Origin of the sequence: Amycolatopsis sp. NPDC049691 (assembly GCF_040675005.1) — a bacterium.
In the GTDB taxonomy this organism is placed as follows: domain Bacteria; phylum Actinomycetota; class Actinomycetes; order Mycobacteriales; family Pseudonocardiaceae; genus Amycolatopsis.
Genome location: NZ_JBFANX010000011.1, coordinates 222428 through 280098, shown reverse-complemented (window position 1 = coordinate 280098; position 57671 = coordinate 222428). Strand labels below are relative to the sequence as shown.

General features: G+C 70.9%; 38 protein-coding genes and 1 tRNA gene (2 of these 39 running past the window's edge). 16 read left to right on the top strand and 23 right to left on the bottom strand.

The annotated features are described in order from the left end of the window. The 4 genes from AB0J40_RS25865 to AB0J40_RS25850 all read right to left on the bottom strand — a co-directional run. Window positions 1-1285: the 5' portion of a DJ-1/PfpI family protein gene (locus tag AB0J40_RS25865; protein ID WP_364457273.1), read on the bottom strand. Its footprint begins 14 nt before the window's first position; the window shows 1285 of its 1299 coding nt (coding positions 1-1285); the start codon lies at window positions 1283-1285; its stop codon lies beyond the left edge, outside the window. A 1-nt stretch (window position 1286) separates the two neighbouring features. Continuing rightward, window positions 1287-1676, bottom strand: a complete 390-nt coding sequence (locus AB0J40_RS25860) for a hypothetical protein (RefSeq protein ID WP_364457272.1) — start codon at window positions 1674-1676, stop codon at window positions 1287-1289. Window positions 1677-1768: 92 nt separating this feature from the next. Beyond that, entirely contained in the window at window positions 1769-2413 is a 645-nt protein-coding gene (locus AB0J40_RS25855) for a response regulator transcription factor (RefSeq protein WP_364457271.1), read from the bottom strand. Next, window positions 2410-3486, bottom strand: coding sequence for a sensor histidine kinase (locus tag AB0J40_RS25850; RefSeq protein ID WP_364457270.1), 1077 nt, complete (start codon window positions 3484-3486; stop codon window positions 2410-2412). The genes AB0J40_RS25855 and AB0J40_RS25850 overlap by 4 nt, the downstream gene beginning before the upstream one ends. A 138-nt stretch (window positions 3487-3624) precedes the next feature. Here AB0J40_RS25850 and AB0J40_RS25845 point away from each other — a divergent pair, with 138 nt between their 5' ends. From AB0J40_RS25845 to AB0J40_RS25825, 5 genes are all read left to right on the top strand, one after another. Then, complete coding sequence (locus tag AB0J40_RS25845; protein WP_364457269.1) at window positions 3625-6204, top strand: glycosyltransferase; 2580 nt, start codon at window positions 3625-3627, stop codon at window positions 6202-6204. Then, window positions 6204-7652 (top strand): radical SAM protein, encoded by a 1449-nt coding sequence (locus AB0J40_RS25840; protein WP_364457268.1) that lies wholly within the window; start codon window positions 6204-6206, stop codon window positions 7650-7652. Before AB0J40_RS25845 ends, AB0J40_RS25840 begins: the two co-directional genes overlap by 1 nt. A gap of 92 nt (window positions 7653-7744) precedes the next feature. Next, complete coding sequence (locus tag AB0J40_RS25835) at window positions 7745-8584, top strand: GH25 family lysozyme (RefSeq protein ID WP_364457267.1); 840 nt, start codon at window positions 7745-7747, stop codon at window positions 8582-8584. A gap of 146 nt (window positions 8585-8730) precedes the next feature. Then, window positions 8731-9957, top strand: coding sequence for a GDSL-type esterase/lipase family protein (locus AB0J40_RS25830; protein WP_364457265.1), 1227 nt, complete (start codon window positions 8731-8733; stop codon window positions 9955-9957). 31 nt (window positions 9958-9988) lie between these two features. Continuing rightward, window positions 9989-10792: an SAM-dependent methyltransferase gene (locus tag AB0J40_RS25825; RefSeq protein ID WP_364457264.1), complete on the top strand. Its 804-nt coding sequence runs from the start codon at window positions 9989-9991 to the stop codon at window positions 10790-10792. Here the strand turns inward: AB0J40_RS25825 and AB0J40_RS25820 are convergent. Together AB0J40_RS25820 and AB0J40_RS25815 are read right to left on the bottom strand one after the other, a co-directional pair. Further along, a complete protein-coding gene (locus AB0J40_RS25820; protein ID WP_364457323.1) occupies window positions 10782-11126 on the bottom strand; it encodes a ClpX C4-type zinc finger protein in 345 nt (114 codons plus the stop codon). The genes AB0J40_RS25825 and AB0J40_RS25820 overlap by 11 nt on opposite strands. Window positions 11127-11155: 29 nt before the next feature. Beyond that, window positions 11156-11542: a hypothetical protein gene (locus AB0J40_RS25815; protein ID WP_364457262.1), complete on the bottom strand. Its 387-nt coding sequence runs from the start codon at window positions 11540-11542 to the stop codon at window positions 11156-11158. 136 nt (window positions 11543-11678) lie between these two features. Here AB0J40_RS25815 and AB0J40_RS25810 point away from each other — a divergent pair, with 136 nt between their 5' ends. The 4 genes from AB0J40_RS25810 (at window position 11679) to AB0J40_RS25795 (ending at window position 14423) form a co-directional block, all read left to right on the top strand. Beyond that, window positions 11679-11927, top strand: a complete 249-nt coding sequence (locus AB0J40_RS25810; RefSeq protein WP_364457260.1) for a hypothetical protein — start codon at window positions 11679-11681, stop codon at window positions 11925-11927. 580 nt (window positions 11928-12507) lie between these two features. Beyond that, entirely contained in the window at window positions 12508-13023 is a 516-nt protein-coding gene (locus AB0J40_RS25805; protein WP_364457259.1) for a SigE family RNA polymerase sigma factor, read from the top strand. Beyond that, complete coding sequence (locus tag AB0J40_RS25800) at window positions 13020-13577, top strand: hypothetical protein (protein ID WP_364457257.1); 558 nt, start codon at window positions 13020-13022, stop codon at window positions 13575-13577. The genes AB0J40_RS25805 and AB0J40_RS25800 overlap by 4 nt, the downstream gene beginning before the upstream one ends. A 204-nt stretch (window positions 13578-13781) precedes the next feature. Beyond that, entirely contained in the window at window positions 13782-14423 is a 642-nt protein-coding gene (locus AB0J40_RS25795) for a hypothetical protein (RefSeq protein ID WP_364457255.1), read from the top strand. Window positions 14424-14461: 38 nt separating this feature from the next. Here the strand turns inward: AB0J40_RS25795 and AB0J40_RS25790 are convergent, their stop codons facing one another. Beyond that, complete coding sequence (locus AB0J40_RS25790; protein ID WP_364457254.1) at window positions 14462-15328, bottom strand: alpha/beta hydrolase; 867 nt, start codon at window positions 15326-15328, stop codon at window positions 14462-14464. Window positions 15329-15453: 125 nt separating this feature from the next. Here AB0J40_RS25790 and AB0J40_RS25785 point away from each other — a divergent pair, with 125 nt between their 5' ends. The 3 genes from AB0J40_RS25785 to AB0J40_RS25775 all read left to right on the top strand — a co-directional run bounded on the left by AB0J40_RS25785 (window position 15454) and on the right by AB0J40_RS25775 (window position 21831). Next, the gene (locus AB0J40_RS25785) at window positions 15454-16362 is read left to right on the top strand and encodes a sigma-70 family RNA polymerase sigma factor (protein WP_364457252.1); all 909 of its coding nucleotides are present in this window, start codon (window positions 15454-15456) and stop codon (window positions 16360-16362) included. A gap of 121 nt (window positions 16363-16483) precedes the next feature. Next, complete coding sequence (locus AB0J40_RS25780) at window positions 16484-16987, top strand: GNAT family N-acetyltransferase (RefSeq protein ID WP_364457321.1); 504 nt, start codon at window positions 16484-16486, stop codon at window positions 16985-16987. A gap of 209 nt (window positions 16988-17196) precedes the next feature. Beyond that, the gene (locus AB0J40_RS25775) at window positions 17197-21831 is read left to right on the top strand and encodes an RHS repeat-associated core domain-containing protein (protein ID WP_364457250.1); all 4635 of its coding nucleotides are present in this window, start codon (window positions 17197-17199) and stop codon (window positions 21829-21831) included. Window positions 21832-21961: 130 nt separating this feature from the next. Here AB0J40_RS25775 and AB0J40_RS25770 read toward each other — a convergent pair whose 3' ends face one another. The 7 genes from AB0J40_RS25770 to AB0J40_RS25740 all read right to left on the bottom strand — a co-directional run bounded on the left by AB0J40_RS25770 (window position 21962) and on the right by AB0J40_RS25740 (window position 33572). Next, on the bottom strand, window positions 21962-25618 hold the full coding sequence (locus AB0J40_RS25770; protein ID WP_364457248.1) for a glycoside hydrolase family 3 C-terminal domain-containing protein: 3657 nt from the start codon (window positions 25616-25618) through the stop codon (window positions 21962-21964). Window positions 25619-25828: 210 nt separating this feature from the next. Further along, window positions 25829-27121 carry a PHB depolymerase family esterase gene (locus tag AB0J40_RS25765; RefSeq protein ID WP_364457246.1) on the bottom strand — a complete coding sequence of 431 codons (1293 nt, stop codon included), beginning with the start codon at window positions 27119-27121 and terminating at the stop codon, window positions 25829-25831. Between the two features lie 842 nt (window positions 27122-27963). Then, window positions 27964-28037, bottom strand: a tRNA-Pro gene (locus AB0J40_RS25760). A gap of 117 nt (window positions 28038-28154) precedes the next feature. Then, window positions 28155-29327, bottom strand: coding sequence for an alginate lyase family protein (locus AB0J40_RS25755; RefSeq protein ID WP_364457244.1), 1173 nt, complete (start codon window positions 29325-29327; stop codon window positions 28155-28157). 176 nt (window positions 29328-29503) lie between these two features. Next, the gene (locus AB0J40_RS25750; protein ID WP_364457242.1) at window positions 29504-31759 is read right to left on the bottom strand and encodes a glycosyl hydrolase family 18 protein; all 2256 of its coding nucleotides are present in this window, start codon (window positions 31757-31759) and stop codon (window positions 29504-29506) included. A gap of 119 nt (window positions 31760-31878) precedes the next feature. Continuing rightward, on the bottom strand, window positions 31879-32658 hold the full coding sequence (locus AB0J40_RS25745; protein ID WP_364457240.1) for an enoyl-CoA hydratase/isomerase family protein: 780 nt from the start codon (window positions 32656-32658) through the stop codon (window positions 31879-31881). A gap of 2 nt (window positions 32659-32660) precedes the next feature. Next, on the bottom strand, window positions 32661-33572 hold the full coding sequence (locus tag AB0J40_RS25740) for a PaaX family transcriptional regulator C-terminal domain-containing protein (protein ID WP_364457239.1): 912 nt from the start codon (window positions 33570-33572) through the stop codon (window positions 32661-32663). A gap of 147 nt (window positions 33573-33719) precedes the next feature. On the opposite strand from AB0J40_RS25740, the gene AB0J40_RS25735 reads away from it, so the two are divergent. Further along, window positions 33720-35357 (top strand): ABC-F family ATP-binding cassette domain-containing protein, encoded by a 1638-nt coding sequence (locus tag AB0J40_RS25735; protein WP_364457237.1) that lies wholly within the window; start codon window positions 33720-33722, stop codon window positions 35355-35357. Window positions 35358-35811: 454 nt separating this feature from the next. Here AB0J40_RS25735 and AB0J40_RS25730 read toward each other — a convergent pair whose 3' ends face one another. From AB0J40_RS25730 to AB0J40_RS25715, 4 genes are all read right to left on the bottom strand, one after another. Continuing rightward, the gene (locus AB0J40_RS25730) at window positions 35812-36633 is read right to left on the bottom strand and encodes a carbohydrate ABC transporter permease (RefSeq protein ID WP_364457236.1); all 822 of its coding nucleotides are present in this window, start codon (window positions 36631-36633) and stop codon (window positions 35812-35814) included. Further along, entirely contained in the window at window positions 36630-37601 is a 972-nt protein-coding gene (locus AB0J40_RS25725) for a sugar ABC transporter permease (RefSeq protein WP_364457234.1), read from the bottom strand. The genes AB0J40_RS25730 and AB0J40_RS25725 overlap by 4 nt, the downstream gene beginning before the upstream one ends. Continuing rightward, the gene (locus tag AB0J40_RS25720) at window positions 37583-38854 is read right to left on the bottom strand and encodes an extracellular solute-binding protein (RefSeq protein WP_364457232.1); all 1272 of its coding nucleotides are present in this window, start codon (window positions 38852-38854) and stop codon (window positions 37583-37585) included. Before AB0J40_RS25720 ends, AB0J40_RS25725 begins: the two co-directional genes overlap by 19 nt. 109 nt (window positions 38855-38963) lie before the next feature. Beyond that, window positions 38964-41054 carry an alpha-galactosidase gene (locus AB0J40_RS25715; RefSeq protein WP_364457230.1) on the bottom strand — a complete coding sequence of 697 codons (2091 nt, stop codon included), beginning with the start codon at window positions 41052-41054 and terminating at the stop codon, window positions 38964-38966. 300 nt (window positions 41055-41354) lie between these two features. Between AB0J40_RS25715 and AB0J40_RS25710 the strand changes: the two genes are divergently transcribed. After that, on the top strand, window positions 41355-42227 hold the full coding sequence (locus AB0J40_RS25710) for a hypothetical protein (protein ID WP_364457229.1): 873 nt from the start codon (window positions 41355-41357) through the stop codon (window positions 42225-42227). Between the two features lie 4 nt (window positions 42228-42231). On the opposite strand, the gene AB0J40_RS25705 is transcribed toward AB0J40_RS25710, so the two are convergent. After that, a complete protein-coding gene (locus AB0J40_RS25705; RefSeq protein WP_364457228.1) occupies window positions 42232-43176 on the bottom strand; it encodes a methionyl-tRNA formyltransferase in 945 nt (314 codons plus the stop codon). A 114-nt stretch (window positions 43177-43290) separates the two neighbouring features. On the opposite strand from AB0J40_RS25705, the gene AB0J40_RS25700 reads away from it, so the two are divergent. Beyond that, on the top strand, window positions 43291-44589 hold the full coding sequence (locus AB0J40_RS25700; RefSeq protein ID WP_364457226.1) for a lysine N(6)-hydroxylase/L-ornithine N(5)-oxygenase family protein: 1299 nt from the start codon (window positions 43291-43293) through the stop codon (window positions 44587-44589). Here the strand turns inward: AB0J40_RS25700 and AB0J40_RS25695 are convergent. The 4 genes from AB0J40_RS25695 to AB0J40_RS25680 form a co-directional block, all read right to left on the bottom strand. Continuing rightward, window positions 44576-45061, bottom strand: a complete 486-nt coding sequence (locus tag AB0J40_RS25695) for a DinB family protein (RefSeq protein ID WP_364457224.1) — start codon at window positions 45059-45061, stop codon at window positions 44576-44578. The genes AB0J40_RS25700 and AB0J40_RS25695 overlap by 14 nt on opposite strands. Window positions 45062-45136: 75 nt before the next feature. After that, window positions 45137-45934, bottom strand: a complete 798-nt coding sequence (locus tag AB0J40_RS25690; RefSeq protein ID WP_364457222.1) for an ABC transporter ATP-binding protein — start codon at window positions 45932-45934, stop codon at window positions 45137-45139. 1 nt (window position 45935) lies between these two features. Then, window positions 45936-46979, bottom strand: a complete 1044-nt coding sequence (locus AB0J40_RS25685; protein WP_364457220.1) for an iron chelate uptake ABC transporter family permease subunit — start codon at window positions 46977-46979, stop codon at window positions 45936-45938. Between the two features lies 1 nt (window position 46980). Beyond that, entirely contained in the window at window positions 46981-48018 is a 1038-nt protein-coding gene (locus AB0J40_RS25680; RefSeq protein ID WP_364457219.1) for an iron chelate uptake ABC transporter family permease subunit, read from the bottom strand. A 153-nt stretch (window positions 48019-48171) separates the two neighbouring features. Here AB0J40_RS25680 and AB0J40_RS25675 point away from each other — a divergent pair, with 153 nt between their 5' ends. After that, a protein-coding gene (locus tag AB0J40_RS25675; RefSeq protein WP_364457217.1) for an amino acid adenylation domain-containing protein crosses the window boundary here: on the top strand, window positions 48172-57671 show its 5' portion. 8563 nt of this gene lie beyond the right edge of the window; the window shows 9500 of its 18063 coding nt (coding positions 1-9500); the start codon lies at window positions 48172-48174; its stop codon lies off the right edge, out of view.

The following is a 57671-nucleotide window of genomic DNA, read 5'->3' as shown; positions in this document are numbered from 1 at the left end:
GAAGCCAACCGGCCCGAACCCGGCGCACGACGACGATGGCGGCCGTGCCCAGCAGGAGCAGGGCGACCGGTAGCGCCGTCGGCCACCACGGCCAGGCCCGGCCTTCGAAGCCGACGCCGTCGGTGGGCAGCTCCAGGACCTTCGCGGTCCACCGCGCGGTCGCGACGTCCGTGCGGCGGGAGAGCGCGCTCACCGCGGTGTCGTAGGCGAAGCCGGGCCGGTCGTGGACGTACTCCGGTTCCGGGCCGCCGGTGACCCCGCGCGTCGCCCCGGGCACGATCAGCCGGTCGAGGTCCGCGTCGGCCAGCGCTGCCCGCGGCACGAACGTCAGGCCGTGCCGCGACCGGATCGGGGCGCCGTCGGTGCTCACGGCGAGGGTGCGTGAAGACAGCGACTGCCCCTCGGTGTCGAACACCGACGCCAGTTCGATCTCGCCGACGCCGTTCGCGAGCAGGACGCCGATCTCGTCCGGGGTCCAGCGGAAGGCGGCGTTGACGATCGCCGCCGCGTCCGGCATCGACTCGGGTGCGTGCACGGGAACCGTGGTGCCGTACCGCGTCCAGCCGATCGCCTCGGCGGCGCCGGCCGCCACCTCGCGGCCGGCGAGGCGATCGACCCAGTGCAGCGTCCCGTCGATGCCGGACAGGATGCCGGCGGTGGTGACGACGTCGCCGTCGTCGACGAACCGCTGCCCGCGCACCCAGTGCACGGCCGGGTATTCGCTCGAGAAGGCCGCCAGCTTCAGCCAGTGTGCGGTCGCGGGCCGGCCGTCGAGCAGGCCCGCCGAGGCGAGGACACCACCGCCGTTGCAGACGCTCAGCAGCTTCGCGCCGTGAGCGGCCTGCGCGCGAAGCCACCGCGTCACGGGTTCGGTGCTCGGTTCGCCGACGTCCGGCAGCGCCGGGACGACGACGAGGTCCGGCGCCTTCGGCCCCAGCCGGCCGGCGAGGTCGGCGAAGCTCAGGTCGGGCACGAGGTCGAGGCCGCCGGTCAGCGGCTTCGGCTCGCGCTTCGGCGCCACGGTGTAGACGTTGAACCGCCCGGTGGCGGCGAGGATCTCGTACGGCGCCAGGGTGTCGGAGACGACGGCCCCGCGGTCGCCGACGACGACCACCGCGGTCGGCTTGGCCGGGTCGTGCGCCGGCGGGGCCGCGGCGGGCACCGGCCGGTCCGGGCCGGGGGAGTACAGGGCGTGGAAGGCCGACAACGCGGAGATGGTCGCGCCGATGGCCGGCACGGCGAGCACGGCGACCACCAGCGCGAACCACTTCAGGACGGTCCGCATGTCAGTGCCAGTACTCGGCGCGGCGCCACACCATGGCGGCCAGCATCAGCGGGAACATGACGACGTGCCCGGCGACCATCAGGGTGCCGCCGGAGACGGCACCGAGCCAGTACGGCACGAGCAGCGCCACGAACGGCAGGTACATCGCGGCGGCCATCTCGGCGATCCGCGGCCACGAGTGCCGGCGCAGCAGCATGGCCGCGGTCATCGCGATCGTCATGTTCGTGGCCATCACGAGCGCGTCGACGTCGGCGCGCATCAGCCAGGCCGCCGGCCACAGCGGGTGCAGCGCGACCATGCCGATGAGCATGGCGGCGACCATCTCGGCGTAGTGGCCGGTGAACCGGGCGAGCTTGCGGGTGGTGGTGCGGGCCGGTGCGGTGGTGGTCATGAGTTCCCTCCAGGTGTGTTCCTGGACGAGAATCCCGGGTGCCGGCCCGCTCGGGACGTGCCGGAAGTCATGACCCGGGTCATGTGACCGCCTCAGAGCAGGCCGAGGTCGCGGGCTCGCAAGGCGGCCTGGGTGCGGTCGCGGGCGCCGAGCTTGCCCAGCACGTTCGTCACGTGGTTCTTCACCGTGCCCTCGGCGAGGAACAGCTTCGCGGCGATCTCGCGGTTGCTGCGGCCGTCGGCGAGCAGGCGCAGCACGTCCCGCTCGCGTTCCGACAACGGCACCACCAGCGGCTGCGGCTTCGGCTCGGGCAGTTCCGCGAACCGCGCGACGACTTTTGCGGCCACCGACGGCTGCAGCACGGACTCCCCGCGCGCGGCCGCCAGCACCGCTTCGATCAGCCGGGCCGACGAGACGTCCTTGAGCAGGTAGCCGACCGCGCCGGCCCGGAGCGCCGCGAAGACGTCTTCGTCGTCGTCGAAGGTGGTCAGCGCGATGACCCGGACGTCCGGGTGATCGCCGCGCAGCCGCCGGGTCGCGGAGACGCCGTCGAGGACCGGCATGCGCAGGTCCATGAGGACGACGTCCGGGCGGAGTTCCGCCACGCGCCGCACCGCTTCGTCGCCGTTGCCCGCTTCGCCGACGACGTCGATGCCGTCGTGGGTCGCCAGGAGCGTCGCGAGGGCTTCGCGGAAGAGGGCCTGGTCGTCGACGAGCAGCACGCGGACCGGCGTCATCCGGGAACCTCCATGCTCAGCGCGCTGCCCTCGCCCACCGCCGAGGTGAAGGCGAGCTTGCCACCCAGCTGCTCGGCGCGTTCCCGCAGTCCCACCAGCCCGAAGCCGGACGCGGTGCCGTCGGTGCCGACGCCGTCGTCACGCACGCAGACGCGCACGGACGCTTCGGCGTAGTCCAGCAGGAGGTCGACGTGGGCGGCCGCCGCGTGCTTGCGGACGTTCGTCAGACCCTCTTGCACCGTCCGGAACAGCGCCTCGCGATGCTCTTCCGGCAGTGGCCGTTCGGCACCGGAGACCGTCAGCTCGGCGGGGACGCCCGCTTCCGAGACCAGCGCCCGCAAGGCGTCCGGCAGCGGCGCCGATCGCGGCTCGCGCAGTGCTTTCACCGAGCGGCGCACCTCCGACAGCGCGTTCTCCGCCTGCTCCTGCGCCTTCGCGAGGACCTCGTCGGCCTTGCCCGGGTCGGTCGGCAGCACCGCCCGCGCGGCCTTGACCTGCATCTGGACGACCGTGAGCGAATGCCCGAGCCCGTCGTGGATGTCGCGTGCGACCCGGTTGCGCTCCTGCGCCGTCGCCAGCCGCTCGGCCTGCGTCGCGTAGTCGCGCAGCTTCTCGTGCGCCTCGGCGAGTTCGCCGCGCGAGCGTTGTTCGCGCACCAGCAACTCGGTGATGACGGCCGCGAACAGCACCGAAACCAGCGTGCCCAAGCCTTCCCGCAGGCCTTCGCCCAGCGACATCCCGAGGTGCACGAGCGGCACCACGGCGATGACCAGCGCGACCACCGGCAGTGGCAGCCGCAGCAGCACGCACTGGCTGACCAGCACGACGAGGAACAGCGTCGCCCCGACCCCGGCGTTGATCGTGAACGTCACGAAGGCCAGCGGCAGCTGGACCCCGACGTACGCGGCCGCCCACCTGCGGTCTTGGGTGCGCACCCAGCCGAACCCCGCGGTGGCGAGCGCGGCGAAGACCGCGCCGAGCACGAGCGAGAGCACGGGCTCCCCGGACCCGAGGACCCCGAGCACGATCGAAAGGAAGGCGCCGCAGGTCAGCACCCCGAGGGCCCGGTTCATGGAGCCACTCTGGGGCGTGGGTGCGCCGCGGTCAACCACCGCGGACCCGAGGAAAGCGCTCTCCGCTCACGCGGCCACTCGCCGCCACAGCCCGTAGGCTGGGAGTGACGGCGAAGCCGAGACGGGAGTCCGACATCGATGTCAGTCCTCTGGGGCGTGTCCTTCGACGCCACTGCGCTGTCCGGGGTCGTGGTCGAGTTCCTCAAGACGGCGCGCCGGTTCGCCGGGCACCGCGTCCACCTCGACCTCGGCTACGACATCCGGCCCGACAAGGGGGCGTTCTTCCGGCCCTACCGCGACGAAGCCGGGCTGCTGCCTTCGTGGGTCACTCTCGACCGCGTCGAAGGTGTCGACGCGATTCGCGGCTACGACCGGGAGTTCGTCGAACGGACCTTGCGCGAAGTCGTCCAGCGCGGCGAAGAGGCGCTTCGTCCGGAGATCGAGCGGATCGCGGGCGAACTGGCGGACCGCATCGTGGCCACGTGGGAGCGGCTCGGCGTCACGATGGTGATGGTGGAGAACGGGACCCTGCCGGAGAACGTCGCCTACACCGAAGCGCTCTACCGCGCGATCGGCCGCTACGGCACCCGGCACCGGCTCGGCCGGTTCGTGTTCTGGCGCGACCACGACCTGATGTGGCAGAGCGAACCGGGCATCGCCAAGTACGGCCGGTTCCCGTACCCCGGCGTCCCCGCGCCGCGGAATTCGCCGCACATCCACTACTTCGCGCTGCACGACGAAGCTTTGGCGAAGACCCGGGAGTGGGTGCCGGGCCTGCGGAACATCGACGTCCTGCCCAACGCGTTCACCATCGCGCCCGCGCGGGTCGACGAGCGCACCGCGGGCTTCCGGCGGGAGCACGGCATCCCCGAGCACGTCCCGCTGCTGGCCCGGATCACGCGGATCATCCCGCAGAAGCGCATCGACCGGGACCTGCACCTGCTGGTCCTGCTGCCGGACGCCTGGCTGTTCGTCGCCGGCGACGTCGGTGAGGCGCCCGCCGAGCACGCGCGCCTCGTGCGGCTGGCCGAGGACCTCGGCGTGCGCGACCGGGTCGTGTTCGGCGGGTGGCTGACGCCGTACGACACGCGCGTGCCCGGCCGGTACTCCGTGCGGGACCTCCTGGCGCACGCGACCGTCGTGTCGTTCCTGACCTCCTACGACTACGAGAGCTACGGCAACCCGGTCAGCGAGGCGATCGCCTCCGGGACGCCGTACATCACCAGCGGGTACGAGCTGTACGACGTCGTCTACGGCCGCAAGGGGTTCCGGGCGCCGGTGCTGGACATCCGGGCCCGCGACCTGCCGGACGCGGCGTTCGCCCGCGAAGTGGCCGAACTGATCACCGACGAAGGGAAACGGGCGGACGTGGTGCGGGCGAACTCCGAACTCGGGCAGGCGCACTTCGGCACGGAGGTCGCCGCGGACCTGGTCGACCGGCTGTACCCGCCGCCGATGGGCGCCGGCACGCGGCTTTCGGTCGTGCTGCCGGTGTACAACGAGGCCGCGAACCTCCCGGAGGTCCTGCGGACGCTGCACGAGCAGCGCGACGGCGACGGTCCCCTGGACAAGAGCCGGTACGAGGTCGTGCTGGTGGACAACAACTCCACCGACGACACCGTGGCCGTCGCCCGCGCCTTCGCGGCCGCGCACCCGGATCTGGCGCTGCACGTGATCGCCGAACCCGAGCAGGGCGTGTCGTGCGCGCGCCGCGCGGGCATGGACTTCGCGCTCACGCGCAGCCGCAACCGGCCCGACGCCGATCCGGCGGAACGGTTCTACCTCGTCTCGGCCGACGCGGACTGCCGCGTCGACCCGCACTGGCTGAGCGAGCTGTTCGCCGCGATGGAGTCGAGCAAGGCGGCCATCGGCGTCTGCGACTACTACTACAACGCGGCGCACTTCACCGGCCGGCCGCGGCTGTGGGACGCGATCCAGCGGACGCTGCGGTGCCGCGCGGTGACGTTTTCGCTGTTCGGCGGCTTCCCCGACGGCAAGGGCTTCGCCGTCGAGCGGGAGGCCTACGAGCGCGCCGGCGGCATTGAGATCTTCTACCAGCTGCAGGACGGCAAGTTCGTCAGCCACCTCTCCGACGACTGGGACTTCGGCATCAAGGTCGCCAGCGGCGGCGACGCGATCACGTACGCGCCGCGCTCGCGCGTCGAGATCAACCCGCGGCGGGTCGACCACGCCATCGACGAGGTGATCGCCGGCCGCGCCTACGGTTCCGACGGCATCATCGTCATGCGCGACATCCGGCCTTCCGCACCGGCGGCGCCCGCCGATCTCACGGAAGCCGAGGCGCAGCAGGCGTGGGAGTTCTCCATCAAGGACTTCACCCCGAAGAACACGATCCTGCCGGTGCTGCTGACCCCGGCGCTGCTGGAGGACGACGCCGTCATCGCGTTCTTCGGTCCCGAGCCGGCCGCCCGGCTCGCGCGCCGGATCGCCGAGATCCGCGACGAGATGCGCGTCGTCGACTTCACGCCGATCCACGCGTACAAGACGCCGTCCTACCGGCTGTACTTCGAGTTCGCCGACGAGCTGTTCGCCTGCCTGCGCCGGCACGTCGGCGAGGACATCGGCCACCCGCCGCCGCTGCCGCCGTGCCTGGCGGAGGTCCCGGCGGCGCGGTTCGCCGAGTTCGTCCGCTACTTCTGCGAAGACCGGGAATCGGGAGAGGCCCACAACTACTTCGGCAACGGAGGGGTGTTCTGATGACCCTCGCCTACGAAGAGGCGATCGGCTCGCTGCACGCGCTCGACCCCGCGTGGCCGCGGCCCGCGGTGCTCGACGTCCTCGAGGCGCCGGAGAACCGGCACCTGCTCGACTTCGTGCAGGAGGACCCGTTCGGGGCGCACGTGTTCCCGGGGAACGTCCCGGGTTCGCCGGCGGACTTCCTGCGTGACCTGGACCTCCAGCTGGCGTCCGCGGGCCCGATCCACCTCTGGTCCTACATCCCCACGTGTGCCTACCGCTGCCGGTTCTGCCAGTACCCGGTGGTGCTGGTCAAGGGGAAACCCGAGGTGCAGTACGAAAAAGCGAAGCACTGGGTCGACCTCAACATCGCCGAGGCGCGGCTGTGGCTCGACGCCGTCCCGAACCTGCGCGGCGCGGAGGTGGGGGAGTTCAACGTCTTCGGCGGCACGCCGTCGCTGCTGCCGGAGCCGGAGATCCGCCGGCTGCTGGAGTTCTACCGTTCGGAATTCGGGTTCACCGCCGACACGACGATCCGGTTCGAAGGGGACCCGAGCACGTTCACCCCGGAAAAGCTCTCGCTGCTGCGCGACCTGGGGTGCACCAAGCTGTCCAGCGGTGTCCAGTCGTTCGACGACCACGTCCTGCGGCAGTGCGGCCGCGAGCACACGTCGCAGATGTGCGTCGACTTCGTCCGCAACGCCCGCTCGCTGGGCTTCGAGTGGGTCAGCATCGACCTGATGTACGGCCTGCTCGACCAAACGCTCGAGAGCGTGCGCCGCGACCTCGACGTCGTGCTGGAGAACGAGGTCACGGCCGTGGTCTGCACCAAGCTGCACCTGGCGTCCTACAGCGACACCCGCACCGGCGTGACCGGCGAGAAGCCGGCCGCGTGGCAGCTGCCGGCGTACCGGGACAAGCTGGTGCGCGACGGCCACCGCTGGCCGACGCTCGGCGAGCAGTACCAGATGCGCGAACTGCTCACCGGCGGCCTGCGCGCGGCGGGCTATACCGAGCACCCGACGATGTACTTCGCGCGCGCCGGCCTCGGCCCCGAGAAGTGGAAGGCCATCATGGTCGACCAGGACAAGCAGGAGCCCGAGGTCGCGATCGGGCTGGGCGGGTCGTCGAGCTCCCGCGCGTCCGAGGCGATCACCGACGTCAACTCCCGCCGGTACAGCGAAACGGTGTCGAGCGGGCGGATTCCCTTGGGCTCGGCGACGCGGTTCACCCCCGAAGCGCAGGAGGCGCGGGCGGTGAAGATGGCGCTGACGACGTTGCGGCCGGTGCGGGATTCCGTGCACGCGGCCCGGTTCCCGGGACGTTCGCTGTTCGCGGAACCGTGGCTGGGCAAGTTCCGTTCGCTGGCTTCGCGCGGGCTCGTCGAGCTGCGTCCGCACGACGGCGTCGTCGAACTCACCCCGGTGGGGGAGACGCTGGTCGAAGCGATCATCACCACCGAGCTATAGATCACTACATCGAGTGACACAACGCTCGCGGGGAGCGACACGGGCAGGCAGCATGGGCTTCGGACGTGCCAGTACCGAGATCGGAGCCCTGAATGAGCCGAACCGTTGCCGGACACGACGAACAGCGGTGGCGGTCCCGGCTCGCCGCGGCGGCCGCCTTGGCCGCGTGCGCTCCGGTGGTCCTGGCCGGGCCCGCGAAAGCCTCGCCGGACTACTCGCTCGCGGCCACGAACTTCGCGGGCACGCAGATCGCGGTGCACGAGGGTGTGGTCCCGGGCTCCGCGCGAGCCGAAACGACCGACCAGACGCTCGGGCACGACGTCAGCGGGCACCAGGGCGCCGTCGACTGGGCGGCCGCGGCGGCGGGCGGCGCGAAGTTCACCTACGTCAAGGCGACCGAGGGCACCGGCTTCGTCAACCCGCAGTACGGCCAGCAGTACGACGGCGCGCACAACGCGGGCCTGATCCGCGGCGCGTACCACTTCGCGCGCCCCGACATCTCGGGCGGCGCCGAACAGGCGGAGTACTTCATCGCCCACGGCGGCGGCTGGCGCGCCGACGGCAAGACGCTCCCGGGCGCGCTGGACATCGAGTACAACCCGTACGGCGAGGTCTGCTACGGCAAGAACCCGGCCGACCTGACGGCGTGGATCGCCGACTTCACCCGGACCTACCTGGCGAAGGTCAAGCGCAGCGCGCTGATCTACACCAGCACGGCGTGGTGGAAGCGGTGCACCGGCAACGCGTCCGGGTTCGGGAACACGAACCCGCTGTGGCTCGCGCGCTACGGCCCGGAGGTCGGCGAGCTGCCCGCGGGCTGGGACAAGCAGAGCATCTGGCAGTTCGCCCGCGACGGCGGTCTCCCGGGCGACCAGAACTACTACAACGGCCCGTTCGGCCGGGTCGTGGCGCTGGCGGGCGGGGCGGCTTAGCGCTCCCGGCGGCCGGCCGCCATCGAACCGCCCTCCGGCAGGCGCTGACAAGATCGGACAGAATCCTGTCGTTCCGGTGATCGGCTGCTTACGATCGGCTGCGAGGCCGTCACCGCCGACTGTCCTCAATGGACAAGGGAGCCACCGTGCGCAGGATCGCCCTTCTGACCGCGTTTTCCGTGGCCGCGGCCGTGGTCGCGTCGGCGCCGGGCGCGGCCGGCGCCGGCCACGCCTGGTTCACGTCGTGGGCCCAGTCGCAGGACGGCCGGGCCGACGCGCCGGTGTCCGGGCAGTCGCTGCGCATGATCACCCATCTGAGCCAGGGCGGTGACGCGGTCCGCGTCCGGCTCCAGAACACGTTCGGCACCGGCCCGCTGACGATCGACCACGCGACGGCCGGCCTGAGCACGTCCGGCGCCGGCGTCTCCGGGGCGCGCGACCTGACGTTCGCCGGCCGGCCGGCCGTCACGATCCCGGCGGGCGGCGAGGTCTGGAGCGACGAGACCCGCCTCGCGACCCGCCCGGACACGAATCTCGCGGTGAGCATGTTCGTGGCGGGCACGGCCGCCGTCGGACGGCACGGCGCGGCCCTGCGGGACAACTACTTGACTGCCGTCGGTGCCGGTGACCACACGGCCGACGCTTCGGGCGCGGCTTTCACCGCCACGGTCGGTTCGACGTACGTGGTCAGCGCGGTGGACGTGCACAACACGTCGTTGAAGGGCGTGGTCGTCCCGTTCGGCAGTTCGGTGGTGGACGGAATCGGCAGCACGAACTGCGGCCCGGGCTGCACCCAGCTCGGCGCCGACCGCCGCTGGACCGACGACCTGGCGCGGCGCCTCGTCCCGGCGGCGCTCGCGGTCGCGAACGCCGGCGTCTCGGGCACGACGAGCGCCCCGTCGTGCCCCGGCATGCCCCCGTCGGTGGCGGGCCTGGACGCGGGAAGCCGCCTGGACCGCGACGTCCTGTCGCTGCACGGCGTCAAGTCGGTGATCTACTACTACGGCACCAACGACCTCGCGTACGGGTGCGACGGGCAGACGATCCTGGCGAGCTACCGGGCGGTGTTCCAGCGGTTGCGAGAGGCCGGGATCGCGGTGTACGTCACGCCGAGCACGCCGCGGCCGGGATACACCGATCAGGCGAATGTGGCGCGGCACGAGATCGGGTTGTTCGTGACCCGCTGGTCGTCTTGCGGCGGCACGTGTTCCGGCGTGGTGGACTTCGACATGGTGCTCAAGGACCCGTTGAAGCCGAACAGCATCTTGCCGGCGTACGACAACGGCGACGGGATCCATGCGAACGCGGCGGGCCAGCAGGCGCTGGCGGACTCCGTTTCGGTGCCGATGCTCGCGGGTTCCGCGCGTCGGTAGAGTGGAGCGAGCCGATGCGAGGGGGAGTGCCGTGACCGATCAGGAAGGCGCCGACTGGATTCCGCCCGGCGCGGACCTTTCCCGGCCCAGCGCGGCCCGGATCTACGACTACCTCCTGGGCGGCGCGCACAACCTCGCCGCCGACCGGGCCGTCGCCCAGAAGCTTGAGGCCATCCAGCCGCAGGTCGCGAGCGTGGCCCGCCGCAATCGGGCGTTCCTGCGGCGCGCCGTGCGGTTCATGCTCGACCAAGGCGTCCGGCAGTTCCTCGACCTCGGCTCCGGCATCCCGACGGTCGGCAACGTGCACGAAGTCGCCCAGGCCGTCGATCCCGCGGCGAAGGTCGTCTACGTCGACTACGAACCCGTCGCCGTCACGCACAGTGTGATGCTGCTCAAGGACAACCCGAACGCCGAAGCGCTCGAGGCGGATGCCACCGACACCGAAGCCGTGCTCTCCTCGGAGCCGGTGAAGCGCCTGCTCGACCTCGGCGAACCGGTCGGCCTGCTGGCCGTCACCCTCGGGCACTACCTGCCGGAGGTCGAAGGCGTCTTCGGCGCGTACCGGGACGCGCTCGCGCCCGGCAGTCACCTGGCGCTGACGCACCTCACCAACGACTTCGCCGTCCTCAGCGATCCCAAGATCGCCGAGACCATGAAGTCGACGCAGGACCACATCTACCCGCGCACGCGCGCCGAGGTACTCGCCCTCTTCGACGGCTTCGAACTGGTCGAGCCCGGGCTCACGACCTCCGCGAACTGGCGGCCGGACCGGGTCACCGCCGTCGTCGACCCCGAAGAGGACGGCCTCTACGCGGGCGTGGGCATCAAGCGGTAGAGCCGAATCGCTCCCACGCCGATTGGCGGGTCATCCCCAGCGCCTCGCCGATCTGCGACCAGGTGCCACCCAGCGCACGCGCCTTGCCCACCCAGGCGGCGAGGTTTTCCTGAACCTGCGCGGTCGCGGCGGCAACCGGGCGCAGGTTCTGCAGAACCTGGTCAAGCGGCAGGTCGTGCTCCCACGGCGCGATGAGCGGCGCGTCCGCCGGCTTGCCGTCGATCACGGACACGCAGAGCTGCACGCACCCATCGCAGATGAAGACGCCCGGACCCCCGACGAGAGTGTCGACTTCGGTGTTCGGCTTGGCGCAGAACGAGCAGCGCGCGATCACCATCACGGCCTCCTTTGTCAGGACGGACCTTACAGCCGTAAGGCAGAGCCTGACAAGCTCAGAAAATTGGAGGTCCACTCGGCAAGCTCGGTGAGCCGGGTGGTCAGCTCTTCGATCTCGGCCCACCGCCGGTGTTCCCGTTCCAGGTCGGGCACAAGGAAGTCCTCGACGAGGAGCAGGAGCGTGGCGATCTCATAGGCGACATCGGCGAGCTGCAGGAAGGGTCGGTAGTCGGACTCTTCACCGGTCCCGTGCCGCGCGGCCCAGTCCCGAGCCCCAAGCCCGGCGGACCGGCAGACGGACTCGACCAACCGCCGGACGGCCCCGCGCCGCGAGTCAGGCTGCCCGTGCGGGGCGACGTTCCAGGCCACGGACAGCAGACAGCACCCGGCATCATCCATTGAGTTGTGCTTCACGGGGGTACTTTGCGGGCTTCTACTGGCAGTGCTGGTGTTCCGACGCGCGGAGCCACCTGATCGTGTGCGAAATCAGCCCGATCGGGAGGGGCGGACTGTGACCGGCCGGGGCTGTTGGAATCTCTACACTCGGGCCATGGGGTGGTGGGTGGCCGGCGTCGTGCTGTTCGCCGTGTATGGCGTTTTCATGCTTCAGATAGCGGTGTTGAGTGTCGCGATGGACGGGGCGAGGAAGAAGCCGTTGACGCGGTGGTCGTTACTTGGCACGTGGCTGCTGCTGATGTCGATCCCGGTTTGGGGTCCGGTGGCTTGGTTGACCAGCAAGCTCGGCCTCCGGGGAGCACGCTGCGGCAGGGGTGGGTGTGCCGACGGCTCCGGCAAGTAAGAAGGCCGCTTTGCTCAAGGCATAACCAAAGCCGAGCGGCTTCTCGACGTTCGAAGTGTCCCTAGATACCACGAAAGCCACGTCTACCTGCGTATACGTGGCTTGTCCATCGGGCCGACAGGACTTGAACCCTACGACCCCTTTCCCTGGTCGTTTCACCGTCTGAGGGTAGCCATTCGAGTGAAGTGACTCCAGACCTGCTCGAGTTGTAGTCGTCGTTGGTGCGCGGACCCGGTTGTTCGCGCACCACGCCACCCGCTGAAGGATCAGCTGGGCCGCTGTAGCTGCATTCCCACTGCGCGGATGCTGCTGCGGATCAACCCCGCCGAGCTCGCAATCCCGTGCGCCGCAACGTTGAGCACGTCGTCGCCCTCCAGCAGGGCTGCAAAGAAGTGGGGACCGTATGACGGGCAGCAGCTCAACTGCAATGAGTACCCCTTCGTACGACGCGCGAAGGCGCCGCCGTCGGTGACGGCCAGTACTCGGCGCGGCTGATCGGCGCAGCGGCGTTTCGGAACCCTGGCGGGGAGATCATGCAACGGTTCAAGGGCCGGGCCTCGTATGTACCGGTGAGAGAGGGGTGGTCGTGGCCGATCGCTGGGAGTTCAGTCAGGTGGTGCGGGACCGCGCGGTGGTGTGGCGGCGGGAGGCGTTCCTGATGTGCGGGGACTGGCCGTTGGCCGAAGACCTCGTCCAGACCGCGCTGCTGCGGCTGTACACGCGTTGGCATCGCATTGACCCCTCCGGTGTCGATGCCTACGCCCGCCGGGTGATCTCCCGGTTGGCGATCGACGAAGCCCGCCGGCCCTACCGCCGCGCCGAGCTGCGGGAAGCGCTACCGGAGACACCGGTCCGGGCCGCGGAGTCCGCAATGGCACTCGACGTCCGGGCGGCGCTGCAGAAGGTGCCCCCGAAGCAGCGCGCGGTCCTGGTGCTGCGGTTCTTTAGCGACCTGACCAACGCCGAAGCGGCCAAGGTGCTGCGGATTTCGGAGGGGACCGTCAAGTCGCAAGCGGCTCGAGGCCTCACCACCCTGCGTCGGCTCCTCGGCGAGCCGGCCGAAACGACCGGACAGAGCAAGGGGAGTCACCGATGACATCGGAGGACAAGGACCTGCTGGTCCAGGCGCTCGGCACGGACGAGCCGCCACTGCACCTGGACCTCGACGCGATCGAGGCCCGGGGACGCGCCCGCCGGCGTCGGCGCGGCCACATCGCCATCGCCGCCACCGTGCTCGGGGTCGGCGCGATCGCCGGGGCTGTCGCGCTCGGCGTCGGCGCTCCCAGCGCCCTGGAGTCCGCGGCTCCGGGCAGCCTGGTGGCGCCCACCGAGCGGGAGATCGCCTACTGCTACCAAAGCGCCGACATCGGCAGCACCGCACCCAACCAGCATGTCGCGATCGGGCTCGGCGGCCGCGACGGGCGAGCCGACCTCACGGCTGAGATCATGCAGATCTGCAGCGACAGCTGGCGGTCCAACGTGTACGACTTCCAGCCTCGCCAGCCCGCAGGGACTACGTATCGCGTTCCGCAGCTCGTCGCTTGCGTACTCACCGGAAACGCCGCGAATGCGACAGAAGACGCGGTCGGCGTGTTCCCCGGAAACGAGACCACGTGCGCGTCCTTGGGGCTTCCGGTCGCGAAACTGTGACCGCTCAGCGGTACGTGAAGCACGACTCCATCGACGACGTGCGGGGGAGTGACTACACCGACGGCACTACCAAGATCGGCGCCCACTTTCTTGGCCAGGACGGTGGAACCACCTGGATCGGTGCTGCGACGGTCGTTGACGCTCTGAGCGGCAATCCGGTTCGGCGACGGCCTTTCGGCCTGTAATCCATTTCGGACACTGGCGTTGGGTGACCTGGCTGCCCTCCAGCCCCGGCGCCCGCTCAACCGGGACCGGGCTGGTCGGCCGCCTGGGGCAACCCGGAGGGCCCTTCCGGGCGTCAATCCGGTAAAGGAGCCGGAGGTCGCCGTGGACGTGCCAGCGAATGTTCTGCTGCCGGGTGAGCGGTTGCTGTGGTCGGGTCGGCCGCAGCGGCTCGTCTTGGCTCGGTTCGACTGGTGCCAGTTCGCGTTCGGCCTCCTCTGGGCGATCGCGACCATCGTGCACTCGGTGGTCAAGCCCGAACCGCTGTCGTTCTTCGGGTGGGCTTTCGGGGTGGGTGGTGTCGCGTTCGTCTGGGTGCCGCTCGTCGTCAGGTTGCGAGGGCGGCGCGGTGTCGAGTACGTCGTGACCGACCGGCGGATCGTGCTCGCCGATCGCTTCTCGGGACGGACGCGTGCATCGGTGTATCTCGGTACGCTGCCGCCGCCGGTCGCCCGGATCCGGCGGGACGGCAGCGGAACCATCGACTTCGGCAGGTTCGTGCGGGTCCCTGGGTTGTCCTCTCCTTCGTCGGTTTCCCTGGTGGTGACGGGACTGGTCGCCGTGCCGGAGGCCGGGCGTGTCCGTGACCTGATCGCGTGGGCACAGGCCGGTCGGCGAGGTTGAGCGGACGCTCCGGTGGGCGACCGCTCTGCGGTCGGACCTCAGCCGCCGGTGACGAAGCCGACCACCGCCTTGCCGAACACGTCGGATTCTTCGAGGTGGCCGAAGTGTCCGCTGCGCTCCAGCACGACGAGGCGGGCTCCGGGGATCAAGCCGGCCAGCTCCTGGGCCCAGCGGACTCCGCAGATGACGTCGAACCGGCCGACGACCACCAGCGCCGGCACGGCCAGCGCGCCCAGCGTGGTCCGATCGTCGATGGTGTCCGGGACGAGCCGCTCGTCCAGTCCGGAGATGTGCGTTCCGCGGACGGTCGCCCTCAGCGGCGCGAACTCCGCCTCCCGGCCCCAGTAGTCGGCGAAGTACGCCGGCAGGAGTCCGCGCAGTGCGGTGTTCATCGCGTCGTCGTCCGAAATGGACGCGGTGGCCTGCAGGGCGGCCAGCACCTCGGGCAGCTCGGGCCGGCCGGAGTTGCGGTGGGCGAACTCCGCGACGTTGCGCCGGGCTTCGGCGCCGTGGTCTGGACCGGTGACAGGTGCGCTCTCGTACAGCACCAACCCGGCGACCCGGTCGGGGTGGTGCAGTGCGAAGTACTGGGCGACGAACCCACCGTGGGAATGGCCGATGAGGTGGGTCGTGCCCAGGCCGAGGTGGTCCAGCAGAGCCAGCAGGGCGCGGGCGTACCGAGCGCGGGTGTACCCGTGCGGGTGGGACGCCAGCCGTCCCGAGCCGCCGGTGCCGATCGGCTCGACGTACACCATGGTCAGGTGTGCTTCGAGCGCGGGCATCCGCAGGTACGCCCAGTCGACGCCGGGGCCGCCGGGCAGGGCGACGCACACCGGCCCGCGGCCGTGCAGGTGGTAACGCTGGCGGACGCCGTCGAGTTCGACGGTGTGGGTGCCGTTGTCCATGGGATTCTCCGATCAGGCAGTGCTGGGACACCGGCACGATGGCGGCGGGGCGGAAAAGTTCGATCCGGCCGATGTGGCGTGCATCACGCGGCGGAGCCGGGTCCGGGGCGACGAAGATCGATCACGTGACCCCCGTCGAGACCGAGCTGGCGCGCAGCGCCCAAGCCGGCAGCGTGAGCGCCCTCGGGACCCTGCTCGCGCGGCACCAAGCCGACATGCGCGCGGTGGCGCTCGGCATCCTGGGCCACGGACCCGACGCTGAGGACGCCCTCCAGGATGCCGCGCTGCTGGCGTTGCGCCGGATCGGAACCCTGCGCGACCCCGCCGCGGCCGGGCCGTGGCTGCGGGCGATCGTCCGCAACGCCTGCCGGATGCGCCTGCGCGCCGCGCGCCGGGTCGTGCCGGTCGCGGACCCGGGGCCGCCGGCCGAGCTCGCGACGTCGGAACGCATCCTCGACGACCACGTGTCCCGCGACTGGGTCTGGCACGCGATCGACCGCCTGTCCCCGGCGTTGCGGGAAGTGGTCCTGCTGCGCCACTTCAGCGACGTCACGTCGTACGAGCAGATCGCCGCCGCCTGCCGGCTGCCGGTGGGCACCGTGCGCAGCCGGCTGAACCAGGCGCGGAGCAAGCTGTCCGAAGCTCTGCTGGCGACCGCCGACCACGCCTACGACGACGCCGCCGCGCGCAACGCCGTCAGCGCGCGGGAGGCGGCCGAGACGCTGGCCGCCGCCCGGCGTGGCGAGTTCGCCGGCGTCGTCGCCGACCGCTGGACACCGGACCTGCGCATGACCAGCGGTCAGGGGTTCGAGGGTGGCCGGGAGATGGCGGTGGCGGGCATGGAGGCGGACTTGGCCTACGGCGTGCGCCAGCAGTTCGTCAGCGCCGTCACCAGCCGCGACTGCACCGTGTGGGAGATGGCGATGGTCAGCCCGGCCCACGATCCGCAGCACTGCCCGCCGGCCGTGGTGTGGCTGATGTCGCACCGCGAAGGCCGGGTCGACCGTCTGCGCCTGTTCTTCCCCGTGAACTGACGAGCACGCCGCACTCGCGCGTGACTCTCAGCCGAGACGGTTGCGTCTCGGGCGAAGATCGCCTGGCACGAGGGCGCCGATACGTTGTACGTGGCCTGCAGCGCGAGAAGAGGGGGTGGCCATGGTGGAGGTCCGGCTCGATCCGATGACCAGCGAGGAATATGCGGTATATCACCGCGTCGCGGTACTGGCCTATGCCGAGGCCCATGTTTCGGCGAAGAGCTGGCCGGCCGAGGGGGCGCGACAGCGAGCCGTCGACGAGTACGCCGAGCTCTTGCCCGAGGGCGTGGCCACCCCCGGCCATCACCTCTACACCGCGCGGAACGGCGACCGGGAGATCGGCATGATCTGGTTCGCCGAACGTCCCCACGGCGCCGACCGGGTCGCCTACCTCTACGACATCAAGGTCGAGGCGGACCTGCGTAGCCAGGGGCTTGGTGAAGCACTCATGCGGGCGATGGAGCACGAGGTCCGCTCCGCAGGTCTGAAAACCGTGCGGCTCCAAGTGTTCGGCAACAACTCGGTCGCCCGGTCGCTTTATCGGAAGCTCGGCTACATCGAGACCAACGTCGTCATGGCCAAGCTTCTCGACCGGCAAACACAGGCACGCGCGCCGCTACGGTGATCCCCGGGCCGAACCGCCCTGAAGGATTCGCCCGGACCGGGCAAACCGACCGCGCGGCGGCCGTGCGGGCATCCCCAGATGGCCGGACGGGCACCCGTTCAACGGTACTGCCACCCCTCGATCCCGGAAATCGGTAGCGTGGGTTTCATGATCTCGCCCGGCCGGCGGCAGCCGGAAAGCGGCGTCCGCGACGAGGATGGTCCCACCACATGAGCAACCCCTTGGTCGCGCCGACGCAGGATTCGACGAAGGCGTACTCGGGAATTTCCCTGCTGGAATCGGCGAACGACCTGAAGTCCGCGATCGAAAGCGGGGACTGGGCGTCGGTCGCGATGGGGGCCGTCGGCACCGCGCTCGACGCGCTGTCGATGGCGATGGACCCCTTCGGCGCCATCCTCGCCGCCGGGGTCGGCTGGCTGATCGAGCACGTCGGCCCGCTCAAGGAAGCCCTCAACGCCCTCACCGGCAACGCCGACGAGATCGCCGCCCAGTCGCAGACCTGGACGAACGTCGCGGGCGAGCTGCAGAGCGTCGGCACCGACCTCGCCGACCTGGTCAAGGCCGACCTGCAGTCGTGGTCGGGGCCGGCGGCCGACGCCTACCGCCAGCGCGCGCAGGACACCGGCACCCTGCTGGAAACCGCGCAGAAGGGGTGCGAAGGCGCCGCCGGCGGGGTCAAGACCGCGGGTGAGGTCGTCGCGGCGGTGCGGGCGCTGGTGCGCGACATCATCGCCGAGCTCGTCGGTCACCTGATCAGCTGGGCGCTGCAGGTCGTGTTCACCCTCGGCATCGGCCTGACCTGGGTCGTCCCGCAGGTCGTCGCGGCCGTCGCCAAGACGGCGTCCAAGATCGCCGACATCACCACCCGGCTCGTCAAGGCGCTCAAGGCACTCGTCCCGCTGCTGAAGCGGGCCGGCTCGCTGTTCGACGACGCCGCGAAGGCGCTGAAGAACATCAAGCCCGGCAAGGTGTCCGGCCCCTCGAAGCCCCCGAAGATCGACGGGACGCCCAAGCCGCCGGAGCCCAAGCCGAAGGGCGGGGACAGCACCAGTACGGCCGGCGCGCACGGGAACCCGCCGCCGCCGAAGAACGACGGCCCGCCGCCACCCAAGAACGACAGCGCCACGCCCTCGGGCAGCAACGGTGACACGCCGCCCGTCCCCGGGGGCGGCGGCAGGCCGGGCGGCGGATCGAACGGCTCGCCCGCGGGTGGCGGCACCAGGCCGTCGTCCGCCAAACCGGACGACCCGCGCAAGACCGCCCCCACGCCCGACACCCGCGCCTGCAAGGACGACCCCGTCGACGTCGCGAGCGGCGAGGTGATCCTCGAGCAGGTCGACCTCGAGCTCGGCTCGCTCGTGCTGGCTCGCACGCACGTGTCGACCTACCGGGCGGGCCACTGGTTCGGCCCGTCGTGGTCGTCCACTGTGGACCAGCGGCTCGAGGTGGACGACGAGCACGTCTGCTACTACTCGGCTCTCGGCACGATCCTCGTCTACCCGCGCGGCGAGGGGGAGCAGTTGCCGTTGGAGGGCGCGCGCTGGCCGCTCGTCCGCGACGGCGACGCCTACACCCTCACCACCGACGACGCGGTGCTGGAGTTCTCCGGTGCCGGCCGGGTGGTGCCGTTGCGTGCCTTCGAGGGCGAGCAGCGGGTCGAGGTCTTCTACGACGACTTCGGCGTTCCGACACTGCTGCGCCGCGAGGACGGGGTGCGCGTCGGCGTGCGGACCCGGGGCGGCCGGGTCACCGAGCTGGTGGTCCTGGGCGACGGGCTGCCGGACGTGACGGCGCTGCGCTTCGACTACGACCCGCGGGGCCACCTGGCCGCGGTGACCAACTCCTCGGGACAGGCGCGGCGGTTCGACTACGACGAGGCCGGGCGCCTCACCGCGTGGCGGGACCGCAACGACGTCCACTATGGCTACACCTACGACGAGCGCGGCCGGTGCGTCCGGACCAGCGGCGACGGCGGGTTCCTGAGCGGCACCTTCGCCTACGGCGACCACGTCACCCGCCACACGGACTCGCTCGGGCACGTCACCGAGTTCCACTTCAACGACGCCCGCCAGGTCGTGCGCGAGGTCGACCCGGCCGGTGGCGTGACGCTCTCCGAATGGGACCGCTACGACCGCCTGCTCGCCCGCACCGATCCGCTGGGCCGCACGACCCGCTACGGCTACGGCGACGACGGCGCCCTGACCGAGGTGCACCGGCCGGACGGTTCCGTGGTGCTGTTCGACGGCACCGCGGGCGGTCCCGCCGCGATCACCGTCCACAGCGGGGACACCACCTGGCACCGCCGGTACGAGGACGACGCGCCGGACCCGCGGACCACGCCGGTGGGCGTCGCCACGTCGCTGTCGTTCGGCGGTGCCGAGCCGCCCGCGCCCGAAGGCGTCGAGCCCGACCAGTTCGGCCGGCCGCGGGCACTGCCCACGACGGGCGGGACGGTGGCGCTGAGCTGGACCGTCGAGGGCCGCCGGGCCGCGCGCGTCGGACCGCGGCAGGAGCGCGCGTTCTGGCGCTACGACGGCGAAGGCAACGAGATCGAGCACATCGACGAGCTCGGCCGGGTCACGCGCCGCGAGTACGGCCCGTTCGACGTGCTCACGGCGGTCACCGACCCGTCGGGCGCGCGCACGGTGTACGGCTACGACACCCAGCTGCGCCTGACCTCCGTGACCAACCCCCAGGGCCGCACCTGGACCTACCGCTACGACGAGACGGGTCGCCTGCTGGCGCAGACCGACTTCGCCGGCCGCACCCGTTCCTACGCCTACGACGCGGCCGGGCAGCTGGTCAGCGCCACCGACCCCGCCGGGCTGGTGACGACCTACCACCACGACGTGGTCGGCAACCTCGTCGAGGTCCGCGCGCCGGACCGCACGACCACCTACCGGTACGACCCGGTCGGCAACCTGGTACGCGCCGCGAACGGCGAGTCCACAGTGGAGTTCGAGCGGGACGCGCTGGGGCGGGTCGTGCGGGAAACCGTCGACGGGCGGAGCGTGACGTTCGAGTACGACGAGGCGGGCACGCTCCACCGCCGCACGCCCGGTGGCGCCGAAAGCACCTGGTTCTTCGACGACCTCGACCGGCCGATCGGGCTGCTCGCCGGCACCCGCCAGATCGTGTACCGCCACGACACCGCGTCCCGCGTGGTCGCCCGCCACGACGGGGCCGTGCAGCTGGCCCAGACGTTCGGCCCGAACGGCGAGCTCGCCGCGCAGACCGTCACCACCGCGGGGCTCCCGGTGCAGCGGCGGTCGTTCGGCTACCAGGCCGACGGCACGCTCGTGGGGCTGAGCGACGACGTCACCGGCACCACGGCACTGAGCCGGGACCTCGCCGGGCGTCTCGTCGGGGTCACCTCGGCGCGGGGCCGCGAGGAGTACCGCTACGACGCCGCCGGCACGTTGCTCCCGCCCGCGGGCCTCGCGGTCACCGAGGACGGGCACGGTCGGCGCGTCACCCAGCGCGCCGGGGCCGGCACGCAGACGTTCACGTGGTCCGGCGACCGGCTCGTCACGGCGACCACGCCGGACGGCACGGTGTGGCGCTACCACTACGACCCGCTCGGCCGCCGCGTCGGCAAGACCCGCCACGGCGCCGACGGCAGCACCGCCACCACGATCTACACCTGGGACGGCACCACCCTCATCGAGGAGGCCGCGCCCGGCAGGCTCGTCACGTGGGACCACCTGCCCGGCACCGTGACCCCCGTGGTGCAGCGCGAGCGCGACGCCCAGGGCACGCGGGTGCGCACGTTCGTCACCGACGCGGTCGGCACGCCGACCGATCTGCTCGACGAGCGGGGCGGGCTGGTCTGGACGACCCACCGCACCGCGCACGGGCGGGAGCTGACGGCCGCGCCGACGCCGCTGCGCTTCCCCGGCCAGTACGCCGACGCCGAAACGGGCCTGCACTACAACGTCTTCCGCTACTACGACCCGGCGACGGCGCGGTACCTGAGCCAGGACCCGCTGGGCCTCGAGCCGGGCCCGGACCCGTACGCCTACGTACCGGACCCGTACGCGGAGTTCGACGCGCTGGGCCTGATGAACTGCTCCACCTCCTCGCAGTCGGCGGGCGGCGGTGCTCCGCCGACCCCGCGGGGCGGGCACGACGCCGGCAACACCGGCGGCAGCTCCTCGAAGCCCACGCCGCCGCCGGTGCCGCCGCGGAGCTCGAAGCCGAAGATCAAGCCGCCGGTGCCGCCGAAGCCGGGGGCGAAGCCCGGCAACACGGCCCCGTCGGGCAGCAAGCCGCCCCCGCCGCCGGTCCCGCCGAAGAGCTCGAAGCCGAAGATCGAGCCCAAGCCCGAGACCCCGGCTCCGCAGCCGAAGCCGGACACCCCGGGCCCGTCGCAGCCGAAGCCGGAGCCGAGCGGCCCGGTGGGCAGCGCAGGCAACCCGGCGCCGAAGCCGCCGGCGGGCAAGGACGACTTCCACCAGCCGCCTCCGGGCGCGCCGAGCAAGCTCCAGGGGGAGTACACGTTCAAGCCGGAGCCGCAGAAGATCGGCGGCAGCCAGTACGGCGACGTGACGCCGATGCAGGAGCACGTCTTCCAGGGCGTGATCGACAGCAAGATCGCGAAGTGGAAGCAGGACGGCGTGATGGACACGCCGGTGGACATCAAGGTCTACTACCCGCCGGGCTCCAACCAGCTCAAGCTCGCCGGCGACGGCCACCACACCTTCGCCGCCGCGATGGAGAGCGGCCGCCCGATCAACCTGCAGCTGTGGAAGCAGCCCGGCGGCGGCCTGGCCAACCCGCAGACCAGCTGGGCCAACACGACCGCGCTGCCGGGAGTGCCCAAGCCGGGGCAGTGGCAGAAGTAGCCGGCGCGGCGAGAACCGCACCGCGGGATCGCGGGGCGGGTGGCGTCACCGACCACCGTGGCGACCTCGTCCAGCGCGGACGAACCCGGCTGGAAGGGGGGCCCAGGTTCCGAGTACCCGGGCCCCGTCCTCAGCCGATGGCGATGGCGAAGATGTGCATCGCCGCCGTCCCGGCGTTCGCCCCGTCGCTGATGTCCGGCAGGGTCACCGACTGCACCGTCTTGCCCGTCCGCAGCGGGATCGGGGCGTAGTACAGGCTCACCTGCTGATTCAGCCGGCCACTGCTGTTGTTGAGGTACGGCAACGTGGTGAGGACGTCGCCACCGGTCGCCGCGTTGGCCCACCAGTCGGCGAAGCTGACGCTGTGGGACTCGGAGGTGCCGTCGGTGTAGGTCACCGTCGCGGTGCCGGTGGGACTGCCGTAGTCGCCGGCGCCGATCAGGCCGAGGGTGTGGCCGGTGCCGGAGACCATGATGGTCTGCCCGCCGGCCACCCCGCCCGCGACGACGTTGTCCGGGCTGCCCGGCGTGACGTCGGGCCAGGTGAACGTCAGGCCGTCGTGGGTGAAGGTGGCGCCCGGGGTCAGGCTGGGTGTCGCGGCGGCCAGCGCCTGCGCGGAGAAGCTGGCGTTGCCCCCGTCGAAGTTGCCGGCGCCGGGGGTGGCGTCGTCGCTGACGCCCACGTTGTTGTAGGCCGCGGGCAGCGACGGGTACGGCGGGTGCGGCAGGATCACGGTGGTCGCGTCCACCGAGGTGCCGGGCCCGTTGGCGGAGGTGAACGTGGCCTGCGCCGACACGTCGAACTTCCCGGGCTGCGCCGAGGCCGGCACGGCGACCTGCCACGTGGTGCTGACGGTCTGCCCGGCGGCGACGGTGGGGAAGGTGGCCGGCGAGGTCGCCGTCGCGGTCCAGCCGGCGGGCACGCTGAGCGTCAGGGTCACATCCCGCAGCGGCCGGGCTCCCGCCGGGTTGGGCAGGGTGGTCGTGACGGTGTAGCTCGTGCCCGGTTGCACCCGGTCGGGGGCGCTGAGCGTGAACGGCTGCTTGACCACGACGGGCGTCGAGCCGGTGACGCCGTCGACCGTGACGCTGATGGTCGCGACGCCGGGCGCGATCAGGGACACCTTGCCGGTCCGGCTCACCTGGGCCACGCGCGGATCGCTGCTGCGGTAGACGACGTGCTTGTGCGTCAGGTCGGCGAACGACTGGTCGGTGTTCACCGCCTCCACGACGTGGTCGGCGGGCACGTGCTGGGCGGCCTGGGCGGTGTCGTCGGCGATCCACGGGTTCTTGCCGGCCAGGTCGATGCTCTGGCCGGGCGCGAAGACCACCTGGTCGGGCTGCACGGTCACGTACTGCGTCCGCGGGGTGATGGCGCCGGTGACGGCCACCGTGGCGGTGCCGGCGAGGTGGGCGGCGTCGGCACCCACGCCGAACCGGTACGAACCTTCGTACACCACCTGGCGATGCTTGGCCTCGTCCCAGAGCGACAGGTCGCTCAGCCGCACCGGGATGGTCAGGTGCTGGGTCTGGCCGGGGGCCAGCACGCCGGTCTTCTCGAAGCCGGCGAGCCGCTGGCGCGGCAGTTCCACGCCGGGCACGCTGAACGCCGTGGCGGCGTACAGCTGCGCGACGGTGGCACCGGCCGTGCTGCCGGTGTTGGTGACGTCCAGCCCGATGGTGACCGTGCCGTCCGCGCACGCGGTCCTGGTGTCGGCGTGCACGTGCGAGTAGGCGAAATCCGTGTAGGAGAGGCCGTAGCCGAACGGGTAGGCGGGCGCGCCGGTGAAGTACTGGTAGGTGCGGCCGAGGCCGCCGGTCTGGGACGGCGTCAGCCCGTAGTTCTTCATATCGGGCAGCTGCGTGTCGTCGGCGTACCAGGTGAAGTTCAGGTGCCCGCTGGGGTTCTGCTTGCCGAAGAGCACGTCGGCCAGCGCGGTGCCCTGGCTTTCCCCGTTGTACGCGCTGAACACGATGGCCGGGTAGCCGCTCTTGGCGTGGTCGAGGGACACGGCGCCGCCCGCCTGCACGGCCAGCGCGGTGCGCGGGTTGCCGGCCGCCGCGACCTGGTCGAGCAGCGAGTCGTAGTTGCCCGGCATGGCGATGCTGGTGCGGTCCTTGCCTTCGGTGGCCACGTTCGTGTCGGTGCCGGCGAACACCACGACCAGGTCGGCCGTCTTGATCGCGGCCATGGTCGCCGCCGAGCAGCTCGCCGCCGTGGTCGTGCCGGTGGACGTCCCGCACGCGTCGAAGGTGATCGTGGCGGCCGGGTTGGCCGCCTTGAGCGCGGACGTGATGCCCTGCACGGCGTTCACCTGCAGCGCGGGCTCGCCGGAGTAGTCGCCGAGGGTGACCTTGCCGGCGAGGTCGCCGACGACGACCACGTTCGTGAGCTTCGCCGGATCCGCGGGCAGTAGCGGCGTGCCGGAAACCTTCTCGTTCTTCAGCAGCACCAGCGAGTTGTCCGCGACCTTCGTGGCCAGCGCCTGGTGTGCGGCGCTCTGGATCTGGTCCTTGGTGATCTTCGTGTAGGCCACGCGGTCGGCCGGGTCGAACTCGCCGGTCTGCATGCGCATGGTGAACAGGTGCACCAGCGCGTCGTCGACGACGCCCTCGGAGAGGACGCCGGCCTTGATGGCCTCCTGGATGTTGGCCAGGGTGTCTTCGGAGCCGGTGCAGTTGAGCTGGGTGCCCGCGCGCAGCGCATACGCCTGGCCGCCCGCGGCGCCGGAAACCTGCTGTCCGGTCGCGGTGTTCGTCCACTGCGTCGCCGCGTTCGCGGTGGTCGTGGTCCAGCCCGGCGGCGCCCAGTCGTGGCTGCCGGGTGCGTAGACGTCGCCGACAGCGCCGCAGTCGGACGTCGTGTAGCGGTCGAAACCGTAGGTGCGCTGGGCCAGTTCGTTCGCCGTGTACGTGTTCGCGGGCGCCGGCGTGCCGTTGATCGCGTTGTACGACGTCATCAGGCCGGAGACGTGCGCGTCCTGGATCAGGTCCCGGAACTGCCGGGTGTAGTAGTCGCGGATGTTGGCGTCCGTGGTGTCGGAGGAATCCGCGTGGCGGTCGTTCTCGACGTCGTTGAGCGCGTAGTGCTTGGCCGTGGCCGCGACCTTGAGGTACGGCGTCATCGGCCGGCCCTCTCGCGTCTGGCCCTGGTAGCCGTTGACGAACGCGCCGGCCATCCTCGCGACCAGGTACGGGTCTTCGCCGAACCCTTCGTCGGTGCGGCCCCACCGCGGGTCGCGGTCCAGGTTCGCGGTGGGCGCCCAGTAGGTCAGGGAGCCGTAGCCGTTCTTGTCCGGGCCGATGTTGTTCTGCGCGACGCCCCACAGCGACTTGTCCAGCATGCCGCGGGCCTCGTCGGAGATCGCCGTGGTCTCCTGGTAGATCAGGTCCGGGTCCCAGGACATGGTGCTCGCCAGGTTCGTCGGAAAGCTGGTGGCGTGCACGCCACCGGTGACGGTGCCGGCGTTGGTGTTCGCGCCGAGCGTGTTGAGCCCGTGCTGGCCTTCGCTCCAGTACGTGTACTGCTGCACGCCGAGCCGCGGGATGGCCGGCGCGCTGTTGGTGTGCAGCTGCAGTACCTTTTCCGGCAGCGTCATCCGGGAGACGAGGTCGGCGGCCCGCTCGGCGAAGCTGTGGTGGGTGTCGCGGTAGACCGGCAGCGCGGCCGCGGCCGGCTGCGGGCCGGCCCACGCGGACGGGACGAACGTGGCCGCGGTCAGGGTGGCGGTGAGCAGGGAAACGGCGGTGAGCCGTGCCCTTCGCCGGCCGGAAAGGAGCAAGGACATCGGATCTCCGTCACAGAGCGTCGGTGGGGATCACCTGGGTGCTTGCTGAGTTCCGGTGAAATCCCCGGCCTGGTCGAACACCATCGTTAGCAGCCGATCCCGTTTCGGGGCAAGGGTTTCGGCTCCGCCCGGTCGCCGGGCTGTGCTTTCCGGATGTAACTTTCAGCCGGCGACCCGCGTGGCTACATTTCGGCGCGGCCGCCGCTCGGTTCAGGTGCGCGGACAGGCCGTGCCGTTGAGGGTGAACGACGTGGGCGCCGCCGTGGTCCCGGTGTGGGTGGCCTGGAAGCCGATGGTGACCGAGGCGTTCGGTGCGATCGTGCTGTTGTAGGCCACGGCGCGAGCGGTCACCTCGCCCGACGACGGCGAGTACGTCGCGTTCCAGCCGGAGGTGATGATCTGGCCGTCCGGCAACGGGAAGACCAGCGACCAGCCGTCGACCGGGGTGGTGCCGGTGTTCGTGATGGTGAGGTTTTCGGTCAGCCCGCTGTTCCACGCGTTCACCGCGGCCGCGACCGCGCACGAAGCCGACGGCGGCGGGGTGGTGGTCGTCGTGGTCGGTGGTGCCGTGCCGGTCAGCCCGAAGAAGGCGATGGCGTACGCGGCCATGCCGGTGGCGGGCAGGCTGTGGCCGGCTCCCTGGATGCTGTATGCCTCGACCTGGACGGTGCCGGACGCGTCGGCGAAGCGACGGCGGTTCCAGCCGGACTGCGGGGTGTCGGTGGACGTCGGGGTCTGACTCAGCCCGAACACATTCGTCCACTGCTCGATTTCCTCCTGCAACAGGGAATAGGGCACGAGCGTGTCGGCGGTGCCGTGCCAGAGTTGCATCCGCGGGCGCGGACCGGTGTAGCCGGGGTAGGCCTGCCGGACCGCGTCGCCCCACTCCTGCGGGGTGCGGTTCATGCTGCCCCCGGTGCACTTGCTGCTGCCGGGCGGGTAGTCGGCGGCGTTCGCGAAACAGCTGAACGGCACGCCCATGAACGCCGCGCCGGCCTTGAAGACGTCGGGGTAGAGCGCGAGCATTTCATTGGTCATCATGCCGCCGGAGGACGATCCGGTGGCGAAGACCCGGCCGGGGTCGCCGCCGTAGTGCTGCTCGGCGTAGGTGACCATCGAGACGATCGAGACCGGGTCGCTGCCACCGCCGCGCCGCTTGGCCGCCTCCGACCAGGTGTCGAAGCAGTTCCCGAAGCCGGCCTGCTGCTGGGCGCTCGGGTAGATGACGAGGAAACCGTACCGATCGGCGAGCGAGGCGAATTCGCTGCTCGCGTAGAAGCCGGGGCCCGAGCCACCGCACCCGTGCATGGCGACCACGATCGCGGGGTGGGCCGGGTGCGAGTCCGGCACGTAGACGTGCATCCGCATGCCACCAGGGTTGTCGCCGAAGCCGGTCACCTCCACCAGTGAGGCGGCGGCAGCGGGTGGCGGCGCCGACAGTGCGGCGCCGGCGATCAGCGCGGCGCCGGCGAGCATGCCGAGCAGTGTCCTGAGTCTCGTCATCGTCGACCTCCGGTCGGGAATTCCCCGCCACGACGTTAGGCAGTTCCACAACGGCCGTCAATGATTTGCCGAGCATCGAAAGTTTCGGTCAAGGGCAGACGAATATTTGGCGGTCGCCGCTTTTTCGGGAGTTCGAACCTCAGGTTCCGCGTCTGGCCGCGGTCGAAGGCGTCACCCCGCCCCCGATGACCGCCCTGGTCGGCGGGCGACGCGCCCGACAAGCGGGTCACGCTGGTGTGCCTGACCAAGGCCGACGCCGCCTACGTCCGGACGCGGCGCCAGGCGGGTGTGCACGCGTTTGACCGGTTGCCCGGTGAGCTCGCCGGCGAAGAGGTCGAGGCACTGGTGGCGGCTCTTCCGGCGCTGAATCTACTGGCACAGCTCGAAAGCCGGGACCACGAAGGTCCGAAGCGGTCGGCGGGGTCGCGAAAAAGGCGTCGCCGGTGGCGCGTTCTCAAAGCCAACCGTTGCGGTCGGCGAGAAATCGCAATGGGACCGTCGCGTCGACTGAGACGACGACACCGCGCAGCGCTCGCGAACTCTGGAGCCGCGCTGCCAAAGGACGTCCCTCATCGGCCTGAACGCAGCGGCGCGTGACGAAGAACCGCACCCGTTGTTCCTGGAAGCGCAGACGCTGGTTGACTTCACAGAGACCGCATCCAACGGGGAGGGCTCGCGGGCCCCGTTGCTCTGGAGCACAGACTCTGTTTGGTCAAATTCGTCGGCATGGGAGAGCCTCCCGTCAAGGTGTCACCGAGCGCTGTGCTCGACCGGATCGACACCCATGACCACAGCAAAAAGCGGGCCTCCACAGCTGTGAGCTGCGGAAACCCGCTGTCCGGTCGGGCTGACAGGATTTGAACCTGCGACCCCTTGACCCCCAGTCAAGTGCGCTACCAAACTGCGCCACAGCCCGGACCCGCACTCGCTGAGTGCGTGAGAAGTACTCTAGCGTGCCCCTCAACTGCGCCTGCAACTGGGGCCTCCATCCGCCTGACCTGCGCAAACGCAAGTCAGGCGGATCGCGGCAAGATCAAGCCGGGTTCGCGGCGTGTGTCAGCGTCTGCCATGCCACGAACAGGTTGTTCGAGCCCGCCGGGCGCTGGCGCTCCGTCAACGTCTGCGTGTTCGTCATCGCGATGCCCATGCGCGTGTGCAGCGCGTTGAACCCCACCTCCGTCACCGGGCCCAGGCCGAGCTTCAACGCGCCGCCGCAGAGCCATGATGGCGGGGCCGTGCCCAGTTGGTACTTCGACTGGAACCCCAGCGCCTGGCGGAGGCGTTCGCCCACGTCTGTTCCGTACACGTCCTGGCCCTGGATGCGCAGTGTCTCCGCCACGTCCGCTATCGCCGCTATGCCGTAGCCCGTGTGGGTGAAGTCGCGGCACGTCTCCTGGGTCAGGCCGTCCACGAACGTCGACTGGCCCTGCCAATAGCTCACGATCTCCGAACGCGTGTCGAGGCCGCTGCCGGGGACCGTTTTCGGCAAAGAACCGTCAGACGACAAGTACACGTACGCCGCCACTCGGTTGCGGTAGCGGGTTACCGCCTTGTCGAAGTTCGTCTTGTCCTCCAGGAACACCGAGATGCCTACCGCGGCCTCCATCATGGACAGTTCCCAGTTGCCGTTGCTGTTGCTGCCGTTGATGACCTGGTTCAGGTACACATTGCGCAGCATCGTGCCGAAGCGGCCCGAGTTCGGCCAGCTCGAATACGTGTACTTGATGATCTCCGCCGCGCGGGGCCACGACGAGCCCGCCCAGCCCGTCTGCAACGGCGCGTTGCTGTTGGTGTGACTCGTGATCGTCGCCGACCACGCGTCCATCAGCGCGATCGCCTTCTGCGCGTACCGCGCGTCGCCGGAGATGTACCAGATCAGCGCGTCCGTGTACGCCGCGATCGCGTCTTCTCGCTCATCGGTGCACCCGTAGTTCGGGTTCGAATAGGACCCGCACTCGACGACCGCACGCGGTTTCGGGGTGCGGGAAAGCGAGGCGTAGGAACTCGAGACCGCCTGGTCGTACGCCGCTTTCCACGGCTGGGCGCCGGCCTTCACCTGCGACTTCACGAAGTCGAGCTGGGGGCGGCTGACCAGCACGCCCGGGTGCGTGAACGTCGCCGGCGCCGCGGGGGCCGGGGTGCTGACCAGGCCGAGGGTGAGCGGTATCAGGGCGGCGAGCATGACGACTTTTCTCAAGCGGGACATGGCTCTCCTCGAGACGACGGTGTCCGGGGGCTGGCGCGCCAAGCCCAAGTTTCATGGTCCAGACCATCGTCCGTCAAGAAGCCGGAGGTCCCTTTCTTTGTCTCCTGAATAAAAGAAACCGAAAATGTTCAGCCCGCTGAACGGAAGGCGGTTTCCGTTCAGCGGGCTGAACGAACTCAGCCGAGCCCGGCGCTGACCGCGTTCATCAACGTCCCGGTGTCACCCGACATCTCCCACGCCATCACGCCGAGCAGGCCGCGCGACTTGAGCCACGTCGTCTTCAGGCCGATCGACCACGCGTCGTCGAACGTCCACCACTGGCCGCCGTTGCCGGTGTAGCACGACGTCGCGACCGCCGCCGTGTCGTGGTAGACCGTGCACGCCGGCACGCTCGCCACCAGGTTCGCGTACCCGCGCGTGCCCGCCTCCTCGGCGAACTGCCCCGGCGCCGCGCCGGTCGCCGACTGCCATTCGCCGTGCTTTCCGCCGTCGGCCACGCCCTGCCAACCTCGCCCGTAGAACGCCAATCCGAGCGTCAGCCGGCGGGGATCGACGCCCGCGTTCGTGTACGCGTTGATCGCGCTTTCCGCACTGAAGTGGAAGTTGTACGGGTCGTCCGCGTCGGCATAGAGGTTGCCCTGGTGACCGGTGCGGTTCGGCTCCCACGAATTGTCACTGCCGGAGCCGTGGAAGTCGTACCCCTGCACGTTCGCGACGTCCAGGTAGCTGAAGACGCGGGACAGGTCCCAGCCGGCCGCGACCTTCGCCGGGTCCGCCGGGGTGAACGCGTGCAGCTGGTAGCGCTTGCCGGTGGTCGCTCCGTACGCGTCGAGCTGCGCGCGGAACTCGGCCAGCAGGGCGGTCAGGTTGTCCTTGTCGTTGGGGCTCCAGTGGTTGCCCGGGTGGCCGTCGGCGCTGGCCGGCCACTCCCAGTCGAGGTCGATGCCGTCGAAGATGCCCGCCGCGGTGCCCGGGCCGCCGGCCCCGCCGTAGGGCGCGATGTTGCCCTTGATCCACGTGTCGAGGCACGACGAGACGAACTTCTTGCGCGACGCGTCCGTGGCCGCGACGTCGGAGAAGTACTTCGAATACGTCCAGCCGCCCAGCGACACCAGCACCTTCAGGTTCGGGTGCTTCGCCTTGAGCTTCTTCAGCTGGTTGAAGTTGCCGCGCAACGACTCCCAGCCCGTGTCCGCCACCCCGTCGACCGACTGCGCCGCCGAGAACGGCCGCGAGTAGTCGGCCTCGGCGTCACCCGCGCCGTCGCCCTGGCTGGGGTCCTGCGGGTTCGCCGTGGTGCCCTTCGTGACGCCGGAGAGGCAGGTCAGGTTCACCGGGTCGATGTTCTCGAACGCGTACAGCAGGTGCGTCAGCTTCGCCGCCGCGCCCGAGGTCTCGAGGTTCTTCACGAAGTACTGCCGCCCGTAGATGCCCCATTGGACGAAGTACCCGACCTTGGCGTAGCCCGAGACGATGTCGCCGGTCCGAGCCGTCACCGCGGCACTCGGCGCCGACACGTTGTCGTAGCCGTCCCGGGCACGCACCGTGAACGTGTACGAAGTGGACGGTGCCAACCCGGTCACGACGGCGGCCGTCGTGGTCACCGTGGTGGCCAAAGTGGACCCGCGGTAGACGTCGTAGCTGACGACGCCCGTGTTGTCCGTCGACGCCGTCCACGCCAGGGACACGCTGCCCGAGTCGGCGGCCGTCGAGCGCAGCCCGGTCGGCGCCGACGGCGCCTGGGTGTCGTCGGCCGGGTTGTTCGTCGTGACGGCCAACGCCGCACTGGCGGGCGACGTGTTTCCCTTGGCGTCTTTGGCTTTCACCGTGAACGAGTACGCCGTGCCCGGCGTGAGCCCGGAAATGGTGGCACTCGTCCCGCTCACCGACGTGGCCAGGGAAGTCCCCTGGTAGACGTCGTACCCGGTCACCGGCAACGACCCGGCCGCGGAAGCGTTCCACGCCAGCGCGACCGTCTTGGTCGTCTTCGCGACCAGCCGCAGGTTCGCCGGCGCGCCCGGGGGAGTGTCGGGTGAACCGTCGCAGTTGGCGTTGTCGACGCGGCACTGCGTGGGCGTCGCGGCGGCGCTGAGCCGGAACGTCGGGCTGTAGGGGTAGGTGTTCCGGCCCGGTGCCAGCGTCGCGATGTAGTACGCCGGGGTGAGCGTGACCTGGGTGCCGTTCTGCGTCACCGTGCCGTTTTCGCCGGTCGAGGCGGTGACGCCGGCGGGCAGCGTGAAGGTGATCGCCCAGTTGCTCACCGACGCGGTGCCATTGTTCGCGACGGTGTAGGTGCCGGTCGTGCCGCTCATCGCCAGGGTGGCGGTCAGCGAACCGGCTGCGGCGGCGGGCGGCGCGAGCGCCGCGGTGCCACCGGCAGCTATCAGTACGGCGGCGAGTGCGGAGCGTAGTCGTGCGGAGGTGCGTCTCATGGCGGTTCTCCAAGCGGCACGAGGCGGGGGACGACGTGGTCTAGACCACATCGAATGTAACCCGGTGCGGGGAGAACCGCGCACGCCCGAACGGCGGCAACCGGTGTCCGAACGGACTGTTAACGACCCGAGAACGTCGCTTTGCCGGGCCCGTCCGCGAGGAACGACTTGACGGCGCCCCGGAGGTCCTCGGTTTCGAACAGCTCGGCCGCGATCGACGTGATGTGCGCGTTCGCTTCCGGGACCCCGCCGGCGGAGAAGTGGTCGAGGACGCGCTTGGTCGCGGCGTGGGCCCGGGTCGGCCCGGCGGCCAGCTGACGCGCGAAGTCCCGCGCGGCGTCGTCGAACCCTTCGTCCGGCAGGACACGGTTGACGACGTTCCAGCGCTCGAGCGTCGCGGCGTCGTAGGTGTCGCCGGTCATCACGAACTCCTTGGCCCGCCCGACGCCGGCGCGCGAAGCGAGCCGCTGTGTGCCTCCCATGGTCGGCGTCAGCCCGACGACCTTCTCGACGAGGCCGAACTTCGCGCGTGCGGCCGCCAGGATGACGTCGCAGGCCACCGCGACCTCGAACGCCCAGGTCAGGCACAGGCCGTGCGCGGCGAACACGGTCGGGAACGGCAGGGCCGCGACCCGGTCCGGGATCGCCAGCATCTCGTCGAACAGCACTTTCGCCTCGGCGGGCGAGCCCTGCGCGTCGAACAGCGAGACGTCCACGCCGCCGCTGACGATCTTGCCCTCGGCGCGGATCAGCAGCGCGCGGGCCGGCGACTGTTCCAAGGAATCGAGTGCCGAAGAGAACGAATCCTGCAGGGCGGCCGTGTAGAGGTTCAACGGCGGAGCGTCGACGGTCAGGACGGCGAGCCCGCCGTCACGATCGAGGCGGACCTGGTCGGTCATGTTCACCCTGCTTCTTCGGCGGCGACGATGTCGTCCCAATACTGCTGGGCCTCCGGGCGCCAGTCGACGTGTTTGTGATGGAACAGTTCCGCCGCTTTCGTCCCGCTCCACTTCGCCGGCAGGAGCTCGGCGGGCAGCTGCGGGTCGAGGAACGGGAACCGCCGCCACTCGTGCACCAGCTCGGTCTGCGCGCGCAGCACCGCGCGTCCGCCCGTGGGGTGCAGGCCGGTGAAGCGGTCGATGAAGTCCTCGTAGCGGTCCTTCAGCTCGCTCAGGTCCCAGGACCGGGCGACCATCGTCTCCTGCTCGCCGACCTCGCCGTAGGTGGCGGCGAAGGACATCGCCTGGGCGTCGAGGCCGAGCTCGTTGACGATCTGCTGGGCCTCGCGCTGCCGGCTCAGGTCCGGGCTGACCCACACGCCGGCCACCGGCGAGCCGAAGCCCGCCCACGTCAGCCGCGTGCGCAGCCGGTGGCGCAGGTCGCGCTTGGCTTCCGGCACCGAGACGATCAGCATCAGCCACTGGCCGTTCCACGGCCGCTCTTCGCGGCCGAACGCGTAGATCCGCTCGGCGCCCTCGGTCAGCAGGCGGCGCCCCGGCGGCGTCAGCGACCACCGCACGCGGCGCCCGACGCGCTCGGAGACCACCCAGCCCTCGGCGGCGGAGCGGGCCAGCGCCTGCCGCGCGGACTTCTCCTCGATGTCGAGGATGCCGAGCACCTCGACCAGCATCGACGTCCAGACCGGCTTGTCCCGCGGCAGCGTGTACTCGCCGAGCACGGTCATCAGCAGCGACCGCGCGCTCGCGTGGCTGACCTCGCGGCGCCGGCTCACCGTGGGCCGGGGCGCGGACGGGCGGCCTTCCCTCGGTTTCGGCCTGCGGCCGAGGGTGACCGGGGGAGCGGATTCGCCCATGCTGTTTCACCGACCTCACTGCTTGGCTGTTCCGACAACCGAACAGGGTACCCACACTGAGTGATCAAAGCGCCACCGGACACACACAGTCGGTGGCTTTGACCACGATCTGACAGTTCAGCACGGGCCCGTAGACTTGGCCACCTCATGAGCGCAACTCTCGTCGCGAAGGACCTGGCCGCGGGCCACGGTGACCGCATCCTCTTCTCCGGCCTCGACCTCGTGGTCGCGCCCGGCGACGTCGTCGGCCTGGTCGGCGTCAACGGCGCCGGCAAGTCGACGCTGCTGCGGACGCTGGCCGGGCTCGCGAAGCCCGATGACGGCGAGATCCGGCTGAACCCGCCGACCGCCACCGTCGGGCACCTGCCCCAGGAGCCCGAGCGGCGCGAAGGCGAGTCGGTGCGAGCGTTCCTGGCGCGGCGGACCGGCGTGTCGGCCGCGCAGGCGGACCTGGATGCGGCGACTTCAGCGCTGACCGCGGGCTCGGCCGGTGCGGACGACCGGTACGCCGTGGCGCTGGACCGCTGGCTCGACCTCGGCGGCGCCGACCTTGACGACCGGGCCGCGGAAGTGGCGGCCGACCTGGGGCTCGCCGTCGACCTGGACCAGCCGATGACGTCGCTCTCGGGTGGCCAGGCCGCGCGCGCCGGGCTCGCGTCGCTGCTGCTGAGCCGCTACGACGTCTTCCTGCTCGACGAGCCGACGAACGACCTCGACCTGGACGGCCTGGCCCGGCTGGAGCGGTTCGTGTCCGGGCTGCGGGCGGCGACGGTCCTGGTCAGCCACGACCGCGAGTTCCTGGCCCGCACGGTCGACCGGGTCGTCGAGCTGGACCTGGCGCAGCAGCAGGTGAACGTCTACGGCGGTGGCTACGAGGCCTACCTCGAGGAGCGCGAGGTCGCGCGCCGGCACGCGCGCGAGGAGTACGAGGAGTACGCCGACACGAAGGCTTCCCTGGAGGCGCGCGGGCGGATGCAGCGGGCGTGGATGGAGAAGGGCGTCAAGAACGCGCGCCGGAAGCAGCCCGACAACGACAAGGCGGCCCGCAAGTTCCGCACCGAGGCGACGGAGAAGCAGGCGTCGAAGGCGCGGCAGACCGACCGGATGATCGAACGCCTGGAGGTCGTCGAGGAGCCGCGCAAGGAGTGGGAGCTGCGGATGGAGATCGCGGCGGCCCCGCGGGCGGGCGCGGTGGTCGCGACGCTGCGGGGCGCGGTCGTGCGCCGGGGCGGGTTCACGCTCGGGCCGGTCGACCTGCAGATCGACTGGGCGGACAAGGTCGCCATCACCGGGGCCAACGGGTCCGGGAAGTCGACGTTGCTGGCCGCGCTCCTCGGCCGGTTGCCGCTGGACGAGGGGTCTGCCGCGCTCGGGTCGGGGGTCGTGGTCGGCGAAGTCGACCAGGCACGGCGGCTGTTCCTCGGGGACGTCCCGCTCGCTTCGGCGTTCGCTCGTGAGGTGCCGGAGCTCGCCGATGCCGACGTCCGGACGTTGCTGGCGAAGTTCGGGCTGAAGGCCGCGCACGTGCTGCGCTCCGCCGCGACGCTCTCGCCGGGGGAACGGACTCGGGCGGCGTTGGCTCTGTTGCAGGCGCGCGGGGTGAACCTGCTCGTGTTGGACGAGCCGACCAACCACCTCGATCTGCCGGCCATCGAGCAGCTGGAGTCGGCGCTGGACAAGTACCCGGGGACGCTGCTGCTGGTGACCCACGACCGGCGGATGCTGGACGCGGTGCACGTGGGGCGGCGTCTTGAGGTCGACGGCGGGAAGGTTCGCGAGTTGTGAGCCGGTTGGGGTGCCGGTTGTGGTGAGCAGTGCTCTCGTTTGGGAGCGGTGCGCCGCGAGACATGGTGAGCAGTGCTCTCGGGTGTGAGCGGTGATCGCTGTCGTGCGAGAGCGGTGTTCGCGAAGTTGGGTGCTGATCGCTGACTAGGCGAGAGCAGTGCTCTCGCCTCGCCGGGACCGTTCTGCCCTCGGGCATCATGCGGGCAAGCAGTTCGGCGAGGTGGTGGCCGAGGTGTGCCATCGTCGCGGTGCCGCGGCGCGCCCGCCCGAAAAGTTGGGTGCTGATCGGTGCCGCGCGAGAGCAGTGCTCGCGAAGTTGGGCGCTGATCGGTGCCGCGCGAGAGCAGTGCTCTCGAAGTTGGGCGGTGCGCGTTGCCGTGGGAGAGCGGTGCTCTTGGTTGTGAGCAGCTTGCGCGAAGGGCGAGTGAGCAGTGCTCTCGGGCGAGAGCCCCGCTCACCCTTTCGTCGCGCCGCCCGTCAGGCCCTTCACGAACTGCTTCTGCAGCGCCAGGTAGAAGATCAGCACCGGCAGCGTCGCCAGGAACATCAACGCGAACACGCTCCCCAAGTCGGCCTGGTACTGGCCGATCGACCGGTAGATCCCCGTCGTGATCGTGGTGCCCTGGCTCGGCCCCAGGATGATCAGCGGGTCGATGAAGTCGTTCCAGATCCACACGCCGAGGAAGATCAGCACCGACGCCGTCGCCGGGCGCAGCAACGGGAACACCACCCGCCAGAACACCTGCATGCGGCTGGCGCCGTCGAGCAGGGCCGCCTCCTCCAGCTCCACCGGGACCCCGCGGATGAACCCCGTGAACACGAACACGCCGAACGGCACGTAGTACCCGACGTTGAACAACACCAGCCCCTGCAGCGTCGCCATCAGGTGCGTCACCCGCAGGACGTCGGTGATCGGGATCAGGATCACCTGCGGCGGGATCATCAGCCCGGCCAGCAGCACCAGCGTCAGGACCTTCGTCCATCGCTTGCCCGACCGCGCCAGGTAGTGGCCGAGCATCGCCGACAGCACCGTCAGCACCAGGATGGACAACACCGTCACCACGACACTGTTGGCCAGGCTGACCCAGAACAGGCCGTCCGGGCGGGTCAGCACCGCGTGGATGTTGGCCAGCGTCGGCGGCAGCGGCAGCGACGCCGGCTCCTTCGCGATCAGGTCGCCCTGCTTGAAGACGTTGGCCAGCACCAGGTACAGCGGCACGAAGAAGACGGCGCTGACCAGCACCGCGACCGTGGGCCGCAGCCACGACCGGGTCACAGGTCCACCTCCCGGCGGCGCAGGAAGTTCAGCACGACCGTCGTCACGACCGCGACGATCACCAGCATCAGCACCGCCATCGCCGACGCGTAGCCGACGTGGTTCGAGTCGAACCCGGTCTGCAGGACGTCGAACGCGATCGTCGCCGTCGCCCCGGAGCCCGGGCCGCCGTTGGTGATCACCTTGACGTAGTCGTAGGTCTTGAACGCCGAAATCAGCAGTACGACCGTGTTGATCGTCAACGACGGCGCCAGCAGCGGCCAGGTGACGGCCCGGAACCGCCGCAGCGGCCCGGCGCCGTCGATCTCGGCCGCCTCCAGCAGCTCCGCGGGCACCCCCTGCAGCCCGGCGAGGTAGACGACGACGCAGAACCCGAGCATCTGCCAGCACACGATCGACGCGACCGAGTACAGCGCGACGTCCGGATCGGACAGCCAGCCCGGCGGGTGCGCGATCCCCACGGCGCGCAGCAGGGTGTTCAGCGGGCCCTGGTCGTCGAGCAACCGGGACCACACGATCGACACCACGACCGAGCTGAGGATCACCGGTGTGAAGAACACGCTGCGCAAAGCGTTGTACAGCCCGCCTTTCCGGTCCAGCAGCAGCGCGACGCCCAGGCCCAGCACGTTCGGCACGACGACCACGATCAGCGTCAGGATCGTCGTGACCTTCAGCGCGGTGAGGAACTGTTCGTCGGAGAACAGCAGCCGGTAGTTGTCGAAGCCGACGAACTTCACCGGCGGGTTGAACGGGTTGTAGTTCGTGAGGCTGTACCCGAAGCTGATCAGGATCGGCGCCAGCACGAAGCACAGGTAGACGAGCACCCCCGGGGCGCCGAACGACGCGAAGTGCCCGACCCGCGGCAGGACCGGCTTGCGCCGCCGGCGGTGCGCGGGAGACCGGCGGGTGCCCGGGGGAGCGGGCGGGGAGACGACGGCGGCCAAGGTCGTCAGCCCGCCTTCGCCCACTCGGTGTCCAGGAACGCGCACGCGTCGGCCACCGACTTGCGGCCGGTGATGACGTCCTGGGCGGCCTGGTCGACCTTGTCCTTCATGCCGGGCAGCAGCCCGTCGTCGGCGGTCTCCCAGCGGAAGGCGTGCACCACGGCGTTCTGCTGCACGGCGTGGGTGTAGAGGTCGTAACCGGCCTTGAAGGTCGGGCCGACGTCCGCGGGCGGGGTGTAGCCCTTGATCGCCGGGAACAGGCCGTCGGCCTTGACCGACGCGTCGAGCTGGTCCTTGTCGAGCTGGAAGCCGAGCGCGAACTTCTTGGCGGCGTCGAGGTTCGCGGCCTTGGCGTTGACGATCATGCCGCCACCGGTGTAGGCGGGGACGACGAGCTTGCCGTCCTCGGTGGGGAAGTCGAACACGCCGATCTCGAAGTCGTGCTTCTTGCTGTCGGCGTTGGCGGCGAACCAGTTGCCCATCGGGTACATCGCGCTCTTGCCGTCGAGGAAGGCCTGCTCGGTCGCCGCGTAGTCGCGCGACACGCTCGTCTTGTCCACGTACCCCTTGGCCGCGAGGTCGGACAGCTTGGAGAACGCTTTCTGGAACGCGGGATCGGTGAACTTGACCTTGTCCTGACGCCGCTGCGTCAGCCAGTCCGGCATCGTGTTGTAGACCTCGGTGCTGACCAGGCCGGAGAGGATCATCGACGACGGGAAGCCGTCCTTGCCGCCGCCGATGGTGAACGGCGCGTAGCCCTTGTCCTTGAGCTTGCCGGCGTCGGCGACGAGTTCGTCCCACGTCTTCGGGGCCGCGGCGATGCCCGCGTCGGCGAACATCTTCTTGTTGTAGTAGATCGGCGGGATGGTCTGGGTGTTCGCCGGCAGCTGGTAGTACTTGCCGTGGACCGGGTTGGCTTCGGGGAACTGGAAGTCCTTGAGCTCGTCCGGCGTCCAGGCGTAGAGGTTGCCCGCCTCGGCGAAGCCCGCCGAGTCGACGGCGATCATCACGTCCGGGAACTGGCCGGACTGCAGGAGCTGCTTCGCGTAGGACGTCCGCCCGTCGGCCGTCGGCGCGACGAGCTTCTTGACCTTGATCCCCGGGTTCTTGTCGGTGACGCGCTTGATGGCGGCGTCCCAGTAGGCCGGGGTGAGGTTCGGGGTCTCGAAGGTCAGGAACGTGATCTCCGCGTCGCCGCCGCTGCCGGTGTTCGAGCCGACCGAGCACGCGCTCACCGCCAGGAGCGCCGCTGCCCCCAACGCCAGGAACCTTCTCATCGAGCCTCCCACCATATGTGATGTATGACGCATTTGATCTGACGTCTGACGCGGTGTCAAGCGCGAAACGGCCGTGAAACCGTCGATGCTCGGCCGATAGATCCGATCTCTAGCGCGAGATTCGGCTCAGCCGGATCACCGCGCTCGCGAAGTCGCCGGTCGGCAGCGTGAGCGGTAGTCCGTGGGCGAGCAGCACGGCTCCGCTGTGTGTTGTCCCGGAAGCCGAATCGACGTACCGGTGAGCGGGATCCAGGCCCTCGAGGCGCAGCGGGCGCTCCGGCGCGGCGAAGTGCGCGGCCTGCCGGTAGGCGAAGACGACCACGCGGTCTTCGTGGACGTACTGCAGCGCGGTGAGGCCGTCGTCGACCGGCGGCCGCAGCCGGTACAGCGCGCCGTGCTGGACCACCGGCCGGATGTCCTTGTAGAGCGCGATCAGCTCGCGGGCGAGTTCGAGGTCCTCGTCGGGCCAGTGCACGATGTCGCCGCCGATGCCGAGCACGCCGGCCATGGCGACGTGGAACCGGAACCGCAGCGGCACCGACCGCGCGGTGACGAAGTTGGGGTTGTCGGTGACCCACGCCGACATCGCGCGCGCCGGGTAGAGCTGGCTGTAGCCGTGCTGGATCCGCAGCCGGTCGAGCGCGTCGGTGTTGTCGGACGTCCAGACCTGGTCCGCGCGCGCCAGCACGCCGAGGTCGATCCGCCCGCCGCCGCCGCTGCACGCTTCGATCCGGAGTCCGGGGTGGTCCGCGCGCAACCGGTCCATGAGCGCGTAGACGGCTCTGGTGTGCTCGACCCACAGGCGGTCCGGGTCGGCGTCGCCCGGCCAGCCGGCTTCGCTGAACGGGCGGTTCATGTCCCACTTGAGGAAGTCGACGCCGTGGTCGCCGACGAGCCGGTCGAGCCAGTCGTGGGCCCACCCGGCGACGTCCGGCCGGGCGAAGTTGAGCACGAGCTGGTTGCGCAGCTCCGACCGGCGCCGGTGCGGCTCGTGCAGCACCCAGTCCGGGTGGGCGCGGTAGAGGTCGCTGTCGGGGTTGACCATTTCGGGCTCGACCCAGATGCCGAACCGCATGCCGAGCCCGTGCACGGCCTCGACCAGGGGTTTGAGGCCGTCGGGGAAGCGCGCGCGGTTGACCTGCCAGTCGCCGAGCCCGGCGTGGTCGCCGGTCCGGGCGCCGAACCAGCCGTCGTCCGTGACGAACAGTTCGACGCCCAGCGCCGCGGCCCGCTCGGCGAGGGCGCGCTGTCCTGGCTCGGAGACGTCGAAACCCGTTGCCTCCCAGGAGTTGTAGAGCACCGGACGCACTTCTCGCGCATGCGGCAGGACGTCTCCCAGGACGTAGGCGTGCCACGCGCGGCTGGCGGTGCCGAAGCCGCGGTCGGTGTAGAGGCCGGCGAGCACGGGCGTGACCAAGGGCCTGCCCGGTCCGACGCGGTGCACGACGCCGTCCTGGCCGAAGCCGCCGCTGATGGTGAGGCGTCCGGTCGACGACCGCGTGGTGGTGAGCCGCCACGACCCGCTCCAGGCGAGGGCGACGCCGTAGACCTCGCCGTGGCGCTCGGTGGCGGTGCCGTCGTCGACCATGACCCACGGGTTGGCGTGGTGCCCGGTGATCCCGCGACGGCTCGCGAAGACCGTCTCGCCGTGGGCCGCGGGTGTCCGGTGCAGCTGGGTTTCCGCCGCCCAGCGGCCGGTGACGTGGCTGAGCCGGTAGTCCTCCCGGAGCGGGAGGGACCAGGTCGCGGAGTCGGCGCGGACCACTTCGACGTCCGTGTCCGCGGTCAGCTCGGTCCAGCGTTCGAGGACGCTTCCCGTCAGGCGGTAGTGGAGGGCGATTCGAAGGGGGTAGTGGCGATCGGTGAACTGAACAGCAAGGTGGTCGCGCGAGATTTCGTGCGTTTCGTACCGCCATTCCAACGCCCGGGTGCCGTCGTCGAAGCGGACTTGCAGGGCGGGGGTCCAGTAGCGGGTACCGCCGTCGGCGGCCAGTTCGTCGAGGCCTTCGTTGGGGTCGTTGAACCCGTCCCACCAGGGGAGAGTTTCGGTGACGAGTTCTTCGACGGCGCCGGCGGGGAGGGCGGGGCCCCAGTAGAGGTGGGTCGGGACGTCGTCCTCGTCCAGGCGCAGGGCGTAGGTGCTCGACTCGCCGGTGAGCGCCCACGCGCGGTGCCGCTCGAGGTAGCTGATCTCGCCCATGCGGCACATCCTGGCGCCGGGCCCGGCCGGCGGCCAAGAGGTGTTCCGCTCATCGGGGAACTCGGCCGTTCGGGTGGCCTTGGCGCGCGATATTGGTGTGCTTGGGTGGTCGCCGTGACAATGGGTGATGGGAGGGGCGGCCACGAAGGCGGTGGTCGGCCATGAGGGGAGATCACCATGGTGGTCAGCGGAAGGAAACTCGCGGCACTGGCGGAACCGGAGGCGATACCTCGGCTCGTCCGCCCGTCCGTGCACGATCTCATCGACGCCCGCCGGGAATCGGCGCAGCGATTCGCGCTGGTGCGCGAGGAGTACGAGGCGAGCCAGGGAAAGATCGAAGACGACTATTTCGCGCTCAATTTCGCTGCGGCTCTCCTGCTCGTCGCCGAAGACGAGGAGCAATCGGACCGCGACGCGAAGAAGGTCTACAAACTGCGGCTCGTCTACGACCCGGGAGAGGGCACCCCGGACGTCGACGACGTGTTCCGCTCGGCCCGGCGCGTGGAGCGGAAGTACTCGGTGCTGCTCGACGGTCAGGCGCAGGAGATCCTGGCCCGGGGCCTCTACACCGCGGTCGCCGCGCTGTTGACCGTGCTCGACGCGATGGTGACGTCCGACCAGAAACGTCAGCGCGTCGCCGCCGCGGTTCTTTCGGCCCGGAAGGAAATCCGCCAGATCGAGCAGAACGCCCGCGAGGCGGCGCTCGACCGGGCGCTCGTTCGCTATCTCGGCGGGCTCGCCTTCGGGGTGCTGGCGGCCGCCGCCGTCGCCACTGTGGTGGCTTTCCTGCCGCTACCGTCCGGAATTCGCACGGAACTGGTCATCTGCGTGGTGTCCGGAGCCGTCGGGGCGATTCTCAGCGTCATGACGCGCACGGCGAACCGGGAAAGGGTGCGCGTGAGCCTCGACCAGAGCTGGCTCGTGATCGCCCTTTCCGGGTGTTTCCGGCTGATCATCGGCGCGGTTTTCGGAGCGGCGATGCTGGTGCTCGTCCGGTCCGGGTTGCTGCCGATCGCCGTTCCGCAAGCCGGCCAGCAGGTGACGTTGTTCTTCGCCGGTCTGGCGTTTCTCGCGGGGTTCAGCGAACGCCGGGCGCAGGACACGATCGTCCGCACCTTGCCCGGCGCCGTGGAGCAGAACGTGACCGAACCGGCGCGGGGCAAGGAGAGCTGACCGATCAGGGGCGGTCGGTCAGGTAGCCGCCCATGGTCTTGAAGTAGTCGGTCGCCGCGAGGTCCGTCCCGTCGGCCGTGCGGACGCGCTCGACCACCAGGCCGGGGGACTGGCCGCGCCGCGCGTCCGGGCCGGCCACGATCACCACCCCGTCGCCTTCGCGGATGAAGATGCGGCCCGGCGTGCCCCCGTAGTTCCCGCGGGACACCGAGGCCTTGAGGATCCGCAGCTGCCCGCCGCGGTGGTAGGTGAACGCGTTCGGGTACGGGTCCGGCAGCGCGCGGACGAAGCGCTCGATGTCCGACGGCGCCGACGTCCAGTCGATGAGGCTGTCGCGCGCCGCGCGCTTGTGGAAGAAGCTGGCCTTCGAGCGGTCCTGCGGCACCGGCGTGTAGCCCGTCTCGATCTTCGAGATGGCTTCGGCCGTGATCGGGGCGATCAGGTCGACCGTGCGGTGGAACAGGTCCGTCGTGGTGTCCGCCGGCCCGACCGGGATCGCGCGCTGCAGGACGATGGCGCCCGCGTCCAGCTCGCCGTCCATCATGTGGGCGGTCACGCCGACCTCCGGCTCGCCGTTGATCATCGCCCAGATGAGCGGCGAGAAGCCGGCGTAGGACGGCAGCAGCGAGTCGTGGATGTTCAGCGTGCCGTGGCGCGGCAGCTCGAAGATCTCCGGCGGCAGCCATGTGCGCCAGTTGTTCGCCACGATCAGGTCGAGGTCGGCCGCCTTCAGCTCGGCCAGCAGTTCCGCGTCGTCCGGTCGGTTGCGCAGCAGGACCCGGATGCCGTTCTCCGCGGCGAGGTCGGCGACGGAGTCCGCCCAGATCCGTTCGTAGGCGTGGTCGCTCTTCGGGTGCGTGACCACGAGGGCGACCTCGTGGCCGGCGTCGATGAGCGCCTGGAGGGTCCGGTGCCCCCAGGTCTGGTAGCCGAACATTGCCACGCGCATTCGAGAGTGCCCTTTCGGGATCGGGGACGAACATCACCAGGAACGTACTAGGCGAGGCTCGCCTAAGTTAGGTTAGGGTTCCCTGAACCGTACCGGAGCGCGCGAGGGAGCAACATGACTGCAGAGGTCCCGATCTACGACATCGTCGGCGTGGGCTTCGGACCGTCGAACCTGGCCCTCGCGATCGCCCTCGCCGAGCACAACGCCGCCGCCGGGGAGCCGGTGACCGCGCACTTCCTCGAGCGGCAGCCGCGCTTCGGCTGGCACCGCGGGATGCTGATCGACACGGCGACCATGCAGGTGTCGTTCCTGAAGGACCTGGTCACCATGCGGAACCCGACCAGCGAGTTCAGCTTCCTGAACTACCTGCACGCGGCCGGCAGGCTGGTCGACTTCATCAACCACAAGAACCTCTTCCCGCTGCGCGTCGAGTTCCACGACTACTTCGAGTGGGCGGCGGCGAAGGTCGACGACGTCGTCTCGTACGGCACCGAGGTGGTCGCGGTGAAGCCGGTGTACGACGGCGCGGAGGTGGCCTACTTCGACGTCGAGGCGTCGGACGGCTCGTCCCTGCGCGCGCGGAACCTCGTGGTCGGCACCGGCCTGCGGCCCCAGCTGCCCGACGGCGTCACCGCCGGCGACCGGATCTGGCACAACAGCGAGCTGCTGTTCCGCGTGGACGCCCTGCGCGGCACCTCGCCACGGCGGTTCGTCGTCGTAGGCGCGGGACAGAGCGCGGCCGAGGTGGCGGCGCTGCTGCACGACGAGTTCCCGCGCGCGGAGGTGTGCGCGGTGTTCGCACGCTACGGCTACAGCCCGGCCGACGACAGCTCGTTCGCGAACCGGATCTTCGACCCGGAAGCCGTCGACCAGTTCTACGCCGCCGGCGAGCCGGTCAAGGACCGCCTGATGCGCTACCACGGCGCGACGAACTACTCGGCCGTCGACATCGACCTGATCGACGAGCTGTACCGCCGCGTCTACCGCGAGAAGGTGCTGGGCGTGGAACGGTTGCGGGTGTTCAACGTCTCGCGGCCGGTCGAGGTGACGCCTTCGGGAACGGTGACGGTGGAGTCGCTGACGACGGGTTCGCGGACGGTGCTGGAGGCCGACGCGGTCGTGTACGCGACGGGCTACCGGCCCGCGGACCCGACCCCGCTGCTGGGCGAACTGGGGGCGCACGTCCTGCGCGACCAGTCCGGGCGGTTGCGTGTTGAACGCGACTACCGGTTGTCGACGGACTCGCCCCTGCGCGGCGGGATCTACCTGCAGGGTGGCACCGAGCACACGCACGGCATCACGTCGTCGCTGCTGTCGAACACCGCGGTGCGGGTGGGGGAGATCCTGCGGTCCATTGTGGACCGGCGGGTGGCCGCCGAGCCGGCGGGGGAGTACGCGGTCAGCGTGCGTTGAGCTGCTCCCGCAGGATGTCGCCGTGGCCGGCGTGCCGGGCGAAGTCCTCGATCAGCAACAGGTAGACGAACCTGAGGTTCACCTCGCCGAGGACCTCGTGGGTCCACGTGTCGTCGAGGTCGAAGCCGGCGGCGATTTCGCGGGACCGCGCGCTCGCCCGCTCGAACTCCGCGATCACGTCGGCGAGCGTTTCGCTCTCGGCGACGACGAAACTGGCGTCGCCGGGGGTGGTGGGGCCGTCGCATTCGGACTCGGGCAGGCCGCTCAAGAAGAGCTGGAACCAGCGGCGCTCGGCCATGGCGGCGTGCTTGACCAAGCCGATCGGCGTGGTCAGCGACGTCACCAGCCGCTCCCGCGCGTCGGTCTCGGACAGGCCGCGCGCGGTGTCGATCACCGCGCGGCGGTTGCGGTCCGTCGTCGCCTCCAGCAGGTGGCGCTCGGGTCCGGTGGTGGTTTCGGGCAGCACGAACACGGGTCAGCTCCAAAAGTGGGGTGGTGGCCGGACGGACCTCGGGACGGCACGAGGCGGGCCACGCCCAGGATAGCGCTAGCTGACCGGCGCCGGGTGGTGGCGGCTGATCGGGATCACCATCGGCGTCCCGCTCACCGGGTCCGGGGTCACCTGGCAGCGGACGTCGAAGACCTCGTCCACCAGCGCCTCGGTGATCACCGAAGCCGGCTTGCCCGACGCCACGATCCGGCCCGCCTTCATCGCGATCACGTGGTCCGCGTAACGGCACGCCTGCGGCAGGTCGTGCAGCACCATGACCACCGTCCGGCCCTCGCCGCGGTTGAGGTCCACCACGAGGTCCAGCACGTCGATCTGGTGGGCCAGGTCCAGGTACGTCGTCGGCTCGTCCAGCAGCAGCACCGGCGTGCCCTGCGCGACCGCCATCGCGATCCACGCCCGCTGCCGCTGGCCGCCGGACAGCTCGTCGACCGGGCGGTCGGCCAGATCGGTCATCCGCGTTGCCGCCAAAGCGGAAGCGACCGCCCCCTCGTCCGATGTGGACCATTGGCGCCACCAGCTCTGGTGCGGGGCGCGGCCGCGGCCGACGAGATCCGCCACCGTCATGCCCTCGGGCGCCACCGGGGACTGCGGCAGGATGCCCAGCCGCTGGGCGACCTGGCGCGTCGGCAGGTCGTGGATCGAGCGGCCGTCCAGGTACACCCCGCCCGACTTCGGCGTCAGCAGCCGCGCCAGCGTGCGCAGCAGCGTCGACTTCCCGCACGCGTTCGGCCCGACGATCGCGGTGATCTGCCCCGACGGGACGTCGAGGTCGAGGCCGTCGATGACGACCCGGTCGTCGTAGGCGACGCGCAGGTCCTGCACTTTGAGAGTCATGTCAGCCTCCGGTACCGGATCGGTTGGCCCTGGCCAGCAGCCAGAGCAGCAGCGGGGCGCCGAGCACGCCGGTCACGATGCCGACCGGCAGCGCCGACGCGGTCAGCGAACGCGCGATGAGGTCGCTGCCCAGCACCACGACCGCGCCGGTGAGCGCGGACGCCGTGATCGGCGGCGACGACAGCCGGGCGAGCCGTTGCGCGATCTGCGGCGCGGTCAGCGCGACGAACGAGACCGGGCCGGCCGACGCCGTCGCGAACGCCACCAGGCCGGCGCCCGCCAGCAGCAGGCCGAGGCGGACCGGCTGGACCGGCGTGCCCAGCCCCGCAGCCACGTCGTCGCCGAGCAGCAGCGTGCCCATCCACCGGGACAGCGCCAGCACCAGCGGGTAGAGCACGACGAGCGCGAGCGACAGCGGCACGACGTGTTCCCAGCCGCGGTTGGCGAGGTTGCCCACCAGCCAGCCGATCGACGCCTGTGCCTCGGTGATCTGCGCCTTGCTCAGCAGGTAGTCCGTGAGGCTGGTGCACATCGCGAAGATCCCGATGCCCACCAGCAGGATCCGGTAACCCGTCGTACCGCGCCGCCACGCCAGCGCGTACACGAGCAACGCCGTGAGCAGACCGCCGAGCAGGCCGAGCGTGGTGGTGCCGAGCCCGCCGCCGAAGCCGAACGCGATGCCCGCGACGACGAAAGTCGCCGCGCCGGCGTTGATGCCGATCATGTCCGGGCCGGCCAGCGGGTTGCGGGTGATCGTCTGGAACACCGCGCCGGACGCGCCGAACGCGAACCCGGCCAGGAGCCCGGTGAGCGCCCGCGGGAGCCGCAGTTCCCGGACGATGTAACCGTTTCCGCTGTCACCGCCGCCGAAGAGGCCGGACAGTACGTCGGACACCGTCATCGGGACGTCCCCGATCGTCATGCCCACGCAGAAGAGCACGAACGCGAGCACCGCGAGGACGATCGAGACGAACAGCAGCCGGGCCCGGACCCGGCCGGACACCGGGCCGGCGCGGAAGGTGACGCGGTCGCGCAGCAGGCTCACGTCAGGACTCCACGAGCTTGCGGCGGCGGACCAGGTAGATGAAGAACGGCGCGCCGAGGAACGCGACGATCACGCCCGCGCGGATTTCGCTCGGCCGCGCCATGACCCGGCCGAGGATGTCGGCGGCCAACAGCAGGCAAGGGGCGAGCACGGCGGTGTAGGGCAGCAGCCAGCGGTGGTCCGGGCCGAGGACGAACCGCACCGCGTGCGGGACGATCAAGCCCAGGAACACGATCGGCCCGGCCACGGCGACGGCCGCGCCGGTCAGCAGCGTGATCGCCAGCGCGCCGCGCAGCCGCAGCGGGCCGAGCTTGCGGCCGAGCGCGATCGCGACGTCGTCGCCGAGGGCGAGGCTGTTCAGCGCCGGCCCGCTCGCGATCGCCAGCACCACACCGACGACGAGGAACGGCAGGACCTGCAGCAACGCGGTCGCGTCGACGCCGGAAAGCGAGCCGGCGGACCAGAAGCGGTAGCGGTTGAGCGCCACCGGGTCCGACAGCACCATCGCGCTGGTGAAGGAGGAGAGCAACGCCGTGACGGCGGCGCCGGCGAGCGCGAGTTTGACCGGGCTCGACCCGGCGCGGCCGCGCGTGCCCAGGTAGTAGACGACGGCGGTCGCGGCGAGCGCGCCGGCGAAGGCGAACCAGATGTAGCCGTAGAGCGAGCCGACGCCCAGCACGGTGATCGAGAACACGATGGCGAACGCGGCCCCGGCGCTGACGCCGAGCAGGCCCGGATCGGCCAACGGGTTGCGGGTCAGCGCCTGCATCACCGTGCCGGCCAGCCCGAGGCCGGTCCCCACGAGCACCGCCAGGAACGTCCGCGGCATCCGGACACTGTGGATGATTACGGCGTCCGCGGAGCCGTCGTCGTGCCACAGCACCTGCCAGACCGCGCCGAACGAGATCTCCTTCGACCCCAGCCAGATGCTCAGCAGGCACAGGAAGACCAGCACGGCGAACGCGGCCAGCAGACCGAGCGCGCGGCCCGTGTGTGGCGGGCGTCGCGTGAGAGCGATCCCTCCGGGGTCTGTTCGCACCGCACCTCCGACTGGTACTGATTTAGGTAAGGCTAACCGATGGTACAGCAGTGCGCTCTCACCCTCGGTTTGTTAGGTTACCCTAAGTCCACGCCCGGTTCGGGGCGTCTCGAGCAGCGGGAGGCTGGTCTACCGGTGAGCAACGGTGACGCTGTGCAGCAGGTGGCGGAGCTGGAATTCTGGCGTGACCGCCTCGCCTCGGCACCGAAGGAGCTCGCGCTGCCGGTCGACCGGCCGTACGCCGCGGAGCCCGTCCGGGCCCAGCTGACCCGCCCCCGGCCGGACGCCGACGACCTGACGCTTCTGGCGGCGTTCGTCGTGCTGCTGTCCCGGTACGCGGGAACCACCGACGTCGTCCTCGGCATCGGCTCGCTGACGCCCCTGCGGGTCGATCTCGGTGGCTCGCCCGGTTTCGCCGACGTCGTCACGCGCGTGCGTGACGCGCGCGAAGAGGTGCTGGCGCACGAAGTCCCGCTGGACGAGCTGGTCGCCGAGCTGAAGCCCGAGCCCGGTCGCGGGGGAGCGGTGCTCGTCAGCGTCGGCTTCGGCGCCGAGACGGACCTCCCGCTCGACCTGAACCTCCTCCTCCGTGAGGGCGAACTCGTCGCCGACTACCGTGCCGACGTCCTCGACGAGTCCACAGTGGACCGCGTGCTCGGGCACCTGGCGAACCTGCTGGCCGACGCGCGGCAGCGTCCACAGTGGCCGGTCGAACGGCTGGACCTGATGAGCGCGCCGGAACTGCGACAGCTCCTCGAAGAGTGGAACGACACCGATCTCGGCACGCCGCTGTCGACACTGCCGGAGCTGTTCGCCGCCCGCGTCCGCGAGGCGCCGGACGCCGTGGCGCTCGTCTTCGAAGACGAGCAGCTGACCTACGCCGAGCTGGACGCGCGCGCGAACCGGCTCGCCCATGTCCTCATCGGCCGCGGCGCCGGGCCGGAGCGGGTCGTCGCGCTGGCCGTGCCGCGGTCGGTCGAGATGATCGTCGCCGAACTGGCCGTGCTCAAGGCCGGTGCCGCGTACCTCCCGCTGGACCCGGACTACCCGGCCGAGCGACTCGCGTTCATGGTCGGCGACGCCCGCCCGGTGTGCGTGCTGACCACCGCTGAGCTGGCGGATCACTTCGAGAGTCCGGTTCTCCTCGAAGACCTGGACCTCGCGGCGGCGCCGGACACGGAGCCACCAGCCGCGATCGTCCCGATGAACGCGGCCTACGTCATCTACACGTCCGGCTCCACCGGGCGGCCCAAGGGCGTCGTGGTGTCCCACGCGGGGGTCGCGAAGCTCGTCGCGACGCAGTCGCAGCGGTTCGGCGTCGGCCCGCACAGCCGGGTGCTGCAGTTCGCGTCGCCGAGCTTCGACGTCGCGTTCTGGGACCTGTGCCTCGGTCTGCTGTCCGGTGGGCGCCTGGTGGTCGTGCCCGCCGAGCGGCGCGTGCCCGGCCCCGAACTCGCCGAGTACGCCCACACCCACTGCGTCGACTTCATGATCCTGCCGCCCGCGTTGCTCGCGGAGTTCCCCGACGACTGCGACCTGCCGCGCGACAGCGTGCTGCTGGCCGGCACCGAACGCGTGTCGCCGGAACTCGTCCGGAGGTGGGCCCCCGGCCGCCGGATGTTCAACGCCTACGGCCCGACCGAAGCCACGACCAACTCGACGCTCGGGCTGTGCGACCCGGAGATCGCGCCCGGCTCGGCCGTGCCGATCGGCGTCCCGGACCCGGGCACCCGCGCGTACGTCCTCGACGCCTCGCTCGCGCCGGTCCCGGTCGGCGTCGCCGGCGAGCTGTACCTCGCCGGTTCCGGCCTGGCGCGCGGGTACCTCGGCCGTCCCGGTCTGACGTCGGAACGGTTCGTGGCCAACCCCTTCGGTGCGGGCGACCGGCTCTACCGCACGGGTGACCTGGTGAAGTGGCTGCCGGACGGGCGGCTGGTGTTCCTGGGCCGCGCGGACGACCAGGTCAAGATCCGCGGCTACCGCATCGAGCTGGGCGAGATCGAGTCGGTGCTCACCGAGCACCCGCGCGTCGGCCAGTCGGTCGTCGTCGCCCACGACGGCAGGCTCGTCGCCTACGCCGTGCCGCTGCCCGACCGCGACCAGGCGGCCGAGCAGGGCCACGTCGAGGAGTGGCACGCCGTCCACGAGGAGATGCTGGCCGGCTCCACCGGCATCGAAGAGAACTTCGCCGGCTGGAGCTCCAGCTACGACGGCTCCGACATCCCGCTCGAACAGATGCGGGAGTGGCACGCGGCGACGATCGACCGGATCCGCTCCCTCGCGCCGAAGCGGGTCCTGGAGATCGGCGTCGGCAGCGGGCTCATCCTCTCGCGGATCGCCCCGGACGCCGAAACGTACTGGGGCGTGGACCTTTCCGAGAGCGCGATCGAGAACGTCCGGCGCGAGGTCGCTGCGACGCCCTACGCCGACCGGGTGCACCTCGCGGCCCGCCCGGCGCACGACCTGGGCGAGCTGCCGCCCGAGCCGTTCGACACCGTGATCGTCAACTCGGTCGCGCAGTACTTCCCGAGCGCCGACTACCTCACCGAGGTCGTGAAAACCGCCGCGGGCCACCTGAAGCCCGGCGGCACGATCTTCCTCGGCGACATCCGCAACCTCCGGTCGCTGCGCGCGTTCCGGACCGCCGTCGAGCTGCGGCACGGCCGCGCCGACGTGGCGGGAGTCGACCAGGCGATCGCCCGCGAGGGCGAGCTGGTGCTCGACCCGGACTTCTTCCCGGCCCTCGCCCGCGGCCTCGACGGCTTCGGCGACGTCGACCTCTGGGTGAAGCGCGGCCGGGCGCACAACGAGCTGACCCGCCACCGCTACGACGTCGTCCTGCGGAAGGCGCCGAAGCCGGAGCCGGTCGACGAGCAGGTCGTCGCGTTCGGCGATCTCGGTGCGGTGGAACGTTTCCTGGCCGCCGAGGTCCCGGAGCGGTTGCGGGTCACCGGCATCCCGGACGCGCGGTTGTCCGGTGAGCTGGCGGCGGCGCGTGCCCTCGACACCGGCGATCCGGCCGCCGCTCGCGAGGCGCTCGAGCGCCGCGACGGCGTCGACCCGGAGGACCTGCACCGGCTCGGCGAGACCGCAGGCTACCGGGTCGCGGTGACCTGGGCCGCCGAGGCCGGGGTGCTGGAGGCCGTCTTCACGAGGGGGGACGACAGCCAGGTCTATCGCCCCGGCCGGCAATCGGGCACGCCGGCGTCGTACGCCAACAACCCGGCGGCGCGGCGGGACACCGGCGCGCTGGTGGCGTCGCTGCGGGCGCACGTGCGGGACCGGCTGCCGCGGTACATGGTGCCCTCGGCGTTCGTCGTGCTCGACAAGCTGCCGGTCCTGGCTTCGGGCAAGCTCGACCGCAAGGCCCTGCCCAGCCCCGAGCGGTTCGCCGCCGGCCCGGGCCGCGCCCCGCGCAACCCCGTCGAACAGCTGCTGTGCGAAATGTTCGCCGACGTCCTCGGGGTCCCGCAGGCAGGGCCCGACGACGACTTCTTCGCCCTCGGCGGGCATTCGCTGCTCGCGACGCGGCTGATCCAGCGCATCCGCGCGGCCGTCGGCGCCGAGGTGCCGGTGCGGGCGGTGTTCGACGCGCCGACCCCGGCCGCGCTCGCCGACCTCCTCGCCGGCGCGGTGACCGGCACCGAACGGCGCCCGCTCACCCGCGTCGCCGACCGGCCGGAGCGGCTGCCGCTGTCGTTCGCGCAGCAGCGGCTCTGGTTCCTGCACGGCCTGGAGGGCGGCTCGGCGACCTACAACGTCCCGCTCGTCATGCGGCTGGCCGGTGAACTGGACGTCGAGGCGCTGCGGACGGCGCTGCACGACGTCCTCGGCCGGCACGAGGCCCTGCGGACGGTCTTCCCGACCGCCGACGGCGTTCCGTACCAGGAAATCCTGGCCGAGGCTTCGGTCGAGCTGGGCCTGCACGCCGTTGCCGAGTCCGAAGTGGACGAGATCGTGGCCGACCTCGTCCGCGGTGTGTTCGATCTCGGCGCGGGCGTCCCGGTACGGGCGGCCCTGCTGACCGTCGACCCGCGGCGGCACGTGCTCGTCCTCGTCGTGCACCACATCGCGGCCGACGGCTGGTCGCTCACCCCGCTGTGGCGGGACATCGCCACGGCCTACCGCGCCCGCTCGCGCGGCGAGGCTCCACAGTGGACGCCCTTGCCGGTGCAGTACGCGGACTACACGCTCTGGCAACGGGAACTCCTCGAGGCCGAAGAAAGCGCGCAGCTCGACTACTGGCGCCGGACACTCGACGGCCTGCCCGACCGGATCCCGCTCCCGCTCGACCGGCCGCACCCGGCGGTGTCCGCCTACCGCGGCGGGTTCTTCACCTTCGCCTGGGACGCCGATCTGCAGGCGGGGCTGACCGAGCTGGCCCGCGCGTGCGGCGCGAGCCCGTTCATGGTCGTGCACGCCGGCCTGACCGCGCTGCTGTCCCGGCTCGGCGGCGGAACGGGCATCGCGATCGGCACGCCGATCGCCGGGCGGACCGACCCCGCGCTGGACGACCTCGTCGGGTTCTTCGTCAACACGCTGGTGCTGCGTGTGGACACCGGCGGCGACCCGTCGTTCCGCGACCTCGTCGCCCGGGTGCGGGACCGCAGCCTGGACGCCTACGCCCATCAGGACGTGCCGTTCGAGCGCCTGGTCGAAGTACTCAACCCGGCGCGTTCGCTGTCCCACCACCCGCTGTTCCAGACGATGCTCGCCTGGCAGAACACCCCCGGCGCCGGCGTCGAGCTGCCCGGGCTGACCGTCACCGAGCGGCCCGTCGGCACCGGCACGGCCAAGTTCGACCTCTGGTTCTCCTTCACCGAGCGGGCCGACGGCATCCACGGGCAGGCCGAGTTCAACGCCGAGGTCTTCGACCGCGAAACCGTGACCGGTCTGCTCGACCGCCTCGAAGTCCTGCTGCGCCAGGCCATCGCCGCCCCGGACCGCCGCCTGGGCGCGCTGGACGTGCTCACCCCGGCCGACCGTGACAGCCTCGAAAAGATCTGGTCGGGCCCGCGCGAAGACGTCCCCGCGGTCACCGTGCCCGAGCTGTTCGCCGCCCAGGCCGCGCGGACGCCGGACGCGACCGCGCTCGTCTTCGAAGGCGATGAGCTGACCTACGCCGAGCTGGACGCCGCCTCGAACCGCCTCGCCCGTGTTCTCGCCGGGCGCGGCGCCGGGCCCGAACGCGTCGTCGCTTTGGCCCTGCCGCGGTCGACACACCTGGTCACGGCCATCCTCGCGGTGCTCAAGACGGGCGCGGCCTACCTGCCGCTCGACCCGGGCTACCCGGCAGACCGCATCGCGTTCATGCTCGAAGACGCCCGGCCCGCCCTGGTGCTGGCGACCGCGGAGACGGCCGTCGCGGGTGCGCTGCTCCTGGACGAGCCGGAGACCGTGGCCGGCGTTTCGGACGCGCCGCTCGAGGTCGGCCTCCGGCCGGAAAACCCGGCGTACGTCATCTACACCTCCGGCTCGACGGGCCGCCCCAAGGGCGTCGTCGTGCCGCACGAGGGCATCGTCAACCGCCTGCTCTGGATGCAGGACGAATACGGCCTGACCGGCGACGACCGCGTCCTGCAGAAGACGCCGTCGAGCTTCGACGTCTCCGTGTGGGAGTTCCTCTGGCCGCTCATCACCGGCGCGACCGAGGTGTTGGCCCGGCCCGACGGCCACAAGGACCCCGCCTACCTCGCCCGGCTGATCCGCGACCGCGGGATCACGACCGTCCACTTCGTCCCGTCGATGCTCCAGGTGTTCCTGCAGGAGCCCGCGGCGGGGGAGTGCACCAGCCTGCGGCGGGTCCTGTGCAGCGGCGAGGCCCTGCCGCTCGACGCCGTCGACCGGTTCGGCCAGGTCCTCGACGCCGAACTGCACAACCTCTACGGCCCGACCGAGGCGTCGGTCGACGTCACGGCCTGGCGGACGTCCCCCGAGGACACCACTGTCCCGATCGGACGTCCGGTGTGGAACACCCGGACCTACGTCCTCGACGCCGCACTGCGTCCGGTACCGCCGGGCACCGCCGGCGAGCTGTACCTCGCCGGTGTCCAGCTGGCCCGCGGCTACCTCGGCCGGCCCGGGCTCAGCGCGGAACGGTTCGTCGCCGACCCGTTCGGCGCGCCGGGCTCCCGGATGTACCGCACCGGCGACCTCGCCCGCTTCCGCCCCGACGGCGTCCTCGAGTTCCTCGGCCGCGGCGACGAGCAGCTCAAGATCCGCGGTTTCCGGGTCGAGCCCGGCGAGATCGCCGCCACCCTCGCCGCGCACGACGACGTCGCGCACGCCGTGGTCGTGGCGCGGGAGGACCGGCCGGGCGACGTCCGCCTGGTCGGGTACGTCGTCCCCGCCGACACCGCGAGCACGGCGGACGAGGAGACCGAGCAGGTCGGCGAGTGGCGCGAGCTGTACGACTCGATGTACGCGGCCACCGACGACGAGTTCGAGGGCTGGAACTCCAGCTACACCGGCGAACCGATCCCGCGCGCCGAGATGCGGGAGTGGCGGGACGCGATCGTCACGCGCATCCGCGAGCTGCGGCCGCGGCGGGTTCTCGAGATCGGCGTCGGCACCGGTCTGCTGCTGACCGAGCTGGCCCCGCACTGCGAGACGTACTGGGGCACGGACTTCTCCGCCGAGGTCATCGCGTCGCTGGGCCGCCGGGTCGAGGCCGATCCCGCGCTCGCCGGTCGCGTCGAACTGCGCACCGGCGACGCCGCGGACCTGTCCGGCCTGCCGTCCGGGTTCTTCGACACCATCGTGCTCAACTCCGTCGTCCAGTACTTCCCGAGCGGGAAGTACTTGCTGGAGGTGCTGCGCGGGGCCCTCGAGCTGCTCGCGCCGGGTGGGTCGCTGTTCGTCGGCGACGTCCGCGACCTCCGCCAGGTCCGCGCCTTCCACACGGCGGTGGCCGAAGCGCGCGGGGGCGACGTCGAGCAGAACCTCCTGCGGGAAAAGGAACTCCTCGTCGCGCCCGAGTTCTTCGCCGGGCTCCCCGGCGTCACCGCGGACATCCGGGTCAAGCGCGGCCGGGCGGTCAACGAGCTGACCCAGTACCGCTACGACGTGGTCCTGCGCCCCGGCACGGCCGCCGCGCCCGAGGTCCCCGCACTCGGGTGGGGCACGGATCTGTCCACCGTGGACGAGGTCGCCGGCCCGAGCCGGATCGAGCGCGTTCCGAACGGCCGTACCGCACCGGGCGGGGTGGACCCCGAGGACTGGTACGAATTCGGGGACGCGCACGGCTACCGTACGGTCGTCACCTGGTCCGCCGAGGGCGACGGCTCGGTCGACGTGGTCTTCACGACCGGGGATCCCGCCGGCGCCTTCCGGCCCGGCACCGGCCCGCTGCTGTCCTACACGGGCAACCCCGGCCGGTTCCGCCGGATCAGCACGCTCACCGCCGACCTGCGTACTCTCGCGGCCGAGCGGCTGCCCGAGCACATGGTGCCCTCGGCGATCGTCGTGCTCGACGCGCTCCCGGTGACCGCCAACGGCAAGCTCGACCGCCGCGCCCTGCCCTCGCCCGACCCGGTCGCCCCGACCTCGGACCGCGAGCCGCGCACCCCGGCCGAACGGCAGCTGTGCGCGCTGTTCGCCGACGTCCTGGGCCTGCCGCGGGTCGGCCCGGACGACAGCTTCTTCGCCCTCGGCGGCCATTCGCTGCTGGCCACCCGGCTGATCGCGCGCATCCGCACGACGTTGCACGCCGAGCTGGAAGTCCGTTCGGTCTTCGAGACGCCGACCGCCGCCGGCCTGGCGGCACTGGTCGGCACCGGGACCGGCACGGCGCGTCCACCGCTCGTCCCGGTGGACCGCCCGGCACTGGTGCCGTTGTCGGGCGCGCAGCAGCGGCTGTGGTTCCTGCACCACCTCGAAGGCCCGTCGGCCACCTACAACGTCCCGCTGATCATGCGCCTGGAGGGCGAGGTCGACGTCGAGGCGCTGCGTACCGCACTGTCCGATGTGGTCGCGCGCCACGAGGCCCTGCGGACCCGCTTCCCGCAGCGCGACGGCGTGCCGTACCAGGACGTCCTCCCGGCCGCGGAGGTCGACCTGCCCGTGCGGGACGTCACCGACCTCGACGCCGAACTGACCGGGCTCGTCCGCGGCTCGTTCGACCTCGAGCGCGAGGTGCCGATGCGCGCGGAACTGCTGCGGCTCGGCGACCGCGAGCACGTCCTGGCGCTGGTGTTCCACCACATCGCCTCCGACGGCTGGTCGATGGCCCCGCTGTGGCGGGACATCGCCACCGCCTACGCCGCCCGCCGCGTCGGCGAGGCTCCACAGTGGACACCGTTGCCGGTGCAGTACGCGGACTACACGCTGTGGCAGCAGGATCTGCTCGGCCGCGAAGACGACCCGGACAGCGTGCTCAGCACGCAGCTGGACTACTGGCGCGAGACCCTCGACGGCCTGCCCGACCGCATCGAGCTGCCGCTCGACCGGCCGCACCCGGCGACCGCGACCTTCCGCGGCGAACTGCACACCTTCACCTGGGACGCCGACCTGCACGCGCGGCTGGCCGAGCTGGCCCGCGAGTCCGGCGCGAGTGTGTTCATGGTCGTGCACGCGGCGCTGGCCGCCCTGCTCACCCGGCTCGGCGCGGGCACCGACGTCCCGATCGGCTCGCCCATCGCCGGTCGCACCGACTCCGCGCTCGACGACCTCGTCGGGTTCTTCGTCAACACCCTCGTCCTGCGCGTCGACACCGGCGGCGAGCCGACCTTCCGCGACCTCGTCGCCCGCGTCCGCGAACGCAACCTCGACGCCTACGCCCACCAGGACGTCCCGTTCGAGCGCCTGGTCGAAGTACTCAACCCGGCGCGTTCGCTGTCCCACCACCCGCTGTTCCAGGTGATGATCGCCGGCCAGAACAACGCGCGCGCCGAGGTCGCCCTGCCCGGCCTCACCGTCACGGAGATCCCGGTGACCACCGGGACGTCGAAGTTCGACCTGTCGATCTCGCTCACCGAACGCGAGACCGGGATCGCCGGCGTGCTGGAGTTCAACGCCGACGTCTTCGACCACGCGGGCGCGAACGCGATCCTGCGCCGCCTCGAAGTCCTGCTGCGCGCGGCCCTCGCCGAGCCCGACCGTCCGGTCGGCGCCCTCGACCTCCTCGCCGGCGACGAGCGCGACCTGATCCTCGATGAGTGGGCCGGTTCGCTCGCACCCGCGGGCACCGAGACGTTCCCCGGCCTGTTCGCCCGCCGCGTGGCCGAAGCACCGGACGCCGTGGCGCTCGTCTTCGAGGACGTCGAACTGACCTACGCCGAGGTGAACGCGCGCGCGAACCGGCTCGCGCACCTGCTCCTCGAGCGCGGTGCCGGCCCGGAGGGCGTGGTCGCACTCGCGGTGCCGCGGTCGGTCGAGATGATCGTGGCCGAGCTGGCCGTGCTCAAGGCGGGCGCCGCCTACCTGCCGGTCGACGTCGACTACCCCGGCGACCGGATCGCGTACATGGTCGAAGACGCGCGCCCGGTCTGCGTCGTGACGACCCGGGAGTTCGACGCCAAGCTCCCCGCGGACGTTCCTCGCGTGCTGTTGGATGAAGCGGAACTCGACGAAATGTCCACAACGGACCCGGCGGTCGTGGTCAAGCCGGAGAACGCGGCTTACGTGATCTACACGTCCGGCTCGTCCGGGCGGCC

Coding starts and splice junctions, on each gene's coding strand:
- AB0J40_RS25720 (WP_364457232.1), bottom strand. CDS start 38,854: ATGAGAAGGTTCCTGGCGTTGGGGGCAGCGGCGCTCCTGGCGGTGAGC.
- AB0J40_RS25740 (WP_364457239.1), bottom strand. CDS start 33,572: ATGGGCGAATCCGCTCCCCCGGTCACCCTCGGCCGCAGGCCGAAACCG.
- AB0J40_RS25705 (WP_364457228.1), bottom strand. CDS start 43,176: ATGCGCGTGGCAATGTTCGGCTACCAGACCTGGGGGCACCGGACCCTC.
- AB0J40_RS25715 (WP_364457230.1), bottom strand. CDS start 41,054: ATGGGCGAGATCAGCTACCTCGAGCGGCACCGCGCGTGGGCGCTCACC.
- AB0J40_RS25835 (WP_364457267.1), top strand. CDS start 7,745: ATGAGCCGAACCGTTGCCGGACACGACGAACAGCGGTGGCGGTCCCGG.
- AB0J40_RS25790 (WP_364457254.1), bottom strand. CDS start 15,328: ATGGACAACGGCACCCACACCGTCGAACTCGACGGCGTCCGCCAGCGT.
- AB0J40_RS25770 (WP_364457248.1), bottom strand. CDS start 25,618: ATGTCCTTGCTCCTTTCCGGCCGGCGAAGGGCACGGCTCACCGCCGTT.
- AB0J40_RS25850 (WP_364457270.1), bottom strand. CDS start 3,486: ATGAACCGGGCCCTCGGGGTGCTGACCTGCGGCGCCTTCCTTTCGATC.
- AB0J40_RS25690 (WP_364457222.1), bottom strand. CDS start 45,934: ATGACTCTCAAAGTGCAGGACCTGCGCGTCGCCTACGACGACCGGGTC.
- AB0J40_RS25765 (WP_364457246.1), bottom strand. CDS start 27,121: ATGACGAGACTCAGGACACTGCTCGGCATGCTCGCCGGCGCCGCGCTG.
- AB0J40_RS25745 (WP_364457240.1), bottom strand. CDS start 32,658: ATGACCGACCAGGTCCGCCTCGATCGTGACGGCGGGCTCGCCGTCCTG.
- AB0J40_RS25735 (WP_364457237.1), top strand. CDS start 33,720: ATGAGCGCAACTCTCGTCGCGAAGGACCTGGCCGCGGGCCACGGTGAC.
- AB0J40_RS25780 (WP_364457321.1), top strand. CDS start 16,484: ATGGTGGAGGTCCGGCTCGATCCGATGACCAGCGAGGAATATGCGGTA.
- AB0J40_RS25840 (WP_364457268.1), top strand. CDS start 6,204: ATGACCCTCGCCTACGAAGAGGCGATCGGCTCGCTGCACGCGCTCGAC.
- AB0J40_RS25755 (WP_364457244.1), bottom strand. CDS start 29,327: ATGTCCCGCTTGAGAAAAGTCGTCATGCTCGCCGCCCTGATACCGCTC.
- AB0J40_RS25860 (WP_364457272.1), bottom strand. CDS start 1,676: ATGACCACCACCGCACCGGCCCGCACCACCACCCGCAAGCTCGCCCGG.
- AB0J40_RS25800 (WP_364457257.1), top strand. CDS start 13,020: ATGACATCGGAGGACAAGGACCTGCTGGTCCAGGCGCTCGGCACGGAC.
- AB0J40_RS25810 (WP_364457260.1), top strand. CDS start 11,679: ATGGGGTGGTGGGTGGCCGGCGTCGTGCTGTTCGCCGTGTATGGCGTT.
- AB0J40_RS25845 (WP_364457269.1), top strand. CDS start 3,625: ATGTCAGTCCTCTGGGGCGTGTCCTTCGACGCCACTGCGCTGTCCGGG.
- AB0J40_RS25855 (WP_364457271.1), bottom strand. CDS start 2,413: ATGACGCCGGTCCGCGTGCTGCTCGTCGACGACCAGGCCCTCTTCCGC.
- AB0J40_RS25700 (WP_364457226.1), top strand. CDS start 43,291: ATGACTGCAGAGGTCCCGATCTACGACATCGTCGGCGTGGGCTTCGGA.
- AB0J40_RS25750 (WP_364457242.1), bottom strand. CDS start 31,759: ATGAGACGCACCTCCGCACGACTACGCTCCGCACTCGCCGCCGTACTG.
- AB0J40_RS25775 (WP_364457250.1), top strand. CDS start 17,197: ATGAGCAACCCCTTGGTCGCGCCGACGCAGGATTCGACGAAGGCGTAC.